We start from the raw sequence: 57,671 nt of genomic DNA on the forward strand, positions 1-57,671 counted from the left end.
AATGGTCGCCTGACCCGCAGGCTGGCTTTTCGGAAGCAAAGAAACTGGTGCACCCGGTTATCAGCGAGGGGCCTTATGCTTACGAACATGTTAACGTCGAAACCCAGCGCCGCGAACCGCATTCCCTACTCAACTGGATTACCGCAATGATCCGCCTGCGCAAAGAATGCCCCGAGATTGGATGGGGGCAATGGCAGTTACTCCGGACAGACGCCAAGCATGTGCTTGGTATGTGTTATTCCTGGCAGGGAAACTCCCTGATAACCCTGCATAACTTTGAAGAAAAGCCGTGCGTGGTAACTCTGGAACTGGGACAGCAGGAGGGAGAGAAGTTAATAAACTTAATGGCTAACCAGGAGAGTGAGGCAGATAAAAAAGGGATCCATCAGATAACGATGGAGGCTTATGGCTATTGCTGGTACCGGGCCGGAGACCTGAGCCAGGTACTGCATCGGAAGATGCGTTAACAGGAAACCAGCTCAAGGAGAAGTATAAACCAGCAGGCGCTTTACCCATGTGCTGGTTTATACTTCTCTTTTTAGGCTGCGCTGCTTTTCAGTTTATGCTTGAAGACCTTTCGGAACTTGTCCAATTTCGGGCGAATCAGAAAGCTGCAGTAGGGCTGCTCCCCGTTGTTGCGGTAGTAATTCTGATGATAATCCTCGGCAGGGTAAAAGGGGCCAAGCGCTTCTATGGTTGTAACAATAGGTTGGTCAAATGCTCCGGATGCATCCAGCTTTTGTTTGTACTGTTCGGCCAGCTGCTTTTGCTCCTCGTTATGGTAGAAAATAGATGAGCGGTATTGCGTGCCGACATCATTACCCTGCCTGTTGAGCGTGGTGGGGTCGTGGGTCGCCCAGAACACCTCCAGCAGCTCTTCGTAACTGATCACCGCAGGATCATAGGTGATCTGGAGTACTTCAGCATGGCCGGTCGTGCCGGTGCATACCTGCTTATAAGTGGGGTTTTCTACCTGACCGCCGGTATAGCCGGAAACAACCTTTTCAACGCCGTTTAGTTCCTGAAAAACTGCTTCTGTGCACCAGAAGCAGCCATTCCCAAATGTTGCTATTTCCATAATATTTAAGCTTTGTGAACGCCGCCTTCCGTGTTCCATGCTCCGAATAACAGGTTACGCATCGTATGATAGCCTATACTGGCAGACACATTCAGCGCCTATTTTAATAAGGCTTTCAATAAAGGATCGTATACTTCGTCAGCGGCTTTATAAGTATACAAAGCAAAGGGCTGTAATGTTTAGCACATGACGAGTTGCTTGCCCTTGTACCTGCTAGATTGCTGTTTGCTAGTGTTTAAAATACACCCGAAAGGTAGCGCCTTTACTCACTTTGCTTTCAACCTCAATCCTGCCGCCGGCATTTTCCACAATCCTTTTTACAATGTATAAGCCAATTCCGGAGCCTTCCACATGGTCGTGCAGGCGCTTAAACATCGAAAATATCTTGCTTTCCCCCGCCTGATCGATTCCAAGCCCGTTATCGGCCACAGTCAGAACAAGGTTTTCCGGGGTCACTGCTGTAGAGATTTTGATCTGCGGTGTGCGGTCCGGCGCATAATACTTCAACGCATTGCTCAGCAGATTATACACGATGCTGCGCAGGTTCTTTGCCGAAAACTGCACAAGGGAGTCAGGGCTTATGTCCGTTTCTACCTGCGCCCCGATTGCGGCGATGGTCGGTGCAAAATCCAGGCATACTTCGCTTATAACGTCGGCCACATCCACAAGGGCGATATCTTCCCCGGCTTCCCTCTGAATCTTAGTTACCTGGGTCAGGTCCGTTACCACGCGTTTAAACCGTTCGATCGAGTTTTCAATGTGCATTAAAAAGAGCTGCACATCATTGGATGTAGAGGTATCGTCCGGAAGAAAATCCTGCAGGGCATGCACCAATCCTTCGATGTTGGAAATTGGCGCTTTCAGATCATGCGAGGCGGAGTATACAAAGTTGTCGAGGTCGGCATTAGTAGCCAGCAGCTCCCTGTTGATGACTTCTATTTTCTGGCGTGCCGCTACCTGCTCACTTATATCAATGGCCACGGCGATGATCCCGGTGATAAACCCCTGTGCATCGCGTAAAGGATGGTAAACAAAGTTAAGATACACCGTTTCCAGTACGCCGTTCCGTTCAAGCACCAGGGGCAGCTCATTGGCAACAAAGGGCACGCCTGTGCTCATCACGCCATCCAGCAAAGCGATGAAGCCCTGATCGGCCGCCTCGGGTATAAAATCCAGAATAGGCTTACCCAGCACATCCTGTTGGTTAACGCGCCAGATCTCGCAAACGCTTTGGTTGGCAATTTCTACTACGTATTCCCGGCCCCGGAGCATCGTAATACCCACAGGCGCCTGCTGGAAGATCTCGTTCAGGTATTGCTTTTGCCGGATAATATTTTGCCTGTTCTGCACACTGGCAATAGAGGTAGCAATCTGGCCGGCAACCAGGTTATGATAGCCTTCATACGCCTCGTTGTACTCCTGCCGGGCACTGATACCAGAAATAAAGAAACCGATCACATGGCCTTGATCGGGTCTTTTAACCGGAAGTATAACCGCTTGCCGGGGTATAACAGGCACACCATCATCGCAATCAAAATGACCCGCCAGATCCGAAAGATCGATCACCAGTCGTTTCTTTTCCTCCTGCACCTGCGCCAGCGGCCATGGGGCATCCTGTTCACGCAAGTTTACCACATCCGGTATGTAGGCGCCTTTGATGTTTCCAGAACGACCTACCAGGTGTGCTTCGGTACCAGTCTCATTGTTTAAGTATAACAGGCTAAAGGGCAGGTCATTTAAGTTCTCATGGAGGATATCGCAGCTTTTTTGACCCACCTGCTCCAACGACTGGGCCTGGTTTAACTCTTCCGACAAGTCATTTAAACTTTTCAGCCTGCGCTGCCCCAGTACCAGCGCCGTCGTTTCGTGGCAAGCACAGAATATCCCCGCTACTGCATCGTCATCATCAAAAATGGGACTATAGGAAAAGGTCCAGTAGGTTTCTTCCAGATAGCCTTTCCTGTCCAGCAGAATCAGCAGGTTCTCGGCATAAAATTTATTGCCGTGCTGCAGAATATCGGCTACTATCCCTTCAATCTGGTCCCAAATTTCGGCCCACATTTCCGGGGCCACGCTCCCTAAAGCCTGCGGGTGTTTTTTACCTAGAGCCGGTATGTAGGCATCGTTGTTAAACATGTATAGCTCCTTCGTCCACCAGATGAACATCGGGAAGCCGGAGTTTAACATCAATCGGATATTTGCTTTTAAATTCTCGGGCCAGTAAACCGGGTTGCCCAGCGGGTGGGCATCCCAATCGTAAGCACTCATCAGGTCGCCCATCTCGCCACCGCGGCGGAATAGTTGCAATGTGTCGGTAAGCGGAGGGGTGGTATCAGGGGGAATTAATAATGGCATTGGTATGAAGGGTATGAAAGCAGAACCGGATGTACGCCTGCCATTAATTCAAAATTAAGAAATAAAAACCATATTCAGCTATCCTGCACAGGCTATATTTGCCTTAAATTTCATTGATTTGAATCCGTGCAGTTTAACTGAAAAGGCATTGTTTTTTCGGTAGTTATTTCGCCTACGATTTTCTGCTCCCTAATGTTCAGCCGGTTTTGACCATACCTTCGGGCAAGCACCTGTTATAAATAGCTATCATGCTGCTGGCGAACGGATTAATCTGCTAATCTTCCTTTCTTTATTTGCTCAAATTTTAAGTATGGAATTTTAGATGCCATAAAAAGCACTTTTTCTATACTTATACTTGTAAGTGGGTGCCGCCAGAACGCAAGTCGCCCCTGCAAAGGGATGCGGGTCACATCCGTTTGTAGGGGCGAATAGGTTTACTAGAAGAATGGCTACTTGACTACAAGCAGTTTTGCATGATCCTGGCCCGAAGCTCCCCGGGCGCTTACCAGGTAAACACCATGTTTTAGCGGCATTGTTATGGCCAGATAAGTAGAGAGGATGCCTGCACTCGTGGTTTGCAGCGTTTGTGAAAACACCTGCCTTCCGGTTATCACCTCAACAATCGCAACGCTGACCTTTTCCTTCGGCCCGAAATTCTGCAGCGATATTGCTATCCTGTTGCCGGTGTTAGGGTTCGGGTATACGCTAAGTCGGGGATCAGCTTTCTCCGGTGTCGCATTTAGCCTGGTAGCATTAGATACTGCCTGGATTGAATCGGAAGCGGCAAGAGAAAGGGCGATGGTCAGGTAGTTGTTCTGAGCCCCTTTTGCGGGGCTGGCAACATTGCCTCCCAAGGTTACCTTGCCGGCTGAAAAGATCCTGCTGTACAGGTTCAGGGCACTGATCTGGGAATCTTCCACGCCTAAAACTTCGGTTTCAATCTGCCAACCTGAGAGCCAGGAAGGAAGCGCTGTTGCGCGCGGATCATAGGCCACATATACTTTTGCCTGCTCCGACAAGTCGAAAGAAAGCAATTCTGCGCTGGTGTTCCACTTGTCGGCGTTGGGCGGCTGAATAAAAGTAGCGCTTTGCAGGATTGTTGGAACAGTGGTGATCTTATATGTACGGTCGGTATAAAGCAGCTCGCCTGCTGTTAACTCTTTTACCGCATAGGTGTTAGCTGTGCTTGCTGCAATATTGGATATCAACCCAGTTTCTGGTAGGGGCTGCACTGTTTCAGTAGCCAAAACAAAATAGTTGTTTTCCGCGCCTTTGGCCGGGCTGGCCAGATTGCCGCCTAACGTAACGGTACCTGCTGCGAAGCTTTTGCTAAACAGTTTCATGGTGCTGATCTTGGAATCTTCCACGCCTATACTTGCGCCGCTAGGGCTCCAGCCACTGAGCCAGGCAGGCAGCGCCGTGCCACGCGGGTCATACGCCACATAAAGAGTGGCAGGCCGGGTGAGCTCAAAAGTGAGCAAGGCCGACGACGTATTCCGTTTGTCATCATTGGCCGTCTGGATCAGCAGGGCACCCGCCAGTACTTCGGGCACCGAGGTGATTTTGTACGTTCGATCTGTATACATGGGGGTACCTTCCTGCAGATCTGTTAAAACATACTTTCTGCCTGAACTGGCAGCGATATTGGTGATAAGGGCTTGGGCGGCCGGCGCTTCTTTTGCCAGCACAAAGTAGTTGTTTTCTGCGCCTTTTGCCGGGCTGGCCATGTTGCCGCCCAACGTTACGCTGCCCGCTGCAAAGTTTTTGCGGTAAAGCGTCATGGTGCTGATCTTTGAATCATCAACGCCTACTGCGTCAGAAATTTTCTCCCATCCGGTTAGCCAGGCAGGCAGTGCCGTCGCGCGCGGATCGTAGGCCACATACACGATGGCAGGTTTTATTAATTCAAACGAGAGCAGGGCGGCACTTGTATTTCGCTTGTCGTCATTGGCCGTCTGCACTAGGGTTGCCCCTTCAAGTATGGTCGGTACGGAAGTAATCGTATATATGCGATCGGTATACATCTGCACGCCTGCCTGCAACGTCGTCAATGAATAGCGCTTACCGGAATTGGCCGACACATTGGTGATCAGTGTTTCGGTTTCATCCTTTGGCACTTCATTTATAACAGTGAAATTAACGGTCAGCGGGGTGCCTGCAGTTCCTGTTCCTTTAGAGGCAGTATAAGGTGTGGCTGTCAGGGTATAGCTGCCCAAAGCAGGTGCCCAGGCATAATAATCTCCTTTGCTATTGTCGCCATAAAGGGCATAGGGCTGGGCACTTTCCGTCGCGATCTTTGTTTGCGTCCCTGATAGCTGAAAGGCTACGCTGCCCACAGTAGTCGGATCGGTATTGGCGCGGATGTTGAAGTTGCCCGTTGGCAAAGTCGCCAGGTTCAGCGTTGCGCCCTCTGTAAGCGTTTGCAGATCCTGATCATTATCAGCATTTACAAGGGTCAGGCTGGCTACTTTTTGTATAGTATCTTCTGTTTTTGTAAAACGGAGCACGGTAATGGAGGCCGCCGGAGCTTCAAAATCATACTGCGCAGGCTGGCCTGTAAGCGGCTCTCCCGCCGTAAGGGTAGGGTCCGTATCATCAATGGAGGTGCCCTGATACGTATATACCTGCGCAGTGCCTGTGCTGGTGAAATTCTGCAACGCCAGCGTTACCGGATGTGGCTGGGTGTCTTTGTTGAGCAGGAAAACGGTGAGCTCCGTATCGCTTTTGGAAGCATAGGACAGGATATTTGTCGTGCTGTTGACAGCTACCAACTCCTGAAGCAGATTCTTGCCCCAGAGAGAGAGCATTTTGCCATTGGCCTGCAGGCTGCCTGTGCTGCTGAGCGCATCAAACACATTGTTGGGAATCTCCTTGTTATCTACGTAGCGCGTGTTCCAGAAAAAGGCCAAGTCCAGCTGCGGCATTTTCAGCAACTGGCCCAGCATATCAAAAGCCACCAGCGCATGGCCCACATCGTTGCGGTTTAGCCAGCCATTCTCTCCCCAGTCAATGGTGTTGTACTCGGTGGCAATCACTTTGATGCGCGCCCGATCCGTGGCATTGGCTACATACTTGGTGATGGCATTAGAGGCCGTGCTCACGGTTTTGGTAAATACAGGCGACGTGGTGCGGAAGTTTTCATAACCGGTCGACCAACTGTCGATCGGGTAGACGCTCACGCCCAGGTAATCAATGAGCGAGGCAGCCTCGGTATTGCTCAGAATGGTTTTCCACCAGCTGTCGGTAGAGCCGTTAACGATAAGCTTGATAGTAGGGTCTTCCTCTTTCATCGCTCTGGCGAAAAGCAGCAGGTCGGTCAGGTAATCCGGCGCGGTCACTGCCCCGTTGTAGGCAGCACTGTGAAAGGATTCATTCCCGATCATCCAGTATTTAATATTATAGTTGTGCGTCACGTTGGCATAGCGCACCCATTGGCGGGCAGCCATGATCAGCGAGTCGCGCGGGGGCACGCCGCCGCAGGAGCCACCAGTGTTGCGGTGCCCGTCGCCATTCACCACGATCAGCGGCTCTGTGCCGGTGGCCTGTACCATCAGCATAAATTCGTCGAAGTCCAGGGTCGTAGGGCGCAGGCTTTTATCATCATCAAACACAAAGCGGGGATCTTCGTTGGGCCAATGGCAGCTGTCGGAGAGCGCCAGGGTAGGGTTAGCCGAGGTATAGGGGTACTGGCTCCAGAGGTAATTGTCGGATTTCTCTCCGCCTGGAAAGCGCAAAAAACTTACGCCCAGTTGCTGCAGCGCTGTAGTGGTGGGAGTGGCCGGCTGCAGGTAAGAATCATCGTCCATGAGGTAGTCTACATTGATGCCTACCGGGTGCTGAGAGACATCTTTGATCACCGTGCCGGCTTCTACCGTGATGCGCTCCTGGCCAAAGGCCAGTTGCGAGAACAGGATAAGAAAACTTACTATGTAACGTTTTTGCATGAATGAGAATATAAATGATACAATTAATTTAGTGTACTCACAATATTTTAATTGAAAAACACCAAAACGAAATATTAAAATATAGGGTTACAATATTTATTGTTTAAATAATATTGACTTGGCTTATGCTTATTAAATAATATAACATTATTGATTGATATGCCCTAATTAAAACAGTTAGGTGCGTTAGATGTGTAAAATATTGTGCCTGTAGAAGAATCTAAAAAGTAAATATAATGGTATACAATCTTTTTGCGCTGCATAGTTCAAGTGCCAGTTGCTATTTTTATGTAAAAAGAAGTGCAAATTAATTGGTATAAGCAGTGCAATTTTTCAGCACCATGTGCTGGCTGGTTATTAAATCGAAATGTAACGAACCCTGCATAGCTGGAAAGACGGTGAGCAAAAAGGGCGATGCTGAAATAATATCATTTGGGGGATCATTTCCGTTAATGCTATCCGGTACATTTCTTTGCGCCGCTGGCAGTAGCTTTGGAAGAAAAAGGATCAGCTCAGAGGAATTAAAGTATGGTGTAAAGGATACTAGCACAGCCTTTTGCACCATGACGGTACATGAAGCAGCAAAAGTAAACGACAGGGCTCTGTGGGATAACCCGAAAGTTTAAGTATACTTATGGTTTCATGCGCCTGCAGGGTGCATACATATTAATTAAATGATATTGCCCTTTAGGACCTTAACAGAATTTATGCGAAAGGGCAGCGGAAATAAAAATCAGAAAACAAGAACCGGCCCGTTAGCAGCCGGTCCTAAACAGAAATAAGAAGAGAATATGACACAGTACGACAGGTGGTCACATCCCCACGACATTGATGAGCGGTACAGTAAACGCGTAGCATACTTCAGCATGGAGTTTGCCATTCACCAGGCTTTAAAAACGTATTCCGGGGGCCTTGGCTTCCTGGCCGGTTCCCATATGCGAAGCGCCTTTGACCTGCGCCAAAACATGATCGGCATCGGCATACTTTGGGAGTATGGTTACTATGACCAGGAGCGGAAAGAAGACCAAACCATGCGGGTGCAGTTCATCCAGAAACTTTATACGTACCTGGAAGACAGCGGCATTACGGTAACCGTGCAGGTAAATAACCACCCGGTGCTGGTAAAAGCGATGGTGCTGAAGCCTGAAACGTTTGGCACCGTGCCAATGTATTTCCTGACCACCGATGTGCCGGGTAATGATCACCTAGCCCGCACCATCACACACATGCTCTACGACCCGGAAGCCTCCACCCGTATCGCCCAGGGGATTGTGCTGGGGATAGGCGGCGCCAAAGTAGTAGAAGCTCTAGGCGGCGCCGAAATTTACCACATGAACGAGGGGCACGCGCTTCCGCTCACCTTTCATTTGTATGATAAATACCGTGACCTGGAAGAAGTGCGCAAGCATGTGGTCTTTACTACCCATACACCTGAGAAAGCAGGCAACGAGGAGCACGACATCCACTTTTTGGACCGTATGGGTTTCTTTAACAGTGTGCCCCTGGCCGAAGCCCGCAACATAACGGGTATGCACGGGCAGATGTTCAATCATACTTTGGCAGCGCTGCGCTTAAGTAAAGTAGCGAATGGCGTGTCGCAGTTACATGGCGAGGTGGCTCAGCAAATGTGGTATGAGAATGAGGGCGTGTGCGAGATCAAAGCCATCACGAATGCGCAGAATGTTCCTTTCTGGATGGATGCTACGCTGAAGCAGGCGCTCGACGACGATGATGACGCTGCGCTGGTGCGCCAAAAGGCAGCCATGAAACAGCAGTTGTTCGAAGTAGTAGCCAACCAGACCGGCAAGCTCTTCCAGCCTGATGTGCTCACCATTGTATGGGCGCGCCGCTTTGCCGCATATAAGCGGGCCGACCTGCTCCTGCGCGACCTGGAGCGCTTTTATGAACTCATTGAACGCGCCGAACAACCCGTACAGGTTATCTGGGCCGGCAAGCCATACCCGTTCGATGCAGGCGCCGTGAATACGTTTGACATGCTCGTAAAGCTATCGTACGGGCGTAAGAACTTTGCCGTGTTAACTGGGTATGAACTGGAACTCTCCCGCAAATTAAAGCAGGGAGCCGATATCTGGCTCAATACGCCCCGGCGCCCACGTGAGGCATCAGGTACCAGCGGTATGACGGCTTCCATGAACGGGGCTATTAACTTCTCGGTGCAGGATGGCTGGATACCCGAATATGCCCGCCATGGCGAGAACAGCTTTATCATTCCGGTGGCCGATACAAGCCTTCCGGTAGAAATGCAGGATGAGGCGGATTATACCAGTATGATGCAGATTCTCGAGTCTGAGATCATACCGGCTTATTACCTGGACAGGGAAAAATGGCTCAAGATCATGAAGCAAAGTATGCGCGATATCACTCCTACCTTTACGGCAGAGCGCATGGCCCGCGAATACTATGACATTATGTATAACTACTGATTGAGTTCCGAATTCTGAGTTCTGAGTCGCGAGTTATTTCATAATCTCCTTAAACAACAAGAGTCAGGCAATTAAATCTTGCCTGACTCTTGTTGTTTGATATCAAAGGATTTTATACTTGCTGGAGCGCTTATGCCGACGGAACATGAATAGCCTTAGGTATTAGGCCCATATTTCAGATCTGTTAACTTTTAACTCTTAACTCATAACTCCTAAGGCTGCTTATATACAATGCCGTCTTTCATGACCAGCTGTACCTGCCGCACCTGCGCAATGCTAGTGGCTGGGTTGCCGCTTACGGCCACCAGGTCGGCCAGCAGGCCAGGTTTAATGCTGCCTACTTTGTCGCTGATCCCAAATACCTTTGCGTTTACGGCTGTTGCCGCATGCAGCACTTCCAGGGGTTTCATCCCATAATCTACCATCAGCTCCATTTCGCGGGCATTATCTCCGTGAGTATACACGCCCACATCGCCGCCCATACAAATGGTTACGCCGGCTTTCAGGGCCTGGGCAAAGCTCTGCCGTTTTTCCTGCAGGCGATCAGGTTCTGGCTGCTTGCCTTTTTGCCAGCCGCCATACTGCGCAATAGCATCTCCGGCTGCCAGGGTGGGGCAGAAGGCCACGCCCTGCTTCTTCATCAGCCGGAAGATCTCGGGCGTTGCGGCATCACCATGCTCAATGGTGGCAACACCAGCCATGATTGCCCGCCGCATCCCCTCAGCCGTAGAGGCATGCGCTACTACTGGCCGGCCGCTGCTATTTGCTGTTTCAACCATTGTTTTAAGCTCCGCCTCGGTAAAGGTAGGCCGCGCCTCGCCGTTAGCTCCCCAACGGTAATCGGCGTATACTTTGATAATGTCTGCTCCCTTGCCGATCTGGGTACGCACTTCTTTTATCAGCGCATCCACGCCATCTGCCTCGGCAGCACCCAGTACGGGGCCTTCCAGGTCGGCACTAAGCACTTTCGGGCCGTAGCTGCCCGTCGCAACGATGGCTTTGGTAGCTACCAGCATACGGGGGCCCGGCACCACGCCTTTCGTAATTGCTTGTTTTAAACCCAGATCATCATAGTTAGCGCCTTCCGTGCCCAGGTCACGCACGGTGGTAAAGCCCGCCAGCAGCGTGTTGCGCGCATGTACGGTAGCCCGGGCCGTGCGTTCCGCCCTGGATTCTTTCAGCACCTGGTCATTCCAACTTGTTTCGTTGTAAGGATGCAGAAAAAGATGGCTGTGACCTTCAATGAGGCCCGGCAGCAGGGTTGTGCCTTTCAGGTCGATCAGCGTTGCACCGGCAGGCGCCTGCACCTGGGGGCCAACAGCTTCGATGCGGTTTCCGTGCACCAGCACCTGCCAGCCCTCGTGCAGTTGCTCGCCATCAAACACGCGGTCGGGTTTTAATAAATAATAAGATGGGGAGGCATTGGTCTGCGCCAGCACACCTTTAAAAGGCAGCAGAGCCAGCAGCAAAAGAAAAAGTAGTTTTCGTGCCATAAGCAAGCAGGGGTTTGATGTTGAAGTATAGGAGGTTGCCGTTTCCGCATATAGGGCAGCAACGGTAAATATACCAGCGCTTAGGTATAATGCGTTGCAAGTAAAGAAAAAAGCATTGATTGGAACGTATGTGCTACAGAAGCAACATTGGTCAGGTTGTTTAAAGGGATTGATTATACTTGCCTGAAATAATAAACTCTCTTTTACAAACAGGAATAGCTGTTACGAGCCTGGTCGGAAAAACTGCTTACATTATTTTATTTTTCGCTTTAACAGCATATGCTGTTAAAGCGTGCCCTAATGCCTAATGTATAGAATGCTGGCACCAAAGCATGTTACTTCGTACATTAAAAAAAGATGCTTACAGGTTAATGAGCATTTACATTTCCCAAATTATTAAAAACTGTTAAGTATGCTGTCAAAATTAAATGTTGCTTCCTTTAAAAATTTTTTAAAATCGGGCTCTGTTGGCGGCTTTATCTTAATAAGCTGTGTTGTAATTTCTTTGATACTGGCAAATTCTCCTCTTGGGCCGGCTTTTACGCAGGTGCTTGCTCATGAAATAGGGTATGAATCCGATTTGCTGCAATTACGCTACCCTGTTCTGTTGTGGATCAATGACGGGCTGATGGCTGTGTTTTTTCTGTTAGTAGGCCTGGAAATTAAACGAGAGCTTGTAGAAGGGGAGTTGTCTTCTTTTAAACAGGCTGCTTTGCCTGTGTTTGCTGCTATCGGCGGAATCATTGTTCCCGCTGCTATTTATGCTCTCATTAATAAAGACACAGCTACAGCAAGCGGCTGGGGCATACCTATGGCTACCGATATAGCCTTTGCCATAGCCATTATTTCGCTTTTGGGCAATCGGGTGCCACTCTCGTTGAAAGTCTTTTTAACTGCCCTGGCTATCGTAGATGATCTGGGCGCTATTCTGATCATTGCGCTCTTTTATTCAACTGAAATGCACCTGAATTACCTATTGTATGCAATTGGTATATTTGGCCTGCAGCTTGTCTTTAATCGCATTGGCATTAAAAATATCTGGTTCTACCTGCTGCCTGGCGTGGTGATGTGGTACTTCATTCATCATTCAGGCATACATGCCACCATTGCGGGCGTGCTTACCGCTCTGACTTTACCTACCACCCCCGACGAAACAGAGTCTCCTCTCGAGAAATTAGAGCATGCATTAACCAAGCCCGTAAATTTTCTCATCATGCCCATTTTTGCACTCGCCAACACCAATATACGATTTGAGGCAGCCATGCTCGATGGTCTGACCAGCAGCTTAGGCCTGGGAATAATTTTAGGCTTGTTGGTGGGCAAACCGGTCGGCATTTTCTGCTTTTCCTGGCTTTCGGTCAAGCTCGGCATCAGCTCCCTTCCTTCAGACGTCACATGGTTGCAGGTACTGGGATTAGGGTTAGTGGCTGGTATAGGCTTTACGATGTCTATTTTTATTGCCTTGCTTTCTTTTAATGATCCTGTCTTTCAAACCCAAGCCAAATTTGCCATTCTGATTGCCTCCCTTATCGCCGCAACGTTAGGGTTTCTGTTCTTAAAAAAGCTAAGTGCTATAAACAAACAACCAGAGATAAAGGGAACTGCATCGAAAATTGTTAGCTAATCATAGCTTTCATTTTTAAATATCAGTGCCAATGAGTCATAGGAGTATAGTATAGTAAGCGTAGCCATCATACATCAGCATGATTTATGTGCTGTCTGTAGAGCAAAGTGGCCGGCAATAGTCTCTCTGTATCGCTTAAGAAGTGGGTAGAAGTAAATTTGTGTTGGATGTGGAAGCGTACGAACCAGATAGGCATGTTTGTAACAATCCGAAAGAAGTAGGCCTAAAGCAGAAAACGCTTGCAAGTTTTCACTTACAAGCGTTTATCATACTTAATTGTAGCGGGGAGCAGAATCGAACTGCCGACCTCAGGGTTATGAATCCTGCGCTCTAACCATCTGAGCTACCCCGCCGAATCGGGTGCAAATATAGCGGAATGTTTTTTAAACAAGCAAGCTTCTGTCTAAAAAAAAATATTTTACTTTTGATATATTTATGGAATCGAAAATAAATACTATACTTACTCAGACTCTTACAATATCTATATGACGAAGGCTACCAGAATAAAGTTTGTGCGGGAGTATCCGATCAATGCATCCGCCAAGCTCCTTTACCCTTACCTGAGCACAGCGAGTGGCCTGGCGCAGTGGTTCAGCGATGAAGTAAAGATTGATCATGATAAAATTTTCAACTTTGTGTGGGACGGGCGCAATCACTACGCCGAGATGACGGGCTTGCGCACCAACCGCTCGGTACGCTTCAATTTTCTGAGTGAAGACAAAAAGCCGCTTGTCGATGCGCCATACATTGATTTCTCCATCGAATCGAGCGAGCTGACACAGGAACAGTTTCTTAAAGTAGTGGACTACTCAAACGAGGATGATATGGAAGAACTGGAAGAGTTATGGGATAATCTGATGCAAAACCTGCGCGAAACAGTAGGAGGGTAGCTTGCAATCTGCCCGGTCTGTTTATATTTGCACGATTTTTGGCTGCTGATTGTTCTGTTTACCAGGCTGCCAGAACCTATTTTGCCGCACAGGCCCTCATGAAGAAATTAGATAAGCTTATATTAAGGTCGTTTATCGGCCCTTTCATACTTACGTTTGCGGTGGTAGAGTTTATTCTACTCACGCAATACATGCTCAAATACCTCGACGAGCTGGTGGGGAAAGACCTGGGCGCGGAGGTTTTCGGAGAACTGCTCTTCTACTTCAGCCTTAACATGGCGCCTGTGGCAATGCCGCTGGCGGTCCTGCTTTCGTCACTGATGACCTTTGGTACCCTGGGTGAACACCATGAACTGACAGCCATCAAAACCTCGGGCATTGCCTTGCCGCGCATCCTGCGCCCGGTTTTCTTTTTGGTTGTTGGTCTTTCTGTCGGTGCCTTTTTCTTCAACAACACCATTGTACCTAAAGCTAACCTGAAAGCCTACAGCCTCCTCTGGGATATCCGGCAGAAAAAGCCTACCATGAACTTTAAGGAAGGCGCCTTTTATAACGGACTTCCCGGCTATAGCATCAAGATCAATAAAAAGCTGGCCGATGGCAAATCGCTGCAGGATGTGATGATCTACGATCACTCGCAGGGAGGGTCCAACACCAAGGTCATACTGGCTGACTCAGGCCGCATGTATACCAAGTATAACGACACCTACTTGATCCTGGAGTTGTTTGATGGCAACATGTATGTGGACCAGGGCAACGCCGGCAATATCCGCAACAACAACGGCGATCAGTTCACGCGCCAGAAGTTTGATGAGAGCAAGATCGTGCTGAGCCTGGCCTCCTTTAACCTCGATCGCACCCGTGAAGAGTTGTTCTCGGACAACAAGATGATGAAGGATATCAGCCAACTCACCCAGGTAACCGATTCGTTGCGGCGCTACAGCAACAAAGAGCAAAAGCTGTATGCCCCTAACGTAGATCCTTTTTACATGTACTTCAAAGCCGACACCGGGCAGGTAAAGAATGGGCTGCGGCTGACGGGCAAGAAGGTGGAAAAAAAACTAAGAGAGCCGAAAGCTGATGTAATAACCATTGCCATTAACAAGGCCCGGAATGTAAAGAGCTTTACGGCCAGCTACCTGGAGCGCATCAATACCACCATACGCGATGCCAACAACTATGAGATCGAGATCTGGCGCAAGTATACTCAGTCGGCTGCCATTCTGATCATGTTCCTGATCGGTGCGCCGCTCGGTGCGATCATTAAAAAAGGCGGGCTTGGTGTGCCGGTGCTCATCTCCATCATCTTTTTTATTCTGATGTACGTTATGGCTATACTTGGAGAAAAGTGGGCGCGCGAAGGGTTAGTTTCGGTAGGAGCCGGTATGTGGGGCGCCAACCTCATCCTGCTGCCAATCGGGTTATTCTTCCTCTACCAGGCCCGCAATGACTCCAGTTTGCTGGAAATAGATTTCTGGCGAAAACTCATGACGCGCCTGCGCCGCAATAAGATTTAATATGCAGGAAAAAAGATGTATGGGATTATTGTTTTAAAGTTTAATTAAATTCTATATCTTTGCGGCTTATACAGCATCTTTTGCCAAGAAAAACAGATTGATATTTTTTATACGCAATGAAATTAACTACTGAAGCGAAACAAGAAATTTTTGAAAAGCACGGTGTGGCTAAGACTAAAACAGATACTGGTTCTGCCGAGTCACAGATCGCCCTTTTCACTACGCGCATCTCTGACCTGACAGAGCACCTGAAGATCCACAAGAAAGACTTCAGCACTCGTTTAGGCCTTTTGAAGCTGGTTGGTAAAAGAAGAAGATTACTCAACTACCTGCAGAAAACAGAGATTGAACGATACAGAGCTATTATTGCCGAGCTTGGTATCAGAAAATAAGCTATTCTAGGGTCAAGGGAATTCTTACAAGGGATTCCCTTATCTTTTTTATGCCTTCCTTTCTTTTTGCAAGTACCCGACAGCAACTACAATGGGTAGTTCTGTTTTTGATGATAAACTAATTGACGATGTCCCAAAACGCGATAACAAAAACCATATTGCTTCCGGATGGCCGGGAGATCACCATTGAAACAGGCAAACTTGCCAAGCAGGCTGACGGCTCCGTAGTCGTGAAGATGGGTAACACCATGCTGCTGGCTGCTATCGTTTCAAACAAAGATGCCCGTGAAGGTGTAGATTTTCTGCCCCTTTCTGTAGACTACCAGGAGAAATTCGCTTCTTCCGGTAAGATACCTGGCGGATTCCTGCGAAGAGAAGCAAGACTTTCTGACTATGAAGTATTAGTATCCCGCCTGGTTGACCGTGTGCTGCGCCCGCTGTTCCCGGAAGATTACCATGCTGAAACACAAATGACCATCAACCTGATCTCGGCTGATACCGACATCATGCCGGATGCCCTGGCTGCGCTGGCTGCTTCTGCTGCCATTGCGGTTTCCGATATTCCTTTCAATGGCCCAATCTCTGAGGTGCGTGTAGCCCGCATAGATGGCCAGCTGATAATCAACCCAAGCGTTTCTGACCTGCAGCGTGCCGACATCGAACTGATGGTAGGTGCTTCTCTGGATAGCGTGGTAATGGTGGAAGGTGAGATGAACGAAGTTTCCGAAGCTGAAATGCTGGAAGCGATCGAGTATGCACACCAAGCTATTAAAGTGCAGTGCCAGGCGCAGCTTGAGCTGGCTGAAATGGTGGGTAAAGGACCGAAGCGCACGTACTCTCACGAAACACATGATGAGGAGCTTCGCCAGAAAATCTATGACGCAACCTATGCCAAAGCCTACGAAGTAGCTAAACGCGGTAGCGCTAATAAATCTGAGCGTAAAGAAGGCTTTGCTGCCGTGCTGAAGGAGTTTGTAGACGCCCTGCCGGAAGATCATACCTATGACGCTACACTCATCAAGACATACTACCACGACGTAGAGAAGGAGGCTGTACGCAACATGATCCTCAACGACCGCGTTCGTTTGGATGGCCGTCAACTTGATCAGATCCGTCCTATCTGGTCAGAAGTCAACTACCTTCCTGCTACACACGGTTCTGCCGTATTTACCCGTGGCGAAACGCAATCGCTGACTACCGTGACCCTGGGCACCAAGCTGGACGAGCAAATGATCGACAGCGCGATGGTATCCGGCACGAACAAATTCCTGCTGCACTATAACTTCCCGGCCTTTTCTACCGGTGAGGTGAAGCCGAACAGAGGCCCGGGCCGTCGTGAGATCGGTCATGGTAACCTCGCGCTGCGTGCCCTGAAGAAGGTGTTGCCTTCTGATGCCGAGAACCCCTACACGATCCGTATTGTTTCCGATATCCTAGAGTCGAACGGTTCTTCTTCCATGGCCACGGTTTGTGCCGGTAGCCTTGCCCTGATGGATGCCGGCGTGCCGGTGAAAAATGCCGTTTCCGGTATTGCCATGGGTCTGATCACCGATGAGAAAACAGGCAAATTTGCCGTACTTTCCGACATCCTCGGCGACGAAGACCATTTGGGTGACATGGACTTTAAAGTGACGGGTACCAAAAATGGTATCACTGCTTGCCAGATGGACATCAAGGTAAAAGGCTTGTCTTACGACGTGCTGAGCCAGGCTTTGGCCCAGGCCCGCGAAGGCCGCGCTCATATCCTTAACGAGATGAACAAAACCCTCTCGGCTCCTAACGCGGATTACAAACCACATACCCCACGTTCGTTCAACATCGTGATCGATAAAGAATTTATCGGTGCCGTAATCGGACCAGGTGGTAAGGTGATCCAGCAGATCCAGAAAGACACGGGCGCCACGATCATCATCGAAGAGAAGAACGAGAAAGGTCACGTGAACATTTTTGCCAGCAACCAGGATGCCATGAACAGCGCTGTTTCCAAGATCAGAGGCATTGTGGCCCAGCCGGAAATTGGCGAAGAGTACATCGGCAAGGTGAAGTCAATCCAGCCTTACGGTGCTTTTGTAGAGTTCATGCCTGGTAAAGACGGCTTGCTGCACATTTCAGAGATCCGCCATGAGCGCCTCGAAACAATGGACGGCGTTCTTGAGATCGGCGAAGATGTGAAAGTGAAACTGATCGACGTTGACAAGAAAACCGGTAAGTTCAAACTTTCCCGCAAAGTACTCCTGCCAAAGCCTGAGGCCAAGCAGTAATTCTAATGTATTATTTCCTGGCGCCATTTCTGCGGATGAAGTGGCGTCAGGAATTTTTTTCTTATAGCTGTGCCGTTCTTCCCCCATACTTTATTTGGAAGTTATAAGAACTTTGCACAGTTTTCTTATGTTACCACTCCGAGCCGCTATAAAAGATTTTTACTTTTTTGATTAACATTATACTCTGATGAGACAACTCAAGATAAGCAAACAGATTACCAACCGCGAAAGCCAATCGCTTGACAAATATTTACAGGAGATTGGCAAAGTCGATTTGCTTACACCCGATGAAGAGGTATCATTAGCTCAGAGGATAAGGGAAGGAGATCAGTTTGCACTTGAGAAGTTAACCAAAGCCAACCTGCGTTTCGTGGTGTCTGTGGCAAAACAGTACCAGAACCAGGGTTTGTCGTTAGGTGACCTGATAAATGAAGGAAACCTGGGTTTGATCAAAGCCGCTAAGCGTTTTGATGAAACTAGGGGCTTTAAATTTATCTCTTATGCTGTTTGGTGGATTCGTCAGTCTATTCTGCAGGCTTTGGCAGAGCAGTCGCGTATTGTGCGCCTGCCCCTTAATCGTGTGGGATCGCTGAACAAGATATCCAAATCCTTTTCTGAGCTGGAACAGAAATTCGAGCGTGAGCCTTCGCCCGAAGAAATTGCGGAAGTGCTGGAATTAACCACTGCTGAAGTGGTAGACACCCTGAAGATCTCAGGTCGCCATGTATCGGTGGATGCGCCTTTTGTGCAGGGCGAAGAAAACCGCCTGCTGGACGTGCTGGAAAACGAAGACGAAGAGTCGCCGGACACCGGCCTGATGAACGATTCACTCCGTAAGGAAGTGCAGCGTGCGCTCTCTACCTTAACCAAGCGCGAAGCAGACGTTATCACGTTATACTTCGGCCTGAACGGCGAACACTCTCTGACCCTGGAAGAGATCGGCGAAAAGTTTAACCTGACCCGCGAGCGTGTGCGTCAGATCAAAGAAAAAGCAATTCGCAGACTTCGTCATACTTCCCGTAGCAAGGCCCTGAAGCCTTACCTGGGATAATCTGTACGAAAATGAAAGTATAAAACCCTGGCTTTTGCAGCCGGGGTTTTTGTTTTTACGACATTAGCAAAAGGCAATATTCAGGCACAGATTCGGCTTAGGCCTAGAAATTTTGTATACTTGCATCCGAATTTCATGCATCCAACCTTTATGGAAATAGAAAAAGTAAAATGTCTTATCATCGGTTCCGGGCCAGCTGGCTATACGGCCGCTATATATGCTTCCAGAGCCGGTCTTAATCCTGTTCTGTACCAGGGTCTGCAACCCGGCGGGCAGCTGACCATTACCAACGACGTAGAAAATTATCCTGGTTATCCTCAGGGCATTAACGGCCCTCAGATGATGGAGGACTTTAAGCAGCAGGCAGAGCGCTTCGGCACCGATGTACGCTACGGCATTGCCACCGCTGTAGACTTTTCTTCTCAGCCCCACAAAGTTACCATCGATGATCAGAAGGTGATCGAGGCACATACGGTGATCATTTCGACCGGCGCATCGGCCAAGTGGCTGGGCCTGGAGTCGGAAGCGAGGCTGAATGGCAGCGGCGTTTCGGCCTGTGCCGTGTGCGACGGTTTCTTTTACCGTGGGCAGGATGTGGCCATAGTAGGAGCAGGCGATACGGCCGCAGAAGAAGCGACTTACCTGGCTAACCTGTGCCGCAAAGTATACATGATCGTGCGCCGCGAAGAAATGCGTGCCTCCATCATCATGCAGGAGCGTGTAAAGAAAACACCCAACATTGAAATACTCTGGAACTCGGTAACCGATGAGGTACTGGGCGAGCATGCCGTGGAAGCCGTACGCGTGAAGAATACGGTAACCAATGAGGTGCGCGAGATTCCGGTAAACGGTTTCTTTGTAGCGATCGGCCATAAGCCTAACTCCGACATTTTTGCCGACTACCTGAACCTGGACGAGAACGGTTATATCAAGACTATTCCGGGCACTTCGCAGACGAACATTGATGGCGTATTTGCCTGTGGCGACGTGCAGGATTTCACGTACCGCCAGGCCGTGACAGCAGCCGGCACCGGTTGTATGGCCGCCCTGGATGCAGAGCGTTATCTGGCAGCGCGGGAGTTGCATTAAATTATTCCATTAACCGTCACCACCTTGCCTTTTCTTTTAAAAAGCAGGGGGTGACGCCCAACAATAAAATGGCCGCTCTGAAGTTAAATAAAGCGTATTGCAGTTTTTTACGCCCGCTTTAGTAAGCCAAAATTGATGCTAATGTCACAAAAAAAATCCCCCTTTACTATTGCACTGCTTTTGCTGGGTTTGCTGCTCTTTTCGCCGGCGGCCTTTGCACAGACCAAGGTGAAGGATCTCTTCCGGGTAAAGTCGCCCAAAATTCAGTATGTGCGGCCGGATACGACCATTCTCATCAAGTATGAGGAGTTTCCGGACGAGAACTCTGATGCGGATCAGTCGATCTACTTCAATCCCAAAAAAGAACTCTCTATTGTCAGCGAGGATACTTCTGAACTCGATCTGGGCGAGCAGCATATTGTAGAAGTATCCGAAGAAGTGCTGGTGGATTCTTCCTGGGTGAAAATTGCCGGCTATTACTCGATCTGGGATACGCACAACATCAACCCCTACCGTATGGACGGGCGCGAAATCAAAGATACCGTGGATATCCGCTTGTATGATCCGCCGAAGAACCGCAACTATAAAATGCCTTTATTCGAAACGCCCATCACAAGTCATTTCGGCTACAGAGGTTATCGCTGGCACTATGGCACAGACCTGGACCTGGATACGGGCGATACGATCAGGGCAGCCTTTGACGGGGTGGTGCGCATCAGTAAATGGGACGGCGGCGGCTATGGGAATTATATTGTGGTGCGCCACTACAATGGCCTGGAAACGCTTTACGGGCACATGAGCAAACCGATTGCTAAGGTGGGTGAGTTCCTCAAAGCCGGGGACATTATTGGTTTGGGAGGCAGCACGGGTCGTAGCTCGGGACCGCACCTGCATTATGAAGTGCGCTACGAAGGCAACCCAATAGACCCGGAGAACATGTATGACTTCCCGGACTACCTGCTGAAAGGCAAAAACTTCCAGATTACGGCTGCGTTATTCAACTATTATAACAAAGCCAAGGCCAAAACCACCACAGCCCGCAGAAGTTCTTACCATACCGTGCGCCGCGGCGATACGCTTTCCGGCATTGCCAAAAAGTATGGCGTATCGGTGAGCCAACTGGCCAAGCTGAATAAAATGAGTACCCGCGCAAAATTAAGCGTAGGCAAAAAACTGCGCATCCGCTAACGATTAAATTATGAAACTAGACATACTTGCTTTTGCCTCGCATCCCGACGATATAGAACTTGGCTGCTCCGGCACGCTGATCGCGCATATTGCCGCTGGTAAAAGCGTGGGCATCATCGACCTGACACGCGGGGAACTTGGTACGCGCGGCACCGCCGAAACCCGAGCTTCCGAAGCCGAAGAAGCTGCCCGGATCATGGGCATTTCGGTGCGGGAGAATCTGAACTTTGCCGATGGCTTTTTTGAGAACAACCGGGAGCACCAGCTTCCGATCATAGAAAAACTGCGCCAGTACCAGCCTGATATCGTACTGATGAATGCCATACACGACCGGCACCCGGATCATGGGCGCGGGGCTGAAGTGGTGTCTGAGGCGTGCTTTAAGGCCGGGCTGAAGATGATCAAAACAACAGATGCGCAAGGGCAGCAGCAGGAGGCCTGGCGCCCGAAAGCTATGTACCACTATATCCAGGACCGCTTCATTACGCCCGATCTGATTGTGGATGTTTCACCTTATTGGGAAAAGAAGATGGAGACGGTTCGGGCTTTTAAATCCCAGTTTTATAACCCCGACGACACATCACCGAATACCTACATCTCTTCGCCTGAGTTTCTCAAGTTCATCGAGGCGCGCGCGCTGGAGCTGGGGCATGCCATCGGGGTAACCTATGGCGAAGGCTTTACCAAACAACGGTTCATTGGGGTGCGCAACCTGTTCGACCTGGTATAACAAAATACGACGGTATACTAAGAAGTTTTCAAAGTATAACCATACTATAATCATCCCCACTATCATTGTCCGTTATAGCGCAAGCGCCCGCTTGTGCTTTTCTTGCAAGTACGCTATACAGACATCACGTTGAAGTAAAACGATAGAAGCGAACTTTTGCGGCATTAGTGCCAGTAAGTATAAACTAGTATTCCTATAAAGTATAAAGGCGCTGCAGTTTGCAGCGCCTTTATACTTTATAGGGACCTTCTTCGATTTAATTCAGCCGGTTTCTGCGCCAGTTGGAGGTTGCGGCAGGTGCGGATGAGGCGGTCTCAACCACGGCAGGCTTGCGGTCGTTAAGCAACATAGCAGCCAGTACAGCGGCAATTTCCTGGCTGCCTTCCTCAAAGGGAGGTTGCAGCGCTTCCGGCGTAAAATAGCGCTCTATAAATTTCGTATCGAAATTACCTGAAACAAACGCTTCATGCTGCAGCACATAACTACCAAAAGATAAGGTTGTTTCGATGCCCGTTATCTGGTATTCTTCGATGGCGCGAAGCATTTTTGCGATCGCTTCCGCGCGGTCCTTGCCAAAGGTCACCAGCTTGGCAATCATGGGGTCGTAGTAGATCGGGATGTCCATACCCTGTTCAAAGCCGTCATCCACCCGTATGCCCGGGCCCTGTGGGCGCTTGTATGTTTCCAGACGGCCGATGTCGGGCAGAAAGTTGTTGGCCGGGTCTTCGGCATATACCCGCAGTTCCAGCGCATGGCCATTGATGTGGAGGTCTTCCTGCGCAAAGCCCAGGGGAAGTCCTTCGGCAATCAGGATCTGTTCTTTCACCAGGTCCAGTCCCGTGATCATCTCTGTAACCGGGTGCTCCACCTGCAGGCGCGTGTTCATCTCCAGGAAATAAAAGTTCAGGTTTTCATCTACCAGAAACTCCACGGTGCCGGCACCTACATAAGCGCAGGCTTTAGCCACGTTTACGGCACAGCGGCCCATTTCGGCACGCAGGGCAGGCGTAAGTATAGCCGATGGCGCTTCTTCGATCACTTTCTGGTGGCGCCGCTGAATAGAGCATTCCCGCTCGAACAGGTGCACAATATTTCCGTGCGTATCGCCCAGTACCTGTATTTCGATGTGGCGCGGCGAGCCGATATATTTCTCAATGAAAACGGAGCCGTCGCCAAAAGCCGAGGTAGCCTCGCTCACCGCAGTCTGCATCTGCTGTTCAAACGATTCTACGTTCTCGACTACGCGCATGCCTTTACCACCACCCCCAGCACTGGCCTTGATCAGGATAGGGAAACCGACTTCTTGAGCAATCTGCTTAGCCGCTTCCACGTCCGTTATCGCTTCTTCGGTGCCCGGCACCATCGGGATGTTATACCTGGCTACAGCAGCTTTGGCGGCCAGTTTACTGCCCATCAGCTCAATAGCAGCAGGAGAGGGGCCGATAAAAATAATGCCTGCCTCAGTGGCCATCCGGGCAAACGCAGCGTTTTCAGATAAAAAGCCATAACCCGGGTGAATAGCATCCACCCCCAGCTCTTTGCAAACGTCGATAATCACCTCGCCCCGCAGGTATGACTCACTGGACTTGGGACCTCCCACACACACAGCTTCATCGGCAAAGCGCACATGCAGGGCATTCCGGTCGGCTTCACTATAGATGGCCACGGTCCGGATGCCCATTTCCTTTGCTGTGCGCATAACGCGCAGCGCAATCTCGCCCCGGTTAGCGACTAAAAGCTTCTTTATTTTTCTCATACAGGTGCCAGGATAGATTTCTTCTCAAAGAAAAGGGTTTGGCATGAAAGTTAAAAATCAAGCCCGGTAAAAAGCCGTCGATAGCAGCGGCTATAGATTGTTTATGAATTATATAAAACATAAATTTGCAGCGCCACGCTTTCTAATTTCGTTCCATATTTAGAAAGCGAACGAATAAACAGAAATTATCCCGATAACTTAATCATTACACAAAGTGGATTTATTTGAAAAGTTGTTGACCAACAGAGGTCCTTTAGGCAGCCACTCACACTATGCGCATGGCTATTTCACATTTCCCAAACTGGAAGGGGAGATTGCCCCGCGAATGAAGTTCAGGGGGAAAGAAGTGCTGACGTGGAGCCTTAACAACTATCTGGGACTGGCCAACCACCCGGAGGTTCGCAAAGCGGATGCCGATGCGGCTGCCGCTTATGGCATGGGTACCCCGATGGGCGCACGTATCATGTCGGGTAATTCCACCCTGCACGAGCTACTCGAGTCTGAACTAGCCGATTTCGTACAGAAGCCGGATGCGCTGCTGCTTAACTTTGGATACCAGGGGGTAGTTTCGATCATTGATGCGCTCGTAGACCGCCACGATGTAATTGTATATGACGCCGAATCGCATGCCTGTATTATAGATGGCGTGCGCCTGCACCAGGGCAAACGTTTTGTGTACACCCACAACGACATGGAAAGCCTGGAGAAACAGCTGGAGCGTGCCACCCGCTGGACGGAGAACACTGGCGGCGCCATCCTGGTGATCACGGAAGGTGTTTTCGGCATGTCCGGTAACCTGGGCAGCCTGGACAAGGTTGTTGCTTTAAAAGAGAAATTCAACTTCCGTTTGTTTGTTGACGATGCCCACGGCTTCGGCACAATGGGCGCTACAGGAGCCGGTACCGGCGAATTCCTGAATGCGCAGGACGGCGTAGATATCTATTTCTCTACTTTTGCCAAATCCATGGCTAGCATTGGCGCCTTTGTTGCCTCTAACGAGCAGGTGGTAGAATACCTGCGCTACAACATGCGTTCTCAGATCTTTGCCAAATCGTTGCCGATGCCGCTGGTGATCGGCGCCTTAAAGCGCCTGGAGCTGCTGCGCTCTCAGCCCGAGCTGAAAGACAAGCTGTGGGAAGTAGTAAATGCCCTGCAAAGCGGTCTGCGCGAAAAAGGGTTTAACATTGGCACTACCCAGTCGCCGGTAACCCCCGTTTTCCTCAACGGCCAGATTCCGGATGCTACTCAGTTAACGCTGGACCTGCGCGAAAACTATAATATCTTCTGCTCTATCGTGGTATACCCGGTTGTGCCGAAAGATGTGATCATGCTGCGCCTGATCCCGACGGCTGCTCATACTTTGCAGGACGTGGAAGAGACGATCGCGGCATTCGAAAAAATATCACTAAAGCTAGACAAAGGTTTGTATTCGTCGCCAGCCGTAACGGCCTAGGTAGCCTGAGAGCCTTATATTAAATTTCCTTAATTTTTGCTTGTTATCATTTAATGTGTATATTAGAGCTATTAAACCAAATGTTTCACTATAATTAATAGCTCAAATGAACAACAACTTTAGCAAACTCAAGGATCTTGTAATGTCTTTAGAATCTGATTTCGAAAAGTTCTACGACAAGAACAATGCTGCTGCCGGAACGCGTGTGCGCAAAGGTATGCAAGACCTGAAGAACATGGCGCAGGACATCCGTAAGGAAGTTCAGGATGCTAAAAATAGCTCTACAGAGAAAAAAGCTACTAAGTAAGTATAACTTCACTTAGCAGATCATAAAAAAGGCGGCCTTTGCAGGTCGCCTTTTTTATTTAAACAACTTGTAATCAGCTAGTTAACGGTGATCAGGTAATAGTTCTTCTTTCCTTTCTGCACCACCAGGTATTTTTGGTGCAGCAACTCCTGCGTTACGGCTTCTTCGGTGCTTTGCACCTTCTGGCGGTTAATGCTCACGCCGCCGTTCTTGATCATGCGTTTAGCCTCGCCCTTGGATTCAAAGATCTGGCTGCCCGTTACCTCCGAGAGCAGGTCGCTTACCGTAGCTGTCTGGCGGTAGTCGGCAGCGGATACGGCTATCTGGGGCACTCCCTCAAAAACAGAGAGCAAAATATCCTCTTTCAGGCCTTTCAGCGTCTCCAGATCACCTTTTCCAAATAAAATTTCGGAGGCTTCCACAGCCGCAAAGTAGTCCTCTTCAGAGTGCACGCGAATTGTAACATCTTTAGCCAGGGCTTTCTGTAACACACGCAGGTGCGGAGCCTGTTTGTGCTCTGCTATAAGTTGTTCAATTTCTTCTTGCCCAAGCAATGTATATACCTTGATCAGCTTTTCAGTCTCCTCATCCGAGAGGTTTAACCAGAACTGGTAAAATTTGTAAGGCGAGGTCAGATTCGGATCAAGCCACACGTTGCCGCCTTCCGATTTGCCAAACTTGGTACCGTCTGCTTTAGTCACCAGCTTGCCTACCAACGCAAAGGCTTTGCCTCCGTCGATGCGCCGGATCAGTTCGGTGCCGGTGGTGATGTTGCCCCACTGGTCGGAAGCACCCATCTGCAGGCGCACGTTCTTGTTTTTATACAGGTGGTAAAAGTCGTAGCCCTGAATGAGCTGGTAAGAGAACTCCGTGAACGACAAGCCTTCGGCGCGGTCGCCTTCTTCGTCGGCGCTGATGCGCTTCTTTACCGAGTCTTTTGCCATCATGTAGTTTACCGTCAGGTGCTTGCCCACTTCGCGCAGAAAGCCCAGGAAGCTGAACTCCTTGAACCAGTCATAGTTGTTGACGATCTCGGCCGAGTTGGCACCACAGTTAAAGTCCAGGAACTTCTCCAGCTGGGCTTTTATACCTTCCTGGTTAGCCCGCAGGGTTTCTTCATCCAGCAGGTTCCGCTCCGCCGATTTACCTGACGGATCACCGATCATACCGGTGGCGCCACCTACCAGGGCAAAGGGCTTATGGCCGGCACGCTGCAAATGCACCAGCAGCATAATAGTGGCCAGGTTGCCAATGTGCAGCGATTTGGCAGTGGGGTCAAAGCCAATGTAGCCGCTCGTCATGCCAGCGGCCAGTTGCTCTTCCGTGCCCGGCATAAAATCATGGAGCATGCCCCTCCAACGCAGTTCTTGTATCAGATTCATGTATTCGTATGTCGTCTATTCCGGGCAAAGATAAAAAAGAGTTGGGAGTTTGGGGCGGCATCAGCAGAATTATAGCCCTACTTTATACTTATTATGCTATATTGAAGACGGATAGGCCTGTAATAACCAGGAATTTTACAGCCTTTGCCCCTTGTGGCCATAACGGTATGGTCATGTTTTAGAGAAGTCATAATTTAATATGCTTCTTGTTACTTGTCACAGAAATTGATTAAGGTGATTTGAAACTGAAGACATTCAACTGGCGGCGTACTGACTGGAAAGCCCTAACTTTCATTATTTCATTTGGACCAGAAGTCACTGGACAAATTACCTATACTAGCTCCTAAGTAATATCTTACAGATAATTGCCATTATCCGGTTAAAACAAGATATATTTGATTATCCGCTTTTAAACAGATATATTAGCAGCATCAATTTGATAAGCTATTTCATGACAAGCATCATTACCGGTGATATTATTAACTCCCGAAAAGCAGGCCAGCCCAGGGTATGGCTCGATGTACTGAAGGCTGAGCTAAACCAGGTAGGTCAGGAGCCCAAAGTTTGGGAAATTTACCGGGGCGATAGCTTCCAGGTAGAAGTGCAGGAGGTGGCCGATGCCTTGAAAATTGCCATAAAGCTTAAGGCTGCTATTAAAACTGTTAAAGGCTTGGATGTGCGGATGGCCATTGGCATCGGGGAGAAATCGTTTGAGGCGCCCAAGATTACGGAAGCGAACGGCGATGCGTTTGTGCGCTCAGGCAGGCTCTTTGAGCAGCTGAAAAAGGACACGTTAGCCATCAGCTCGCCCTGGCCGGATGTGGATGCGCAACTGAACCTAATGCTGGACCTGGCGTTGCTGACGATGGATAACTGGACGCAGAATTCCGCCGAAATCGTAAAGCTCTCCCTCGAACTGCCCGAAGCCACCCAAACCGAACTTGCCAACAAGCTCGGCATTACACAAGGCCGCATAAGCGACAGGCAGAAACGTGCAGGCTATGATGCCATCATGCGCCTGGAGAAACATTACTGCCACCTGATCCATGCCATACTTCCGCCAACCTCATGATCTTATTCTTTAAACTATTGCTGGCGCACTTTATTGGTGATTTCTGCGTGCAGCCGGATGCTTGGGTAAAAGACAAGGAAACCCGAAAGCTCAGATCGCCGAAGTTATACCTGCACATGGCTGTGCATGCGACGGCGCTGCTGCTGTTGCTGGGCTTTAATACCCGCTATTGGTTGGGTTTTGTCGTTATACTTGTGTCGCATTTCCTGATTGATGTGGCCAAATTATACTTGCAGAACGATCATAACAAGCGGTTGCTGTTCTTCCTGGATCAGCTGGCGCACTTGGTCGTACTGGCAGCAGTGGTTTATAGCTATACCCCTTATACTTTACATTTCAGCAGTTTATATACTCCGGAAAATCTGCTATTGGCTATCTTCCTGGTGTTTGTTACCTATGTCTCCGCTGTCTTGATAAAAGTGCTCATCTCCAGGTGGAGCCCAAATACCGAAAGCACGAATGGAGAATCACTGGGGCAGGCGGGGCGGTTTATCGGAATACTGGAGCGGGTCCTGGTGTTTGTATTCATCATCACCAACCATTGGGAAGCGGTGGGCTTTCTGCTGGCAGCAAAATCCGTTTTCCGGTTTGGCGACCTGAAAGAATCAAAAGACCGCAAGCTTACCGAATATGTATTGATTGGCACGCTGCTCAGCTTCGGCATTGCCATTGCAGCCGGCCTGGCTTTCCTGTACCTGGTTCAAAGTGTGTAAGCTTTGGGAGAAGTATGATTTGCAGCACGCAGCCTTCTTTCTGCGCATCTTCCGGTAAATTATAGGGAAACTTTAGCGGTTATACTTTAAATTTGTATGAGCAGCCGCAAATGGCTGCGTTCTACTTACACCACTACAACCGCTATGTCGCACACACCCGAGGGCATTCTGGAGCAGCTGAAAAACAGGCAATTTGCGCCGGTATACTTTCTGCAGGGCGAAGAATCCTACTACATCGACCTGATCTCCGATTATATTGAGGCACACGCGCTGCAGGAGCATGAAAAAGGCTTTAACCAGGTAGTGCTGTACGGAAAGGATGTGGATGTGCCGGCGGTGCTGCTGCAGGCGAAGCGTTTCCCGATGATGTCGGACCGTTCGGTGGTGATCGTGAAGGAAGCCCAGAGTATGGCCGACCTGGAAAAGGAAGAAGGCATGAAACAGCTGGAAGCCTACCTGCAAAAGCCGCTACCCTCGACCATACTGGTATTCTGTCATAAGCACAAGACGCTGGACGGCCGCAAGGCACTAGGCAAAGCCATCAGCAAGCACGCGGTGCTGCTCACCACCAAAAAGCTGTATGACAACCAGGTGCCCGCCTGGGTAAACGCTTACCTGAAGAGCAAGGGTATAAAAGCCACACAGCAAGCGGTTTTAATGCTCAGCGAATATATCGGCGCCGACCTCTCCAGGCTTGCCAACGAGATCGACAAGCTCCTGATCAACCTGCGGCCCGGCCAGGGCATTGATGAGCAGGTGGTGCAGGAGAACGTGGGCATCAGCAAGGAGTATAACATCTTTGAGCTGCAGGCCGCCCTCATCGCACGCGACGCGCTGAAAGCCAACCGCATCATCCATTATTTTGAAGCCAACCCAAAAAATAATCCGCTCATCCCCAACCTGTCGCTGTTGTTCTCTTTTTTCACCAAGCTCCTTAGCCTGCACCTGCAGGCCGATAAATCGGAGGGAGGCTTGAAGAAAAGCCTGGGCAACCAGGCCTGGAAAGTGAAAGATTACATGGCCGCCATGCGCGTGTTCCCCTTGCAGCGGTGCGTGGATATTATACATTACATCCGGGTGGCCGACCTGCAGGTTAAAGGCATTACGGGTGGCGATATGAGCGAAGCGGACATCCTGCGCGAGCTGATCTTTAAAGTGTTGCATCCGGTGCCGCGGGCACTGGCTTCCTGAGAAAAGCAAATTTTGCAGGAGGTACAATAAAGTAGCTGCTTTGCTCATTATATAGGTGTTGCGCCATATTTACAGGTGGCGCACGGGAAAGATTATCGCAGAAAATGCCGCGCCCGCTTTTTAAATTTTACTAACTTTGAAAACGACTAGCCTTTTCCGATGCTGAAAGGAAGGCAGTAGAAAAAGGCTTACGGCCTTAAAAAGATAAATTTAGCCTGTAAGGGCCATTGAAAAACATATGAAGATAGCTTACAAAGTAGCGCTGGCGTCGGTCTTGGCTGGCGGTTCGCACGTGGTGGTGGCCCAGCACACGCAGGTTTTTACCTCCAACGAGAAGTACTACCAGGAAGGCGTAGAACTGTTTGACCGGGCCAAGTATGGTTCGGCGCAGGAGGCATTCCGCAAGTATATCGAGCTGATCGGCGACGATGCCAAAACGGCGGATGCCCAGTACTATTATGCCCTCAGCGGCTTATACCTGTTGCACCCGGACGCCGAGCAGCTTATCCTCAACTTCGTGCACAAGTACCCCACGCACCCCAAAACAGCCTTGGCCAACTATGAGTTGGGCCTGTACTACTTTGAGCAGAAAGAATATAAAAAAGCAGTAGAGCTGCTGAAAGAGGCACCGCTGCACCTGCTCAGCATCAAGCAGACCAAAGAGCTGGAGTTTAAGCTGGGCTATTCTTACTTTGCCATTAAGGATTTTGACAACGCCAAGATCTGGTTCGATAAAAACAAAACAAACGGCTTCCGGCAGGACGAGCACCGTTTTGCCTACGCCTCTAACTACTATGCCGGCTACATTTCTTACCGCAAAGGCGACTATGCCGCCGCCAAAACGGACCTGAAAATAGCTGAGAAAAACGAAGCCTATGCCGGTATTGTGCCTTATATGATCACTGAGATCCTCTACAAGGAGAACGATGTATACGAGGTGATCCGCTACGGCGAGGCGGCGCTGGCCAAAACCCCGAAAGTGCAGCAGGCTGATGAAATTGCGCTGCTGGTAGGCGATGCCTATTACCAGCGGGCAGACTATAAAACAGCGGAAAAGTATTTCAGCCAATATGCCGAAGGAAAGCGCTCGCTCGAGCCGGTGGTGCAGTATAAGATCGCGCTGACCGACTACAAGAACAACAACTACAAAAACGCCATCGCCAACTTTAAAGAAGTGGCGCTGAAGAAAGATGCCCTGGGCCAGAATGCCGCCTACTACCTGGGTTTGAGCTACCTGAAGGAAAACAACAAGCAGTTTGCCCTTACTTCATTTGACCAGGCCCGCAAAAATGACAAGGACAAAGCCATCACAGAAGCGGCCACGCTGAAGTATGCGCAGGTAAGTTATGATATGGGCAACTTCCGCGAAGTGATCAATGCGCTTGCGAACTTCACCAAAGACTACCCGGATTCGGAACAGGGCGAGGAAGCAGATAAACTGCTGAGCGAAGCCTACTTTGGTTCCAACGACTACGCAGCTGCCATCCGCCACATCGAAAGCCTGCCCAAAAAGAGCTGGCGCATCCTGCAGACCTACCAGCGGGTATCCTATTACTATGCCGTAGACCTGTTTAATAATTCCAAATTCCCGCAGGCCGTGCAGATGCTCGACAAGTCGCTGCAGTATCCGTACGACAAAGGAGTAACCGCAGCCAGCCATTTCGTGAAAGGCGAGGCCTTTTCTATCGGCCAGCGTTATGACGATGCAATCAACAGCTATGCGGCCGTGTTCCGTACCACGCCAAGCACCAAAGAGGACTACGCCATCAAATCGCGTTACGGCATTGGCTACGCTTACTTCAATACCAAGCAGTACGACAAGGCCATGACCCACTTCAAGGCCTACCTGGATGCCATAAAGCCAAGCAACCCCAACTACAACGATGCCACGGTGCGCCTGGCAGATACCTACTATGTTAACAAGAACTACAACGAGGCCTTGAACCTGTACGAGCGCGTGATCGCTTCCAGCTCACCGGACCGCGATTATGCCCAGTTCCAGAAAGGCGTGGTGCTGAGCCTGGTAGGTAAAAACGATAAAGCCAAAGCGGCGCTGCAGGACATGCTTAGCAAGAATCCGAAGTCGCGTTACCTGGATGATGCCCAGTACCAGCTGGCCGTGATCGATTATGAAGCGGGAAATTACCAGGCAGCCGTGTCGGCCTTTTCCACGCTCATCAACAACATGCCGGACAGCAAACTGATACCGAATGCCCTGCAAAAACGCGGAACGGCTTATGCCAATCTGCACGAGTATGACAAGTCCATTGCCGATCAGAAGCGTGTACTCGACGAGTTCCCGGCGTCTAAAGTAGCCAGCGGCGCCCTATATAGCCTGCAGGAAGTGCTGGGCACGGAGAACCGCAGCAGTGAGTTCGATACTTACGTGGACAAGTATAAATCAGCCAACCCAAAAAGCGATGCTTTAGAAAGCATTGAATTTGAAGCTGCTAAAACCTTATACTTCAATGAGAAATACGCCCAGGCAGCTCCTAAATTCGAGACCTACATCAAAACGTACCCGAACAGCACGTTTGTGCCGGATGCACGTTACTTTCTGGCCGATTCATACCTGCGCCAGAACAACACGCAGGTGGGCAAAGAGCGACTGAAGGAAGTAATCGCGGAAAATAAGTCCGAATACGTGAACCGCGCTATCCAGCGCGTGGCCGACATTGAACTGGATGCCAAAAACTATCCGGAAGCCATCAAATACTACTCGCGCCTGCGCGATGTAGCGACCAACCGCAAAGAGCAGCAAACGGCGCTTACCGGCTTGATGCAAAGCTACTACCGCACCAACGATTATGCGGCAACCAAACGCGTAGCCAACGAGCTGATCAGCCAGGGCAATGCGGCGCTGAATGCCTACAACACCGCGCTCCTGTTCCGGGCCAAGGCGTCTTATGCCCAGGGCAACATGGACGAAGCCCTTATCCAACTGCAGGAAACAGCCAAATCGGCTGCTGACGTAAATGGCGCCGAGGCACAGTACCTGGTGGCCGAGCTATACTTCAAGCAGAAGAAGTATAAAGAGTCGCTGGACGCTGCTTATGCTTACAACAACAAGTTCTCCAACTACGACTACTGGCTAGGCAAATCCTTCCTGATCATTGCCGACAATTATGCCGCGCAGAATGAGCTGTTCCAGGCCCGGGCAACGCTTAACTCGATCATCGAGAACTCGCCTGACCAAACCATTGTTGCCGAAGCGAAACAGAAACTGGCTACTTTGGACGCCGGGAAAACAGCCCAGGGAGCGAAAAAGACTATCGGTGCCCAGCCGCAGCAACTGATGCCCGCACAGGACAGCGTACCGGTAAAACAGGATAGCCTGCCGCTAAAGCAGGACAGCGTGCCGAATAAGTTGGATACCACGCAGCAACAGGTGGTGCCGGCCAACGATTCCACACAGCAGAAGCACGAAAAGCAGCAGTAGTAACGTCAGATTTAGCAGAAGAGAATCATCACCATGAAAAATAAACTAAGAATAGCCTCGCTTGCCATTGTTCTGAGTGTGGGGTATAGCTACATGAACAGCGTGCAGGCGCAGAACAATGCAGGCTGGAACGAAGGGGCCAAGCTGGAAGATGCCGAGGTGGTAGTTGAAAAGAACCGGGTGATCGAGCTGCCCCAGGCGGCCCGTAACTTTGAGAAATTCCACATCAACCCGCCCGAAGCAGGTCCACGCAGCGTGACGTACCGCTATAACGATTACCGCCTGACGCAGCAGGAAATCGACCTGCAGATGAAGGTGCTCACCATCAAGCAGGATGAGCTGACCAAGCTCTATGGCAACTACTTGAAGGCTGGCCTTGGCAACTATGGCACGTTATACTTAAAGGGATACTTTCATAATAAACGCAGCAAAGTAGCTGATTTTGGCGCTGATGTAAGCCACATCGCCTCAGCCCGCGGCCCGGTAGATAAAAGCAATTCGGCGGTAGCCAACAGTGCCATTGGTCTGCATGGCGAGCGTTACCTGCAGGGACTTACGGTAGGCGGCAAGCTGAACTATGGCCGCGACAAGTATAACTTCTATGGCTATGACCAGGATGTAGAGCGCGAAGTAGATAAGGACACGATCAGGCAGGTATTTAACCGGTTTGCAGCTGAAGCCTTTCTGCATAACAAAACCTCTGGCGCGCCTTTCCTTTTCAAAGGCGATATCCGGTTCAACTATCTGAACGAACGCTACAACATGAGCGAAAGCAATGTAGCTGTTGGCGTACGCAGCGATTATACCATAGACGAATCTTCTGTTTTCAAGATCGATGCGGACTTGTCGATGGTGGCACATAAAGATTCTGCCACAGCGACGCGCACCTTCTTTAAGGTGAACCCCACGTATGAGCGGCAGCTGAATGCCATCCGCCTGTCGATCGGGGCAAACCTGGCCTACACCGGCGATGAAGTGAACGATGCCAAGAACCTGAACATCTACCCGATGGTGCGTATTTCGGCAGAGCCAATCAAAGGTAACCTGCTGGTTTATGGTGGATTAGGGGGTGATCTGCAAAGAGTTACTTTATACCAGCTGACACAGGAGAACCCGTGGCTGGCGCCAAACGTACAGGTAGCCGACATCAACAAAGGGCTGGAAGTATACGGCGGCTTTGATGCCAACATTTACAACTATGTACACCTGGTGGGGCGCGTAGCCTATCAAAACTATCGCAACTTATACTTCTACAACAACTCCCGGGCCGACTCCAGCAAGTTTGAGCTGGTGTATGACGATGGGGTAACCAATGTGCTGAACTTTTTTGCAGACGCTTCCTTCAATTATTCCGATGAGATCCGTTTAGGTTTAAAGGTTGATTATAATAAGTATAACACCGCCAGCTTAGAGAAAGCGTTTCACCGGCCGGAGATGGCAGCCAGCGTTTATGGTACCTACAACTTCTTTGATAAGATTCTCTTTAATTCAGAACTTTATTATATTGGGTCCTCTTTCGGGAAAATCTACCGCCCTGACGGAACATCGGTGCTGCGCGAAACAGACGCGATTGTGGATCTGAATCTGAAAGGCGATTACAAATTCACGAATAATTTCACCATTTTTGTGATGGCCAATAACTTGTTTGGAAACAAATACGAAAGGTTCGTAAATTATCCTGGCAAAAGTATAAACCTGATAGGAGGGATCACCTACTCATTCTAAAAGCCTATGGTTGAAAAGCATATCAAAGCGCTGCTCTATGACCATGATTGTGTCATCATCCCGGAATTTGGCGGTCTGATCACGCATTATGTTTCGGCCCGGATCAATCCGGTGAAGCATACGTTTTCGCCTCCTTCCAAAAAGATCGCTTTTAATGAGAAACTGACCCTCAACGATGGCCTGCTCATCAGCACCATTGCCTATCAGAAAGGGATCACGAAAGAGGAGGCACAGCGCCTGGTAGCTGATTTTGTGCATCAGGCCAAGTATAAGCTCAATGCCGAGCACCGGTTTGAGCTGCCGGAGATCGGTGTGTTCCGCTACAATGCCGAGCGCCGCCTGCAGTTTGAGTATACGGAAGGCGACAACCTGCTGGAAGCAAGCTTTGGGCTTCCGGAAGTAGTAGCCCGTCCGATCCGCGTGCAGGAGCCTGCCGTGCTGCGCACCTTGTTAAAAGAGCGCGAGCAGGTACAGGTAAGCGGCAAGCAGCCGTTCCGCAAAAAAGTAAAGCGTCTGTACAATGTAGCCGCCGGCATCGCTTTGGCTGGTTTAGCCACTACAGCCGTATACTTCCTGTCGCTGCAGACCGACTATAACATGGGCAGCCTGAACCCGATCGCTTCGTTTGTCGGGAACTACTCGCTCTACAACAACGTACCGGCCGTCCGCTACGCCACAGATTACGTGCCGTATACCGCTGACGAGCGTGAAGCAGCTTATGCGGTGATGCTGCCGACGGCAGCGCCAGTTGCCCAGGAAGAAGAAATAACAGCCACAGCGGATTCGGTAGATCAAAGTATAACTTCAGACATTGCTTTAATAGATTCTGTAAATCAGTCCGTTGCACCTCAAATGCAAGTTGCCGCAGAAGCTGAGCCTGTAAAAGAAGAAGCCCTCACAATTAATCATAAAACAGGCCGTTACTTTGTGATCACAGGAGGCTATTCGCGCCTGGAAAATGCCGAAATAGGTCGCCAGGCCATTGTGAAAGATGGCAGAACAGATGCGAAGGTCCTGCTACCGGGCCCCGGTAGCAAACTCTTCCGCGTATCGGTAGCAGATTATGCAGACCAGGTAGAAGCACAAGCGGCTTTAATGGCGTTAAGAAAAAAATACGGAGAAACACTTTGGGTACTTAAATATTAACATGACACCTTTCTTATTACAAATCACCACGGAGCTGACGCCCGATTCTACCACAGCTCTTGCAGAGGGCGCAAAGGCTACCTCTGAGAACACTGTTTCCCTGATTGACCTGGCTTTGGCCGGCGGCTGGGCCATGATCCCGCTGTTGCTGCTTTCTTTGGCTGCTGTTTACATTTTTGTGGAGCGCTACCTGACCCTGAAGAAAGCCTCTCAAAACCCCGCTGGCTTTAACGACCGGATCAAGAGCATGGTGCTTTCCGGCGATGTGAACGGAGCCAAGATGCTGTGCGCGCAAACCAACACGCCTATCTCCAGAATGATTGGCAAAGGCCTTACGCGCATTGGTCACCCACTGAAAAACATTGAGACTTCTATTGAGAACCAGGGCAAGATCGAGATCAGCCGCCTGGAGCGCTATCTTTCCGGCCTGGCTACTATTGCCGGTGCAGCCCCGATGCTGGGCTTCCTGGGTACGGTAACAGGTATGATCGAAGCCTTTATCGCTATTGCGCAAGCAGAGGGCACGGTAAGCCCGAAGTTGCTGTCGAGCGGTATTTACCAGGCCATGGTTACGACCGCTGCCGGTCTTATTATTGGTTTGCCGGCTTATGTGGCCTATAACTACCTGGTTTCTAAAATTGATAATATCGTGCACGCGATGGAGTATACCTCTATCGAGTTCCTTGATCTGTTACAAGAACCCCAACTGTAAGTATGAATTTTCGCTCTAAGAACAGGATCAACGCCGAGTTCAGCATGTCGTCTATGACGGACATCATTTTCCTGTTGCTCATTTTCTTCATGCTTACCTCTAACTTCGTTACGCCATCGGGCTTGCCGGTAAGCTTACCGAGCAGCAAAAGCTCCGATATCGTGATGCAGAAGATAAGCGTGACCATTACCTCGGACTTAAAGTATTTCTTGAACGATAAACCCATTGCATCAGAGGAAATAGAACCACAGTTGACTGCCCTCTTACAAAATGCTGAAGACGGCGCCGTGGTTCTGCACGTAGACAAGAGCGTGCCCGTGGAATACCTGGTGAAGGTAGCCGGTATTGCCAAGAACCTGAATGCAAGTGTTACCCTGGCCACCGTGCCAACAGAATAAGGATTACTATGGCAACAATTGCCCAAATGCAGCAGGAAGAGAAGCACAAGCGTATTGCCGCTGCCGTGAGCGTGGTGGTGCATATCCTTCTTGTGCTTTTCCTGATTTATATGCTGGCCTGGCGGGCACCTGATCCGCCGGCAGAGGTGGATGGTATTGAACTGAACTTTGGTTTGGATGCCGTTGGAAGTGGTGACGTGCAGACGATGGCCACACCCAATGTCTCTAAAAATGTAAAGGACAGCAAACCGGCCCCGACGCAACCCAAACCGGAGCCTGAACCGGATCCGCAGCCGGTAGCCAAAGCAACGCCGCCTCAGCCAGCCGATGCCCCTAAAGTGGTGACTACAACCGCCGATGCCCCGGTATCGGTGAAGGAAGAGGCAAAACCACAGCCCAAGCCACAACCGAAAGAAGCGGTGAAGACACCTGTGAAGGCACAGCCGGTAGAGGAAGTGGCTAAGAAAGAACCTGAAAAGCCCAAGTCGCTCTACCCTGGCAAGCCCACTACCAGCACCGGCAACGGGAAAGCCGGCAGCTCGGATGAAGCAACCGGGAATAACAACGGCGACGATACAGGTAAAGTAGGCGATAAAGGCAATCCCGAAGGGAAACTGGATGCCAAAGCCTTATACGGAAAACCAGGTGGCGGCGCAGGCGGCTCACTCGACATGCCCGGCTGGCGCTACGACATCGAACCAAAACGCGATCCTTACAACAACGAATCCGGCATCATTAAATTCCGGATCAAAATTGACGGGGAAGGAAATATCGTGAATGTGGAAGTGCTGGAAAATAACGTTTCGCCACAGGTACTGAAATGGTATAAGGACCAGCTTCAGAAAACATCCTTCAGCCGCACGGGCGGTGGTGGAAATTCCACGGGAGCCAGCGGCATTGTAACGATCCGCATTACATCCCGCTAATTTATACTTTGCAGATGACCTATCAGGAGTGTCTTGATTATTTATACCAGCAATTGCCGATGTTTCACCGCATCGGCAATGCTGCTTTTAAGAAGAGCCTCGACAATATTCTGGCCCTTTGCGGGGCCCTCGGCCAACCGCAGCAGCAGTTCAAAACCGTGCATGTGGCTGGCACCAATGGCAAAGGCAGCAGCTCGCATATGCTGGCTGCCGTGCTGCAGCAGGCAGGATATAAAACCGGCCTTTATACTTCCCCGCATCTTAAATCCTTTACTGAGCGCGTAAGGGTAAACGGGGTGGAAGTGCCGCAGGCCTACCTCATCGATTTCGTGGCGGAGCACAAGCCGCTTTTTGCCCGCATCCAGCCTTCCTTTTTCGAGATGACAGTTGCCCTGGCCTTCCGGTACTTTGCCGATCAGCAGGTAGATGTAGCGGTCATTGAAGTGGGATTGGGCGGCCGCCTGGACTCCACTAACATCATTACGCCCGAAGTTTCGCTGATCACCAATATAGGCCTTGATCACCAGGCCTTGCTCGGTGATACCCTGCCTGCCATTGCAGCCGAAAAAGCCGGCATCATCAAGCCCGGTATTCCGGCCGTGATCAGCACCAAGCATGCGGAGACAGAAGCAGTATTCCGCGCCAAAGCAGCCGAAGTTGCCGCTAGTTTATACTTTGCCACCGACCAGTTCCGGGTTGAACCATTGGAAGTAGATTTAAACCGCCAGCTTTTCCAGGTATACCGCAATGGAGCGTTATACCTGGCCGGGCTGGAACTGGACCTGACGGGCATATACCAGCAGTATAACCTGCCGGGTGTGCTGCAAACGCTGGCCATCCTGCAGGAACAACGTGAATTTAGTATTCCGGAGCAGGCTATCCGGCAAGGACTGGCGGCAACCAAAACTCTGACGGGCCTGAAAGGCCGCTGGCAGGTACTTCACCAAAAGCCTTTAACCATATGCGATACTGGCCACAACGAAGACGGCATCCGGCAGGTGCTCACCCAACTGGCTATGCTGCAGCCCCGGCAGGTGCACTTCGTATTTGGAGCTGTAAACGACAAAGACGTGACCACCATTCTGCAGTTGCTCCCTAAAAACTATATTTATTATTTCTGCCAGGCCCAGATACCCCGCGCCCTACCAATAGCTGAATTAATAGCAAAGGCTGCAGCGGCTGGCTTACAGGGCCAGAGATATGCCACTGTGGCCGAAGCGATTGCGGCAGCCAGGCGAAATGCAGCCCCGGATGAGGTTATATTTATCGGAGGTAGTACCTTTGTAGTCGCAGAAATAGAAGAATTATAACATGTCACGATCGAAGCTTGCCAAATTTGCTACCATTGCTACCCGCGAAAACGTTATTCAGGACGGGGATGAACTTTACAAAAACCTGGCAGGGAGCTGGCGCCAAACACAGTTTGAAAACAACAACCCGCTTGTACTGGAAATTGGCTGTGGCCGCGGAGAGTATACCATCGGCATGGCAAAGCTTTTCCCGGATAAGAATTTTATAGGCATCGATATCAAAGGCGAACGTATCTGGAAGGGAAGTACCCGTGCCCTGGAAGAGGAACTAACGAATGTGGCTTTCCTGCGCACGTTTATCGAACAGCTTGATGAGCAGTTTGCCGAAGGGGAAGTGGATGAGATCTGGGTTACGTTTCCGGACCCGCGCCCCCGTGACCGGGATATCAAACGCCGCCTCACGTCACCCCGCTTTTTAGCCATTTACCAGCAGATCCTGAAGCCCGGAGGCCTGGTGCACCTCAAAACCGACAACCTGGATCTGTATACCTATACTTTGGAAGTTTTGCAGGAACGCAAACCAAAACACTTGCTCTATACCGACGATCTCTACCATTCTGACTTGCAGGAACATACCATGGGCATTTATACTACCTATGAACGGCGCTATCTGGCCGAAGGTATTCCGATCAAATACCTGCAGTTTAAAGTATAAGCTGCCTTGTATAAGCAGCAGCGGATTTATTTTGCCACTTCCCGCGTTATCAGGAAAATAACACGTACATCTATACTTATTAATTTCAACCTGAAGCAATCCATATGAAAAAGCTAATGATTTCTTTTCTGTTCTGCCTGCTGGCTTTGGCAGCAGCACCACAAGTGCATGCCCAGGCACTTGGCGGCACTCCGCAATTAAGTAAGCAGGCATACCCCTGGACGAGCAAGGACATCATGGATCCGGCGAAGCTGGCACAGCTGTTACAGGATAAAAACCAGAAGAACGACCCGCTGATCCTTAATATCGGCTTTGTAAATAATATTAAAGGAGCTGTAGGAGTAGGAGCTTCAAGTAACGAAGAAGGCCTGGCCGCGTTGCAGAATTACCTGAAAAAGGTGCCTAAAGACAAAATGGTCGTGTTTTACTGTGGTTGCTGCCCTTACGACAAATGCCCCAATGTGCGGCCTGCTTTTGCGTTGCTCAAGCAGCAAGGGTATAAAAATGCCCGGTTACTAGACCTGCCGGTAAACCTGAAAACAAACTGGATCAGCAAAGGCTACCCGATGGCCGAGTAAAGCTTAGAAAAGAAATTTATACTTAACAGAACGGATGCCGCAGACAAAGTATGGTCAGCGGCATCCGTTCTGTTTTAAGAAGCGGTACTTTATTTCTTAGGCAGTAGCGCATTACTACGAAGCCAGTTAAGGCAGCGTTCAAACCATTCGTCCTGGGTAGTGGGGTTGTGCAAGCCGTACCCATGGCCGCCTTGTTGGTACACGTGCAGTTCTGCCGGAACATTGTTTTTTACAAGGGCCTGATAAAAGACCAGGCTGTTGGCTACCGGCACCACATCATCGTCTGTGGCATGTACCAGGAACGTAGGCGGCGTCTGCGCGGTCACTTGCCGTTCATTCGAGAAATCCTGCAGTTGCTCGGCGGTAGGCTTTTTGCCCAGTAGGTTCTGAAATGAGCCTTTGTGCCAGATGGCCGTGTCGCTGCTGATGACGGGGTAAAGCAGCAACATAAAATCGGGGCGGAGATTGCCTTTTTCTCCCGTAGGCTTCCCATAATTTTTGTTGAAATGAGTGCCGGCCGTGGCAGCCAGGTGCCCACCTGCCGAGAAGCCCAATATACCTACTTTCCGGGGATCTACGTGCCATTTGGCCGCATTTTGCCGGATAAGCAGGAGCGCCTGCTGCGCATCCTGCAGGGGAGCCAGCGAAGGCTGCGACGAAACTTTCGCGTCCGGCAGCCGGTATTTGAGCACAAAGGCCGCAATTCCCTGCTCGTTAAAACGCCTGGCTACTTCAATTCCCTCATGGCCAGCTGCCTCCATACCGTAACCGCCGCCCGGGCAGATCAATACCGCGGTGCCGTTCGCTTTAGCAGCAGGAGGCAGGAAAACAGTTAACTGCGGTTTACGCACTTTACTGAAACGCACATCCTCATACTTATAAGTACTATTCCACTCTTTCGTGACCTGCTCATCATCAGGGCCTGGCACCTCGTTGGGAATCTTGCCAGTATACAGGGGCAGCACCTGCCCGTTTTGTTGCGCCCGCAGGGGCAGCATACTTAGCACGAACAGGGGCATAGCCAGCAATAAACCTTTGGAAGCAGCAGGTGAGAGCATAAGGCGTCGGATATAGCGTTTTTATACTTTGCTAAGCATCACATACAGGGAAACAGGCTATTAGGTTACTGCGCTTAAAGCTCCTCAATCTCCTCAAAAATATCCTGCAGCTCGTCAAAGTCTTTCAGGCCGGGTTTTATCTCATGGCCGCCCTGCAAGCCAATGCCTGCCGGCTTTATTTTCTTTAACGCTGTGTTGATGTTGTCTTTATTCAGCCCGAAGCCCAGGTATATGGTGAACCGCGAAGCCAGCTCCCGCAGGAATTTGATATTCGTCTCGTCTATCGCTTCAAAGTCGTTGGAATAGATCAAAAAGGATTGCACGGAGGGGGCATAGAGCTCCATCATTTCCAGCAGCTCGCTCTCTACCGTATCTTTGTTCACGAATACCTTCAGGATCACGGGCCGGTTGATCTCTTCAATTTCATCGATCAGATAGGGCGTGTCGAGTTGGATCAGGTCCAATCCGAACTCATCTGCCAGTTCGTTAATCAGCTCGGGTCGCGCTCTTTCGAAGGTGCCGGCCAGCTGCACGCCGGCTATCCAGCCAATGATTTCCTTCAGCGGACCGGGTTCAATTCGCTCGGAGCTGTCGAGCTTCAGGTTAAAGCTGATGATGTCGACGCCCATGCCGGCGCAAAAACGGGCATCACTTAAGTTGTTTATATCATTTACTATTACGGAAGTACGTAGGGCCATAAAAAGCTTTGCTTTAATAGTATAAGTAGAGATAAATAATTTCTGTTGATCAAAGTAAAGGCCAAAAGGGGTAGTATGCCACTATTATTTGCATTTTTTTATCACCCCGGAGCAAGTATAACGGAAGAGCTGCCTGCAATATTTGGCCTGCTGAATCTTTATAACTGCGCGGTTGTTGCTATCTTTGTAGCATAATTTAATTGGTTTGTACTTTCATTATTGAAGATAGATGAGTAAGTTAGGAAGGGTTTTAGTAGCCATGAGTGGCGGCATAGACAGTTCTGTGGCTGCCGTGATGTTACACGAGCAAGGGTATGAAGTAGTAGGTATGACCATGAAAACATGGGATTATGCCTCCAGCGGAGCCTCTAAAAAAGAAACGGGCTGTTGCAGCCTCGACTCCATAAATGATGCCCGCAACATTGCCGTGCAACTCGGATTCCCGCATTATATCATTGATATCCGCGAGGAGTTCGGGGATTTTGTGATCAATCATTTTACAGATGAGTACCTGGCAGGCCGGACGCCTAACCCGTGTGTGCTTTGCAATACCCATATCAAATGGGATGCTTTGCTGCGCCGGGCTGACCAGCTGGGCTGCGAGTTTATAGCCACGGGGCATTATGCCAATATCCGCCAGGAAAATGGCCGCTATGTGATCTCCAAAGGGCTGGACGAGCACAAAGATCAGTCGTATGCGCTATGGGGAATTTCGCAGCAAAGCCTGGCCCGTACTATTTTCCCGCTGGGCAAGCTGCGCAAAACCGAGATCCGGCAAATGGCCATGGACCGCGGGTTTACCGAACTGGTAAATAAGCCGGAGTCTTATGAGATCTGCTTTATACCTGATAACGACTACCGTAGCTTCCTGAAGCGCCGGGTAGAAGGCTTGGAAGAGCAGGTAGCCGGTGGCGAGTTTGTGCTGGAAAATGGCACCGTGGTAGGCAAGCACGAAGGTTATCCGTTTTATACAATCGGGCAACGCAAAGGCTTAGGAGTGGCCCTCGGGTTCCCGGCTTATGTAACGCGCATCGAAAAGGAGCACAACCGCGTAGTATTGGGCAATTACGAAGACCTCTCAAAAAATGCCATGACGGTAGGCAAACTGAACATGGGCAAGTATGAGCACCTGCACGATACGCCTATCCCCACGATCACGAAAGTGCGCTATAACGATGCGGGGACCGATGCCATTGTAGAGCAGGTGGGAGATAAGATGAAGGTGCATTTTCTGCACGGCGTACATGCCATTGCCCCGGGCCAGGCAGCGGTATTTTATGAAGGCAACGATGTAGTAGGAGGTGGCTGGATCGAAACAAATTATAACGAGTTTTACCCGTTGGACATACTTCCTTCATGAGAAAAGCTGTGTTGCATTTGGTCCTGCTCGCCGGTTTATTGGCGGGTTGTGAGGAAAAAATTGCAGATCCCGATCCCCGGGCTGCCGGATACGATTATTATCCGGTAGCTATCGGGGATTTCCGCATTTACAACGTCACCGATATCCAGTACAGGTATAACGTGGGCGATACTGCCCGCTTTCAGTTGCAGGAGCGGGTGGATACATCCTTTTACGACCAGACCAACACGCTTAACTATAAAATAGTCCGTTCTATCCGTCCGGATGCCGGTAGCCCGTGGGTGGATGATTCCGTATTTGTAGTAGCCAAGACAAACACCATGGTGCTGCTCACCAAAGATAATACCCCACACGTTAAGCTGGTATTTCCGGTGAAAGCCGGGGAGTCGTGGCTGGGCGATGCGTATAACAACAACAAGGCGAATAGTTATACTCCTGTTGATGGCCGCCGATCGGAGTATTACCTGAGCAAGGAGTCGTATACGTATGATAAAGTAGGAGAGCCTTTTACGATCGGGGATAAGACCTATCCCAAAACGCTGACGGTGGTGCAGGGAACGCCCACGGAAAGCTGGATCGGCTTTGACGACCGCCAGGAGGTTTATGCCGAGGATATCGGCATGGTCTACATGCGGTATAACCGCATTGTATACTGCAATCAGATGGAATCCAGCAAGTGCGAGTATGCCATTGGCTACAAATTGAACGGCCATGAGCGCCACGAGATACTAACTTCCTACGGACATAAATAAACGATGTGCCACCTGCTCCTCTACCTGTTCCTTCTGCTTTCAGTGCCGGCCGTACTCGGCCAGGGAGCGCAGCAGGCCGAAGCAATAGAGCAAAAGCGGCTGGTATACTTCACCGATAAAGCAGGCACTCCTTTTTCCTTAGACAATCCCCAGGCTTTCCTGTCGCCCCGGTCCCTGGAGCGCCGGCAGCGGCAGCACATTTCCTTAACTTCGCGCGATCTGCCCGTTAACCCGGCCTATGTGAGTGAGCTCAAAAAACAGGGGGTACCGGTATGGTATACTTCCCGCTGGTTTAATGCTGCCGTTGTGCAATGCAGCGACGAACAACTGGCGCAGTTAGAAAAGCTGCCTTTTGTTAAAGGCTCCTACACCCTCAACAGAATAGCCCAGCCCCGGCAGGAAAGCCACCCTTTACAGCAAGATCAGAAATTATCCTTTTCAATAAAGGTTCCCGCGCCTGCAGGTGCCCAGGACTATGGGCCTGCTTTCCACCAGGCCAATATGCTGGGAGCCGTGGACCTGCACCAGGCCGGCTTTCGGGGCGAAGGAATGCTCATTGCCGTGCTCGATGCCGGGTTTCCGAACCTAAATGCAATTCCGGCGCTGACCCAACTTTTACAGAACAAGCAGCTGCAGGGCACTTTTGATTTTGTGCTGAACCAACAGGACGTGTTCGGCGGGGATGCGCACGGCACGTCGGTACTAAGCACCATGGCTGCTTATGCCCCGGGCACCTTTCTGGGCACGGCATACGGGGCCAGTTACCTGCTTTTGCGCACCGAAGATGCCGCAACTGAACATCCCCTGGAAGAGATCAACTGGCTGCTGGCTGCGGAGTATGCCGACAGCGCCGGGGCCGATGTGATCAATTCATCGCTTGGCTATACTACGTTTGATGCCCCCGCGCAAAGCTATACCTATGCCGACCTGGATGGCAACACGGCCCTGGTGAGCCGGGCTGCCGACATGGCTGCTGCCGCAGGTATACTGGTGGTGGCAAGCGCTGGAAACGACGGAAACAAAGCCTGGCACTTTATTTCCGCGCCAGCAGATGCCGATTCTGTATTAACAGTGGGGGCGGTAGACTCTTTGGGTATGAAAGCGGCTTTCAGCTCATTTGGCCCAGCATCCGATGGCCGCATCAAACCCGATGTGGTGGCGCTTGGCCAGCTAGCGTACGTGCTGAATGTAGCAGGCAATGTAGGCCAAAGCAACGGCACTTCCTTTTCAGGGCCCATTATGGCAGGATTTGCAACGTGTCTGTGGCAGGCATATCCTGGCAAAACCAACATAGAAATAATTCAGCTGCTACACCAGCTCGGGAGCAAAGCAAATTCCCCCGACAATGCGATCGGGTATGGTATTCCGAGTTATGCCCGTATCGTAACGGCGCTGCCCGAAGCATCGGCAGCAGCGTCAGCCTTTATCACCAACCCGGTTACAGGGGAGGAGATCATCCTTACGCTTGGGCCGGAATGGGGGGCGCAGCCCCTGGCGCTAAGTATAGTAGATGCCACAGGCAAAATGGTGTACCAGGAGACCTTGCCTGCCGGCCAGAGCCGCCAGGTACTGGGGCTGCGGGGGCACAGCTTAAAACAAGGCCTTTACATCTGCCGCCTGCGGGCTGGCAACCAAAGTGCTACCCTGCGGCTGATAAAACTATAATACCATTTCAGCGCAACATTCAGGGCTAGTGTTACAGAAAACTCATTAAAAAATTTACCTTTACAGCTATGAAACCACTGATCGCACCCTCTATACTTGCCGCTGATTTTGCTAACCTGCAATCGGAGGTGGAGATGCTGAACCGCAGCGAAGCTGATTGGCTCCATGTAGATGTGATGGATGGCCGCTTTGTGCCCAATATTTCGTTTGGATTCCCGGTGATGGAAGCCATCCAACGCTTTGCTAAAAAGCCGATGGATGTGCACCTGATGATCGTGGAGCCGGAGCAATACATCACGCGTTTCCGGGAGGCCGGCGCTGATGTGATCACGGTGCACCTGGAAGCCTGCCGCCACCTGCACCGCACTATCCAGCAGATTAAAGCATGCGGCGCCAAGGCGGGCGTTGCCCTGAATCCGCATTCGCCTGTATCCGGTCTGGAGGATATCATTGCTGACCTGGATCTGGTGCTGGTAATGTCGGTAAACCCCGGTTTTGGCGGGCAAAAGTTCATCCCGAATACGTACCGTAAGCTGGAAACTTTAAAAGAGCTGGTTCTTGCCCGAAATTCGTCCGCTTTGATCGAAGTAGATGGCGGGGTAAACGAAGAGAATGCGCCGCTTTTGCTGCAGAAAGGAGCCGATGTGCTGGTAGCCGGCAGCTTTGTCTTCTCGGCTGCTGATCCGGAGCAAACAATTGCCGACCTGAAAAGCGTCTCCCTGAAATAACGCTACGCTACGCCTGATGCTCAAATATCTGTCGGTATGGTTGCTTCTACTCTTGCCAATGGGTGTTTCGGCACAGCAGGCCCTACTGGTAGGCAAAGTACTCAACCAGGAAAAGCAACCGCTGGAACTAGCTACCGTGGGTATCAAGGGCACTACCATTGGTACGCACACCGCAGCCGATGGCACTTTCCGGCTGGCGATACCAGCCAATGAACAACTGGTATTGCAGGTGCGCTACATTGGCTTCGAGGCACAGGAAAAAACACTGACGGCCGCTGCCGGACAACAACTTAACTTGACCTTTACGCTGGTGCCTGACCTGCAGAAGCTACGTACGCTGGATGTGCGGGGCAAGCGCGAAACCGACACCCGCGAGCAGGTAAGTATGACCAACCTGAATCCGCGGCTCACCAAAAATCTTCCTTCCGCTTTCGGTGACTTTAACAAGATCCTTGTCACCTTGCCCGGCGTTTCGAGCAATAACGAGCTTTCTTCCACCTACTCGGTGCGGGGTGGCAATTACGACGAGAACCTGGTCTATGTGAACGGCATCGAGATATACCGGCCTTTTTTGATCACGGCCGCCCAGCAGGAGGGCCTTAGCTTTGTGAACCCGGACCTGGTGGGCAGCATTGCATTTTCATCCGGCGGCTGGCAACCCAAGTATGGCGACAAACTCTCGTCAGTGCTGGACATCAAGTATAAAGAACCCCAAAAGTTTGCAGCTTCCGTAACGGGTAGCCTCACAGGAGGCGCTTTGCACGTAGAGTCCGCCTCGCGGAACAAGCGCGTTTCGTACCTGTTTGGCACCCGCTACAAAAACAGCCAGTATATCTTGCAGGGGCTGCAGGAAAACGGCGAGTATCAACCTAACTTCTCCGATGCACAGGTTTATATCCATATCAACCTGACCAAAGACACCTTACAGCCTGGCCGCACTACGCTGGGAATACTAGGAAGCTATGCCCGGAATAATTACCTGGTCATACCCAAAAGCCGGGTCACCACTTTCGGCACCCGCTCCATGCCGCTGCGCCTGTATGTTGGTTTTGATGGCCGCGAACAGATGGAGTACCGTACCTCCCAGGTTGGCTTGAATCTGGCGCATCGTTTTAATCAGAACTATACAACCTCGCTTATACTTTCCGGCGTGCAGTCGCGGGAGCGGGAGTTTCGGGATGTGGAGGCATTTTACCTTCTGAGCGATGTAAGCCAGAACGCCAACAATTTTGGCGAGGACGAACGCACCCGGGGTGCCGGCAGCCAGTTCGACCATGCCCGCAATGCCTTAAAGGCAAGTATACTGACGGCTGAAAGCCGGAACGAGTGGCAGCTGAGCGGCCGGAGTAAAATACTGGCAGGCGCCAAGATCGGCCTCGAACACATGGACGACCGGCTGGAAGAGTATGGTTTCACCGATTCCGCTGACTTTGTTAAACCCGTTTATTTGCTGGATTCCCGCCAGGACCTGCAGAGCGTGCGCTATAATGGCTATGTGCAGCATACTTTTGAGCTTGATTCGCTGCGTACCATCACCTACGGGATGCGCGCCAGTTACTGGGACTTTAACCGCGAACTGACCCTCACGCCGCGCCTGCAGTATGCGTTTATCTCGCCCCGTAATCAGGATCTGTCTTTTAAAGCTGCGGTAGGGTTATACTACCAGCCGCCCTTTTACCGAGAGCTGCGCAATTTTGAAGGAGAACTCAACGCTAATCTGAAAGCGCAACGATCGCTGCATGCTATTGTCGGCACCGATTACCTGTTCCAGAAGTGGGGGCGGGATTTTAAACTCACAGCCGAAGCCTATTACAAGCACATGACCAATGTGGTACCCTATGACGTAGATAATGTGCGGCTGCGTTATTATGCGCGTAACAACGCGAAAGCCTATGCGGCCGGGTTTGATGTGCGGGTGAACGGCGAATTTATCCAGGGAGCCGAGTCGTGGCTTAGCCTGGGGCTGCTGACCACCCGCGAGAATGTGGACGGCGATTCGACGACCGTTTACGCGCAGGGAAGACCGGTTGGGCGGCAGGAGCAGGGTTACATCCGCAGGCCCACCGATCAGTTGGTGAATGTCGGCGTATTTTTCCAGGATCACTTGCCTGATAACCCTACTGTACGGGTATACCTGAACATGGTATATGGCAGTGGCCTTCCGTTTGGCCCACCCCGCCAGCCGGAATACCGCAATGCGTTTAATGGCAAGTCCTACAAACGGGTAGATGTGGGATTCTCGAAAGTGATCGTGCTGGAAAGTGACCTCGTAGAGCGAAAAAAAGTATCGCTCCAAAGTCTTTGGATAGGACTGGAAGTACTCAACCTGATCGATGCGCAGAACAGGGTGGCGTATACGTATGTAACCGATGTGAATGGCTTGACCTATGCTGTACCTAATTACCTGACCGGCCGCCGATTGAACCTCCGCTTCGTAGCACGATTTTAATTCAGAAGTATAACACCGGAAGTACAGGTTTAACGCTGATAAGAGCGTCTATACCTAATGAAGTAACAGTTTAAGCTATACTAAAAGCTGGCTGGTTAATTTCCCCATTGATTCATAAAAAAGGGAGCCACAAATTGTTCGGCTCCCTTTTCTTTTAGACAGTAAGTATAAACAACTATAATTTGCGCTTCTTCCAGTTGTTATAAGCCGTTTCGATCTCTTTCGCATAAGTTTTGTAACTATCCGGCTCGGTATTCCCGAGCTGCATTGCTTTAGCCGTGAGCGAAGCTGCGATCTGAAACTCATTGTTCTGAGCATAAAGTCGGGCTTTTATCCAGTTATTGAAGAAGGTGTCTTTAATAGCAATCGATTTGTTAATCCACTCCAGTGCTTTCTGATGCTGTTCTTTGTAAGGAAGCATATACTCGGCACACTGCGCCCATACATACCAGTCGTCTGCGACAGCTTTTGCCAGCGCGGCATTGATATTGGCCAGGGCTTTCCTTTCTACCTCAGTTTCTATCGGGATCGATACCTTCATGTTTTCCCAGGCCAGGTTCAGCATTCCTTTATTTGTGCCAAGGTCGGAGAAGGAGAACTGCATGGTTTCGGTAAAGCTGTTCTGCTTTGGTGTAACCGCATAATAGGCCACATCATCCAGTTCATTATACCCTTCCAGGCCCCACAGGGTCGTATCCTTGTTTAAAACAACGTTCCAGGATGTTTCATTTTCTGGGATAATAAAAAAAGAATAGGTGCCAGCCGGAACACGCTCATGGTTGAAGAATACATCGTCTTCAAAACTGATCAGGGTCGATTCGTTTGCGCCTGCCCGCCAGATCTTCCCATAAGGTACCAAAGCGCCAAAGATCTTTCTTCCTTTTACGCCCGGCGCATGGTAGCGCACCGTGATTGCTGTAAGGCCAATGGTTTGTTTTAGCACTGCTTCAGGGCTAGGCTGAGGTAGCTTCACCTGAGCAAATACGGTAGGGCTACTAAAGCAACATCCTACAAAGAGGCATAAACCTGCCAGAAAACGCTTCATAGTTAATATTTAATTTATACTTCTAAACTTTGGTGTCACAGAAAAAATTGTGCCATAGCAAAAGGCTTTTTTCGGGCAGCAAAGATACGCAAGAACATAAGGCTAAATAGTATAAGCACCTTATATAATCTTTAAAATTTAGCCAAGTCAATTGAAGCAAAAATATACTTACACGATAAAATGTAACATTCCTAATATAGCATTATACCATAAAATATTTTCAGATAATCAGGAACTTATACAACCAAAATTACGATTTCTTGTATAATATGATTAATTAATTGAAGATTAATACACCAATTCCACCTAAAGCTATGATTTACAGGCACTTTCCCTGCGGCTAGGGAGAGAAAATCCTGCTGTTTAGTTGCTCCTATCAAGCAGGAGAGTAACCTCTTTATGCGCTTTTTTTCAGCGCAGCATAAACTTTTTTAACCTTTTATCTACCTTTTAACAATTAATGTATGCAATCAAAACTTCTACTCAAGCTACAAGCTAAAGAGTACCATTACTTTCAGCGTTTCCTGCTGGTCACGGGTTTATTTCTGCTCAGCTCCTTCGGGCTGCAGGCCCAGACTGTTTCATCTGATAAGGACGACTATGCCCCCGGCGAGATCGCTTTTATTACCGGCTCCGGCTGGACGCTAGATCAAACAGTCCATGTAGAGTTTAAGGAAGAACCCGATTACCCTGATTATCATGTGTATGATGTGGCAGTAGATGCCGCTGGTAACTGGCAGATTGAATATCCTATCGAATCACGCCATATCGGTGTAAAGTTTACCGTAACAGCAACAGGTAAGCAATCTACTTATACTACTCAAACAGTGTTTACTGATGCCAATGTTGAATTTAAATCAACGGGACTGCCAAATGGTACCAATATTACTGTACGATATAGAATAGGCACTTCTAACTCAGGGCCTCAGAGTAGTTTAACGTTCTCTGCTCCTGGCCCTTCCAACAGTTTAGCTGTTACTGAGCTTCAGACCATTTATTATTCTTTTGATAATGTTACTTTAAATGGAGTAATTTATACAGCTTCAGGAGGTTCGCAAACTGGCACTAAGAATAACGGCAAGATTTCATTATCAGCTGATTTCATATCTTCCTGTACTGGACCGGCAATTACAACCCAGCCTGTAAACCAAACAGTAACCTATGGGGCGAATGCAGCCTTTACAGTTGCTGCATCCGGAACGGCTACTCTTGCCTATCAGTGGCAAGTAGATAGTGGTGCTGGGTTTGGAAACATTTCCGGTGCTACATCAGCTACTTTAAATCTGACACAGCCTGCTGTATCCTTGAATGGCAATCAATACCGATGTGTGGTTACCAATAGCTGCGGAACTGCTACCACCAATGCAGTAAGTATAACTGTAAATAAAGCAACAGCTACCGTTACATTAAGTAACCTGCAGCATATATATGATGGCAGTGCTAAATTTGCCTCTGCATCCACAGATGTAACGGGTACAAGTAGCTTCACTTATACATATGATGGTTCTTCTGCAGCTCCCGTTAATTATAAAGAAGGCGGATATATTGTAGTAGCTACATTAGTGAACGATAATTATTCTGGTAGCACTTCAGGAACGCTTATCATTAACAAAGCAGCTACTACTACACTAGTTACCCTTGCAACTGGACCTTTCACTTACACGGGCTCGCCTATTACGCCTGCTTCAGTTAGTGTAACAGGTCCTGGCCTAAGCCTGACGCCAGCTGCTACTTATGCCAGCAATACCAATGCCGGTACAGCTACAGCCAGCTACAGCTATGCAGGTAGCGACAACTACCTAGCTTCTTCAGACAGCAAAACCTTTTCTATCGGTAAGGCCGCTGCTACAATTGTAGTAACTGGTAAGACTGTTACTTACGACGGCAAAGCACATGGCGCCAGTGGTACAGCTAAAGGTGTAAACAACGAAGATCTGACTGGCTTAAACCTAGGTTCCAGCTTCACCAATGTACCTGGTGGCACAGCTTCATGGACGTTTACCAATGCTAACTATGTTGATCAAAGCGGCCAGGTAGATATCATAATCAACAAAGCTCCTGTTACGCTTACTCTCGGAAACCTGGAACATACTTATGATGGTACTTTGAAGTCAGCAACGGCTACGGCTACACCAGCAGTAAGTGGTATAAGCATCAGCAACAATGGTAAAACATATGCAGGAACTTATGAAGTGGAAGCTACGCTGGACAATGCCAATTACAGTGCGGCGGTTGTAACAGGTAATTTGGTGATTGCTCAGAAAGCACTTTCAGTTACTGCAAATGATAAGGAAAGAAAGTATAATCAGGCTAACCCGGTTTTTGATGGTGTTGTAGAAGGGGCTGTTGCTGCCGATAATATTAGCGCTGATTACAGCACTATTGCCACGCAAACCAGCAACGTAGGAGAATATGCTATTAATGTTACATTAGTTGACCCGAACAACAAGTTAGGTAACTACAGTGTGACGAAAACGCCTGGTATATTGAAAATTACTCCGGCTTCTGCTACGATCTCTTTAACTGACTTAGCTAAGACCTACAACGGTTCTGCCCAGGGTGCAACAGTTACTACTTCACCTGCTGGCTTGGCAGTAAATGTGACCTATGCTGGCTCTGCCACAATTCCAACAAATGCCGGCACTTATGCCGTGGTAGCATCCCTGAATAACAGCAACTACACTGCTTCCAATGGTACAGGTTCTCTGGTAATCGCTAAAGCTCCTACAACCACAGTTGTTACGCTTGCATCTGGTCCATTCACTTACACCGGTTCGGCAATAACGCCAGCCACTGTAAGAGTAACTGGTCCTGGCTTGAGCCTGACTCCAAAAGCTGAGTATGCAGACAACGTGAATGCAGGTACAGCCACTGCCGGTTTCGACTATGTTGGTGATGACAACTACCTTGCTTCTTCAGACAGCAAGACCTTCCAGATTGGTAAGGCGAATGCTACTATCGCTGTAAACGGCTACACCGGCACTTACGACGGCGTAGCCCATGGAGCGACAGGTTCTGCAACAGGAGTAAAAGGAGAAACACTGGCCGGACTTGCGCTTGGCAATACCTTTACCAATGCGCCTGGCGGTACAGCTTCCTGGATTTTTACGGATGCTACTGGCAATTACAATAACACCAGTGGTTCAACCGCTGTAGTAATAAACAAGAAAGAGCTTACTGTTACCGCAGAAAATCAGAGCAAATACTGTGGTCAAGCCAATCCATCTTTCACTGTTAGCTATTCTGGTTTCGTGCTGAATGAGAACGCTTCTGTGTTAACTACAGCTCCGGTTGCATCGGCTAATACTAGTCAGATGAGTGGTACCGGTACATATACTATCACTGCAGCAGGCGGGGTCGCAAACAACTACAGCTTCAAGTATGTTGATGGCACCCTTACGATCAACAGCGTAGCTATTGATGCAGCTGCAAGCGGTACACCGGTAGCTATAAATACTACGGCTACTCTTAGCGCAATAGTTTCTCCGGCGGTGCAAGGTGTAACTGTTCAGTTTACTTTAGACAACGGAACTTCAAAAACTGCTGTAACAGGTATAGATGGAATTGCTACAGTAACTGTTACAGGCTTAACAGTTGGGGTGTACCAGGTTAAAGCCTCAGTTGGTAGCGATTGTGCATCTTCTACAGCATACTTGCCTGTGTATGATCCAAATAGTGGTTTTGTAACAGGTGGTGGTTGGATTAATTCTCCGGCTGGCGCCTATGTAGCTGAACCATCCGCAACCGGTAAAGCTAACTTTGGATTCGTAGCGAAATACAAGAAAGGTTCTACTGCAGTTGAAGGAGAAACTGAATTCCAGTTCCAGGCAGGAAATCTTAATTTCAAGAGTACATCTTACGAAACAGCGACACTCGTAATCAGTGGTGCCAAGGCAAGCTATAGGGGAGTAGGCACGATCAATGGAACAGGTACCTATAAGTTTACCTTATCAGCCATTGATGGTCAACTAAACGGCGGCGGCGGAACTGATAAAATTCGCATGAAGATCGTCGATTCTAATGGTAACACGGTATATGATAACCAATCAGGTGCTGCTGATAACGCCGATGCTGTTACAGCTCTCGGCGGCGGCTCGATCGTAATCCATGAAGCGAATGTAAAAACCAGCACTGCCAGCAAACTGGTTGCCGAGGCACCGGTTAAAGCGGTACCAACCACTGAGTTCTACAACTATCCGAATGCATTCTCTGACAGAACCACCATTGCTTTCTCTGTCGAAAAAGAACAGAGCTATGCACTGGAGGTATTTGATGTGCGGGGTGTGCTGGTGAAGAAAGTGGCCGTAGGCGTAGCAGAAAAAGGCAAACTGTATGAGTATGAGGTGGATGCCCATAGCATGGCGGAAGGAATTTATTTTGCACGGCTCTCCACTACGGCGGGTGTACAGACCATTAAGATGCTGCTGAAGAAGTAGTAAGGAAGTATAACCCGGTTGTTTACCTACAAAGAGGTCCTCGCTGTAAGCGGGGGCCTCTTTATGCTTTAAAAGAGAATTTCTGGTTAAGGCATTCAGAAAGTTTCCTACTTTATTTTCAGAAGCGGAATTTTATTCTACATTTGCAGCACAAGATGAATAAAACCGCAGCTAATAGCATCCTTTCTTCTCTGGCAACGCCCGTTGCCATTGCTGCGCTTGTGCATTTCCACCACATCCATCATTCCTCGTAAGAGGAATTAGAGAATCATATCGCCCCCGAGGGTTTTAGCCCGTATTACTCTTTGCTGTGAGCAAAGCAGTAACTGTTTCTATCTTACCATTAAATCTCAAAACATGCTCCGTTTAGCAATACAGAAATCCGGCCGGCTTAGTGAAGATTCACTTAACCTTATCCGGGAGTGCGGCATTTCCTTTATTAGCAGTACCCTAAAACTTAAAACAGAATCTACTAATTTTCCGCTCGAGATCCTTTTCCTGCGCGATGACGATATTCCGGGCTATGTAGCCGATGGCGTAGCCGATATTGGCATTGTAGGCGAAAACGTACTGGTAGAGGAGGGCAAACAACAACTGGCCGTTGAGAAACTGGGCTTTTCCAAATGCCGCCTGTCACTGGCCGTACCCAAAGGCGCTTCCTACGATTCGGTGCAGGACCTGGACGGGAAGAACATTGCCACCTCGTATCCAAACCTGCTGCAGGCGTATTTGCAAGAAAATGGCGTAACCGCACAGATCCATACGATAAGTGGCTCAGTAGAGATCGCCCCAAGTATAGGCCTTGCCGATGCAATATGCGACATTGTGAGTTCGGGTAGTACACTGATTAGCAATGGCCTGCGCGAAGTGGAACGTGTTTTTAAATCCGAGGCTGTGCTGATCGCCAATGAAAACTTAAATGCTGAGAAGAAGCAGATTCTGGAAAAGTTATTGTTCCGGATCCATTCCGTGCAGCGGGCGCAAAAAGCCAAGTATATCCTGCTTAATGCCCCAAATGAAAGTATATCCGAGATCAGCGCGTTGTTGCCCGGGGTTAAATCGCCTACCATTCTGCCCCTGGCTGAAGAAGGCTGGAGCTCCCTGCATTCGGTAGTGAATGAAGATGATTTCTGGGAGATCATCGAGAAAATAAAAGACGCCGGCGCGCAGGGAATATTAGTGGTGCCTATCGAAAAAATGATCATTTAGTTATGCAGAAGATCTTAAACCCGGCCCCACTAACGTGGCCTGAACTGGTAAAGCGACCCACCAAGGATCTTGCAGAACTGGAAGCCGGTATTATGGAAACGTTCAGGCTAGTGCAGGAGCAGGGAGATGCGGCCCTGCAAGCGTTGGCCGCTAAATTTGATGGCGTAGAGCTAACCGAACTGCTTGCCACCGAAGAGGAAATAGCTGCTGCAGAAGCTAAATTACCCGTGGAACTTAAAGAAGCCATCCTGCAGGCTTATAGCAACATACAGGTTTTTCATACCCAACAGGCTGAACCTGTAAAACAGATGGAGACGATGGCGGGCGTCACCTGCTGGCGCAAAAGCGTCGCCATCGAAAAGGTAGGTTTATACATACCGGGAGGGACGGCACCGCTTTTTTCTACCTTGCTGATGCTGGGGGTTCCGGCCCGTATTGCGGGTTGCCGCGAACTGGTGCTTTGTACGCCCCCTTCCAAGGACGGGACCATCCATCCAGCCATCCTTTATACTGCATCTCTGCTGGGTGTTACGCGGGTGGTAAAAGCCGGCGGGGCGCAGGCGATTGCAGCCATGGCCTTTGGTACCGAAAGCGTGCCTGCTGTGTATAAAATTTTCGGACCGGGTAACCAGTACGTTACGGTTGCCAAGCAGCTGGTGAGCAAAGCAGGTGTGGCCATCGATTTGCCTGCTGGCCCTTCGGAAGTGCTGGTGATGGCTGACGAAACGGCTAATCCGGCATTTGTAGCGGCCGATCTGCTGTCGCAGGCGGAGCATGGCGCCGACTCGCAGGTGGTACTGCTGACAACTTCGGAAGCCTTTCTGGATAAAGTAGCTCAGGAACTCCAGTCCCAGCTTGCCCAATTACCGCGCGAGGTTTTTGCATCCAAAGCTTTAAGCAATAGCCTGGGTATTGTGTTGAATACGGTAGAGGAGATGCTCGCATTCTCTAATCTGTATGCCCCCGAACATCTTATCCTAGCGGTAGCTAATTTCGAGCAGCTGCTGGAGGAGATCATCAATGCAGGTTCCGTTTTTCTGGGCAACTATAGCCCGGAGTCAGCAGGCGATTACGCTTCAGGCACCAACCATACTTTGCCGACTAACGGGTATGCCCGGGCTTATAGCGGTGTTTCGCTCGATAGCTTTGTCAAGAAAATCACCTTTCAGCACATCTCACCGGAAGGTTTGCAGAACATTGGCAGCACCATCGAAACCATGGCCGAAGCAGAAGGATTACAGGCGCATAAAAATGCTGTAAGTATCAGACTTAAAGAACTTAACCGTGTTTAACTTAAATAATATAATCAGGCCTAATGTGCTGAAGATGAAAGCGTATTCTTCGGCCCGGGACGAGTATAAAGGCGACGCCAGTATTTTTCTGGATGCCAATGAGAACAGCCTCGGCAGCCTTGCCGGCGAAAATTATCACCGCTATCCGGACCCGCACCAG

At 49.8% G+C, this 57,671-nt stretch carries 43 protein-coding genes and 1 tRNA gene (2 of these 44 running past the window's edge); 34 read left to right on the plus strand and 10 right to left on the minus strand.

Features of this window, described 5'->3' with window-relative positions; genetic code table 11:
- Positions 1-467, plus strand: the end of a protein-coding gene (locus LWL52_RS08060) for an alpha-amylase family protein (protein WP_242918659.1). The gene continues 1,189 nt to the left of window position 1, outside the view; the window shows 467 of its 1,656 coding nt (coding positions 1,190-1,656); its start codon lies beyond the left edge, outside the window; its stop codon occupies positions 465-467.
- Between the two features lie 71 nt (positions 468-538).
- Here the strand turns inward: LWL52_RS08060 and msrA are convergent, their stop codons facing one another.
- The 3 genes from msrA to LWL52_RS08075 form a co-directional block, all read right to left on the minus strand.
- Positions 539-1,078: a peptide-methionine (S)-S-oxide reductase MsrA gene (gene msrA, locus LWL52_RS08065; RefSeq protein ID WP_242918661.1), complete on the minus strand. Its 540-nt coding sequence runs from the start codon at positions 1,076-1,078 to the stop codon at positions 539-541.
- A gap of 228 nt (positions 1,079-1,306) precedes the next feature.
- A complete protein-coding gene (locus LWL52_RS08070; protein ID WP_242918663.1) occupies positions 1,307-3,433 on the minus strand; it encodes a sensor histidine kinase in 2,127 nt (708 codons plus the stop codon).
- A gap of 449 nt (positions 3,434-3,882) precedes the next feature.
- Positions 3,883-7,377, minus strand: a complete 3,495-nt coding sequence (locus LWL52_RS08075; RefSeq protein WP_242918665.1) for an alpha-L-arabinofuranosidase family protein — start codon at positions 7,375-7,377, stop codon at positions 3,883-3,885.
- 791 nt (positions 7,378-8,168) lie between these two features.
- Between LWL52_RS08075 and glgP the strand changes: the two genes are divergently transcribed.
- The gene (gene glgP / locus LWL52_RS08080) at positions 8,169-9,821 is read left to right on the plus strand and encodes an alpha-glucan family phosphorylase (RefSeq protein WP_242918667.1); all 1,653 of its coding nucleotides are present in this window, start codon (positions 8,169-8,171) and stop codon (positions 9,819-9,821) included.
- 212 nt (positions 9,822-10,033) lie between these two features.
- Here glgP and LWL52_RS08085 read toward each other — a convergent pair whose 3' ends face one another.
- Positions 10,034-11,314, minus strand: coding sequence for a metal-dependent hydrolase family protein (locus tag LWL52_RS08085; protein ID WP_242918669.1), 1,281 nt, complete (start codon positions 11,312-11,314; stop codon positions 10,034-10,036).
- Positions 11,315-11,726: 412 nt separating this feature from the next.
- On the opposite strand from LWL52_RS08085, the gene nhaA reads away from it, so the two are divergent.
- A complete protein-coding gene (nhaA, locus tag LWL52_RS08090) occupies positions 11,727-12,938 on the plus strand; it encodes a Na+/H+ antiporter NhaA (protein WP_242918671.1) in 1,212 nt (403 codons plus the stop codon).
- A 279-nt stretch (positions 12,939-13,217) separates the two neighbouring features.
- Here the strand turns inward: nhaA and LWL52_RS08095 are convergent.
- Positions 13,218-13,291 (minus strand) — tRNA-Met (locus LWL52_RS08095).
- Positions 13,292-13,423: 132 nt separating this feature from the next.
- Here LWL52_RS08095 and LWL52_RS08100 point away from each other — a divergent pair.
- The 8 genes from LWL52_RS08100 (at position 13,424) to bshB1 (ending at position 22,056) form a co-directional block, all read left to right on the plus strand.
- Positions 13,424-13,828: an START-like domain-containing protein gene (locus LWL52_RS08100; protein ID WP_242918673.1), complete on the plus strand. Its 405-nt coding sequence runs from the start codon at positions 13,424-13,426 to the stop codon at positions 13,826-13,828.
- A gap of 98 nt (positions 13,829-13,926) precedes the next feature.
- A complete protein-coding gene (locus LWL52_RS08105; RefSeq protein WP_242918675.1) occupies positions 13,927-15,345 on the plus strand; it encodes an LptF/LptG family permease in 1,419 nt (472 codons plus the stop codon).
- Between the two features lie 116 nt (positions 15,346-15,461).
- Entirely contained in the window at positions 15,462-15,737 is a 276-nt protein-coding gene (gene rpsO / locus LWL52_RS08110) for a 30S ribosomal protein S15 (protein ID WP_242918677.1), read from the plus strand.
- Between the two features lie 128 nt (positions 15,738-15,865).
- Positions 15,866-17,998, plus strand: coding sequence for a polyribonucleotide nucleotidyltransferase (gene pnp, locus LWL52_RS08115; protein ID WP_242918679.1), 2,133 nt, complete (start codon positions 15,866-15,868; stop codon positions 17,996-17,998).
- Positions 17,999-18,185: 187 nt separating this feature from the next.
- Entirely contained in the window at positions 18,186-19,049 is an 864-nt protein-coding gene (locus LWL52_RS08120; protein WP_137758339.1) for a sigma-70 family RNA polymerase sigma factor, read from the plus strand.
- Positions 19,050-19,199: 150 nt separating this feature from the next.
- Positions 19,200-20,138 (plus strand): thioredoxin-disulfide reductase, encoded by a 939-nt coding sequence (trxB, locus tag LWL52_RS08125; RefSeq protein WP_242918681.1) that lies wholly within the window; start codon positions 19,200-19,202, stop codon positions 20,136-20,138.
- A 141-nt stretch (positions 20,139-20,279) separates the two neighbouring features.
- The gene (locus tag LWL52_RS08130; protein WP_242918683.1) at positions 20,280-21,326 is read left to right on the plus strand and encodes a M23 family metallopeptidase; all 1,047 of its coding nucleotides are present in this window, start codon (positions 20,280-20,282) and stop codon (positions 21,324-21,326) included.
- Between the two features lie 10 nt (positions 21,327-21,336).
- The gene (bshB1, locus tag LWL52_RS08135; RefSeq protein ID WP_242918685.1) at positions 21,337-22,056 is read left to right on the plus strand and encodes a bacillithiol biosynthesis deacetylase BshB1; all 720 of its coding nucleotides are present in this window, start codon (positions 21,337-21,339) and stop codon (positions 22,054-22,056) included.
- 256 nt (positions 22,057-22,312) lie between these two features.
- On the opposite strand, the gene accC is transcribed toward bshB1, so the two are convergent.
- Entirely contained in the window at positions 22,313-23,812 is a 1,500-nt protein-coding gene (accC, locus tag LWL52_RS08140) for an acetyl-CoA carboxylase biotin carboxylase subunit (RefSeq protein WP_242918687.1), read from the minus strand.
- 214 nt (positions 23,813-24,026) lie between these two features.
- Between accC and LWL52_RS08145 the strand changes: the two genes are divergently transcribed.
- Both LWL52_RS08145 and LWL52_RS08150 read left to right on the plus strand, forming a co-directional pair.
- On the plus strand, positions 24,027-25,265 hold the full coding sequence (locus LWL52_RS08145; protein ID WP_242918689.1) for an aminotransferase class I/II-fold pyridoxal phosphate-dependent enzyme: 1,239 nt from the start codon (positions 24,027-24,029) through the stop codon (positions 25,263-25,265).
- 106 nt (positions 25,266-25,371) lie between these two features.
- Positions 25,372-25,572 carry a BF3379 family histone-like protein gene (locus tag LWL52_RS08150; protein WP_242918715.1) on the plus strand — a complete coding sequence of 67 codons (201 nt, stop codon included), beginning with the start codon at positions 25,372-25,374 and terminating at the stop codon, positions 25,570-25,572.
- A gap of 77 nt (positions 25,573-25,649) precedes the next feature.
- Here LWL52_RS08150 and tyrS read toward each other — a convergent pair whose 3' ends face one another.
- Entirely contained in the window at positions 25,650-26,954 is a 1,305-nt protein-coding gene (gene tyrS / locus LWL52_RS08155) for a tyrosine--tRNA ligase (RefSeq protein ID WP_242918717.1), read from the minus strand.
- A 451-nt stretch (positions 26,955-27,405) separates the two neighbouring features.
- Between tyrS and LWL52_RS08160 the strand changes: the two genes are divergently transcribed.
- The 12 genes from LWL52_RS08160 to LWL52_RS08215 all read left to right on the plus strand — a co-directional run bounded on the left by LWL52_RS08160 (position 27,406) and on the right by LWL52_RS08215 (position 40,819).
- Positions 27,406-28,026, plus strand: coding sequence for a SatD family protein (locus LWL52_RS08160; protein WP_242918719.1), 621 nt, complete (start codon positions 27,406-27,408; stop codon positions 28,024-28,026).
- Positions 28,023-28,739: a DUF3307 domain-containing protein gene (locus LWL52_RS08165; protein WP_242918721.1), complete on the plus strand. Its 717-nt coding sequence runs from the start codon at positions 28,023-28,025 to the stop codon at positions 28,737-28,739. Before LWL52_RS08160 ends, LWL52_RS08165 begins: the two co-directional genes overlap by 4 nt.
- Positions 28,740-28,883: 144 nt before the next feature.
- Entirely contained in the window at positions 28,884-29,930 is a 1,047-nt protein-coding gene (gene holA, locus LWL52_RS08170) for a DNA polymerase III subunit delta (protein ID WP_242920682.1), read from the plus strand.
- Positions 29,931-30,168: 238 nt separating this feature from the next.
- Positions 30,169-33,369, plus strand: a complete 3,201-nt coding sequence (locus LWL52_RS08175) for a tetratricopeptide repeat protein (RefSeq protein ID WP_242918723.1) — start codon at positions 30,169-30,171, stop codon at positions 33,367-33,369.
- A 33-nt stretch (positions 33,370-33,402) separates the two neighbouring features.
- Positions 33,403-35,094: a TonB-dependent receptor gene (locus tag LWL52_RS08180; RefSeq protein WP_242918725.1), complete on the plus strand. Its 1,692-nt coding sequence runs from the start codon at positions 33,403-33,405 to the stop codon at positions 35,092-35,094.
- A gap of 6 nt (positions 35,095-35,100) precedes the next feature.
- Positions 35,101-36,240: an HU domain-containing protein gene (locus LWL52_RS08185; RefSeq protein WP_242918727.1), complete on the plus strand. Its 1,140-nt coding sequence runs from the start codon at positions 35,101-35,103 to the stop codon at positions 36,238-36,240.
- A gap of 1 nt (position 36,241) precedes the next feature.
- The gene (locus LWL52_RS08190; protein ID WP_242918729.1) at positions 36,242-36,952 is read left to right on the plus strand and encodes a MotA/TolQ/ExbB proton channel family protein; all 711 of its coding nucleotides are present in this window, start codon (positions 36,242-36,244) and stop codon (positions 36,950-36,952) included.
- Between the two features lie 2 nt (positions 36,953-36,954).
- A complete protein-coding gene (locus tag LWL52_RS08195) occupies positions 36,955-37,350 on the plus strand; it encodes an ExbD/TolR family protein (RefSeq protein WP_242918731.1) in 396 nt (131 codons plus the stop codon).
- Between the two features lie 8 nt (positions 37,351-37,358).
- Positions 37,359-38,276: a hypothetical protein gene (locus tag LWL52_RS08200; RefSeq protein WP_242918733.1), complete on the plus strand. Its 918-nt coding sequence runs from the start codon at positions 37,359-37,361 to the stop codon at positions 38,274-38,276.
- A 14-nt stretch (positions 38,277-38,290) separates the two neighbouring features.
- The gene (locus tag LWL52_RS08205; RefSeq protein ID WP_242918736.1) at positions 38,291-39,586 is read left to right on the plus strand and encodes a bifunctional folylpolyglutamate synthase/dihydrofolate synthase; all 1,296 of its coding nucleotides are present in this window, start codon (positions 38,291-38,293) and stop codon (positions 39,584-39,586) included.
- Position 39,587: 1 nt separating this feature from the next.
- Positions 39,588-40,241, plus strand: coding sequence for a tRNA (guanosine(46)-N7)-methyltransferase TrmB (trmB, locus tag LWL52_RS08210; protein WP_242918738.1), 654 nt, complete (start codon positions 39,588-39,590; stop codon positions 40,239-40,241).
- A gap of 104 nt (positions 40,242-40,345) precedes the next feature.
- The gene (locus LWL52_RS08215; RefSeq protein WP_242918740.1) at positions 40,346-40,819 is read left to right on the plus strand and encodes a rhodanese-like domain-containing protein; all 474 of its coding nucleotides are present in this window, start codon (positions 40,346-40,348) and stop codon (positions 40,817-40,819) included.
- Between the two features lie 89 nt (positions 40,820-40,908).
- On the opposite strand, the gene LWL52_RS08220 is transcribed toward LWL52_RS08215, so the two are convergent.
- Both LWL52_RS08220 and trpF read right to left on the minus strand, forming a co-directional pair.
- Entirely contained in the window at positions 40,909-41,877 is a 969-nt protein-coding gene (locus LWL52_RS08220) for an alpha/beta hydrolase (RefSeq protein ID WP_242918742.1), read from the minus strand.
- Positions 41,878-41,951: 74 nt separating this feature from the next.
- A complete protein-coding gene (trpF, locus tag LWL52_RS08225; RefSeq protein WP_242918744.1) occupies positions 41,952-42,575 on the minus strand; it encodes a phosphoribosylanthranilate isomerase in 624 nt (207 codons plus the stop codon).
- Positions 42,576-42,804: 229 nt separating this feature from the next.
- Here trpF and mnmA point away from each other — a divergent pair, with 229 nt between their 5' ends.
- The 5 genes from mnmA (at position 42,805) to LWL52_RS08250 (ending at position 49,529) form a co-directional block, all read left to right on the plus strand.
- On the plus strand, positions 42,805-43,935 hold the full coding sequence (mnmA, locus tag LWL52_RS08230; protein WP_242918746.1) for a tRNA 2-thiouridine(34) synthase MnmA: 1,131 nt from the start codon (positions 42,805-42,807) through the stop codon (positions 43,933-43,935).
- The gene (locus tag LWL52_RS08235; RefSeq protein ID WP_242918747.1) at positions 43,932-44,687 is read left to right on the plus strand and encodes a hypothetical protein; all 756 of its coding nucleotides are present in this window, start codon (positions 43,932-43,934) and stop codon (positions 44,685-44,687) included. The genes mnmA and LWL52_RS08235 overlap by 4 nt, the downstream gene beginning before the upstream one ends.
- Before the next feature lie 3 nt (positions 44,688-44,690).
- Complete coding sequence (locus tag LWL52_RS08240) at positions 44,691-46,352, plus strand: S8 family serine peptidase (protein WP_242918748.1); 1,662 nt, start codon at positions 44,691-44,693, stop codon at positions 46,350-46,352.
- A gap of 68 nt (positions 46,353-46,420) precedes the next feature.
- Positions 46,421-47,080 carry a ribulose-phosphate 3-epimerase gene (gene rpe / locus LWL52_RS08245; protein ID WP_242918749.1) on the plus strand — a complete coding sequence of 220 codons (660 nt, stop codon included), beginning with the start codon at positions 46,421-46,423 and terminating at the stop codon, positions 47,078-47,080.
- A 16-nt stretch (positions 47,081-47,096) separates the two neighbouring features.
- Positions 47,097-49,529, plus strand: a complete 2,433-nt coding sequence (locus LWL52_RS08250) for a TonB-dependent receptor (RefSeq protein ID WP_242918750.1) — start codon at positions 47,097-47,099, stop codon at positions 49,527-49,529.
- A 175-nt stretch (positions 49,530-49,704) separates the two neighbouring features.
- On the opposite strand, the gene LWL52_RS08255 is transcribed toward LWL52_RS08250, so the two are convergent.
- A complete protein-coding gene (locus LWL52_RS08255) occupies positions 49,705-50,472 on the minus strand; it encodes a DUF2911 domain-containing protein (protein ID WP_242918751.1) in 768 nt (255 codons plus the stop codon).
- 566 nt (positions 50,473-51,038) lie between these two features.
- Between LWL52_RS08255 and LWL52_RS08260 the strand changes: the two genes are divergently transcribed.
- From LWL52_RS08260 to hisC, 4 genes are all read left to right on the plus strand, one after another.
- Positions 51,039-55,010: an MBG domain-containing protein gene (locus LWL52_RS08260; RefSeq protein WP_242918752.1), complete on the plus strand. Its 3,972-nt coding sequence runs from the start codon at positions 51,039-51,041 to the stop codon at positions 55,008-55,010.
- Positions 55,011-55,367: 357 nt separating this feature from the next.
- Positions 55,368-56,219, plus strand: a complete 852-nt coding sequence (gene hisG / locus LWL52_RS08265) for an ATP phosphoribosyltransferase (protein WP_242918754.1) — start codon at positions 55,368-55,370, stop codon at positions 56,217-56,219.
- Between the two features lie 2 nt (positions 56,220-56,221).
- Positions 56,222-57,511: a histidinol dehydrogenase gene (hisD, locus tag LWL52_RS08270; RefSeq protein WP_242918756.1), complete on the plus strand. Its 1,290-nt coding sequence runs from the start codon at positions 56,222-56,224 to the stop codon at positions 57,509-57,511.
- Positions 57,504-57,671, plus strand: the beginning of a protein-coding gene (gene hisC / locus LWL52_RS08275; protein WP_367615679.1) for a histidinol-phosphate transaminase. The gene runs 888 nt beyond the window's last position; 168 of the gene's 1,056 nt are visible here — the first part of the coding sequence; its start codon is at positions 57,504-57,506; its stop codon lies beyond the right edge, outside the window. Before hisD ends, hisC begins: the two co-directional genes overlap by 8 nt.

Source organism: Pontibacter liquoris, from assembly GCF_022758235.1.
GTDB lineage: Bacteria > Bacteroidota > Bacteroidia > Cytophagales > Hymenobacteraceae > Pontibacter > Pontibacter liquoris.

What these genes read in the sequence shown, in the direction of transcription:
- LWL52_RS08150 (WP_242918715.1), top strand. Translation starts at nt 25,372, where the DNA reads ATGAACAACAACTTTAGCAAACTCAAGGATCTTGTAATGTCTTTAGAA.
- LWL52_RS08190 (WP_242918729.1), top strand. Translation starts at nt 36,242, where the DNA reads ATGACACCTTTCTTATTACAAATCACCACGGAGCTGACGCCCGATTCT.
- msrA (WP_242918661.1), bottom strand. Translation starts at nt 1,078, where the DNA reads ATGGAAATAGCAACATTTGGGAATGGCTGCTTCTGGTGCACAGAAGCA.
- nhaA (WP_242918671.1), top strand. Translation starts at nt 11,727, where the DNA reads ATGCTGTCAAAATTAAATGTTGCTTCCTTTAAAAATTTTTTAAAATCG.
- mnmA (WP_242918746.1), top strand. Translation starts at nt 42,805, where the DNA reads ATGAGTAAGTTAGGAAGGGTTTTAGTAGCCATGAGTGGCGGCATAGAC.
- LWL52_RS08250 (WP_242918750.1), top strand. Translation starts at nt 47,097, where the DNA reads ATGCTCAAATATCTGTCGGTATGGTTGCTTCTACTCTTGCCAATGGGT.
- trmB (WP_242918738.1), top strand. Translation starts at nt 39,588, where the DNA reads ATGTCACGATCGAAGCTTGCCAAATTTGCTACCATTGCTACCCGCGAA.
- LWL52_RS08085 (WP_242918669.1), bottom strand. Translation starts at nt 11,314, where the DNA reads ATGGCACGAAAACTACTTTTTCTTTTGCTGCTGGCTCTGCTGCCTTTT.
- LWL52_RS08130 (WP_242918683.1), top strand. Translation starts at nt 20,280, where the DNA reads ATGTCACAAAAAAAATCCCCCTTTACTATTGCACTGCTTTTGCTGGGT.
- holA (WP_242920682.1), top strand. Translation starts at nt 28,884, where the DNA reads ATGTCGCACACACCCGAGGGCATTCTGGAGCAGCTGAAAAACAGGCAA.
- LWL52_RS08215 (WP_242918740.1), top strand. Translation starts at nt 40,346, where the DNA reads ATGAAAAAGCTAATGATTTCTTTTCTGTTCTGCCTGCTGGCTTTGGCA.
- LWL52_RS08160 (WP_242918719.1), top strand. Translation starts at nt 27,406, where the DNA reads ATGACAAGCATCATTACCGGTGATATTATTAACTCCCGAAAAGCAGGC.
- hisG (WP_242918754.1), top strand. Translation starts at nt 55,368, where the DNA reads ATGCTCCGTTTAGCAATACAGAAATCCGGCCGGCTTAGTGAAGATTCA.
- LWL52_RS08240 (WP_242918748.1), top strand. Translation starts at nt 44,691, where the DNA reads ATGTGCCACCTGCTCCTCTACCTGTTCCTTCTGCTTTCAGTGCCGGCC.
- LWL52_RS08235 (WP_242918747.1), top strand. Translation starts at nt 43,932, where the DNA reads ATGAGAAAAGCTGTGTTGCATTTGGTCCTGCTCGCCGGTTTATTGGCG.
- LWL52_RS08105 (WP_242918675.1), top strand. Translation starts at nt 13,927, where the DNA reads ATGAAGAAATTAGATAAGCTTATATTAAGGTCGTTTATCGGCCCTTTC.
- tyrS (WP_242918717.1), bottom strand. Translation starts at nt 26,954, where the DNA reads ATGAATCTGATACAAGAACTGCGTTGGAGGGGCATGCTCCATGATTTT.
- LWL52_RS08195 (WP_242918731.1), top strand. Translation starts at nt 36,955, where the DNA reads ATGAATTTTCGCTCTAAGAACAGGATCAACGCCGAGTTCAGCATGTCG.
- LWL52_RS08120 (WP_137758339.1), top strand. Translation starts at nt 18,186, where the DNA reads ATGAGACAACTCAAGATAAGCAAACAGATTACCAACCGCGAAAGCCAA.
- LWL52_RS08100 (WP_242918673.1), top strand. Translation starts at nt 13,424, where the DNA reads ATGACGAAGGCTACCAGAATAAAGTTTGTGCGGGAGTATCCGATCAAT.
- LWL52_RS08220 (WP_242918742.1), bottom strand. Translation starts at nt 41,877, where the DNA reads ATGCTCTCACCTGCTGCTTCCAAAGGTTTATTGCTGGCTATGCCCCTG.
- rpsO (WP_242918677.1), top strand. Translation starts at nt 15,462, where the DNA reads ATGAAATTAACTACTGAAGCGAAACAAGAAATTTTTGAAAAGCACGGT.
- LWL52_RS08175 (WP_242918723.1), top strand. Translation starts at nt 30,169, where the DNA reads ATGAAGATAGCTTACAAAGTAGCGCTGGCGTCGGTCTTGGCTGGCGGT.
- glgP (WP_242918667.1), top strand. Translation starts at nt 8,169, where the DNA reads ATGACACAGTACGACAGGTGGTCACATCCCCACGACATTGATGAGCGG.
- bshB1 (WP_242918685.1), top strand. Translation starts at nt 21,337, where the DNA reads ATGAAACTAGACATACTTGCTTTTGCCTCGCATCCCGACGATATAGAA.
- LWL52_RS08075 (WP_242918665.1), bottom strand. Translation starts at nt 7,377, where the DNA reads ATGCAAAAACGTTACATAGTAAGTTTTCTTATCCTGTTCTCGCAACTG.
- LWL52_RS08165 (WP_242918721.1), top strand. Translation starts at nt 28,023, where the DNA reads ATGATCTTATTCTTTAAACTATTGCTGGCGCACTTTATTGGTGATTTC.
- accC (WP_242918687.1), bottom strand. Translation starts at nt 23,812, where the DNA reads ATGAGAAAAATAAAGAAGCTTTTAGTCGCTAACCGGGGCGAGATTGCG.
- hisD (WP_242918756.1), top strand. Translation starts at nt 56,222, where the DNA reads ATGCAGAAGATCTTAAACCCGGCCCCACTAACGTGGCCTGAACTGGTA.
- LWL52_RS08070 (WP_242918663.1), bottom strand. Translation starts at nt 3,433, where the DNA reads ATGCCATTATTAATTCCCCCTGATACCACCCCTCCGCTTACCGACACA.
- pnp (WP_242918679.1), top strand. Translation starts at nt 15,866, where the DNA reads ATGTCCCAAAACGCGATAACAAAAACCATATTGCTTCCGGATGGCCGG.
- rpe (WP_242918749.1), top strand. Translation starts at nt 46,421, where the DNA reads ATGAAACCACTGATCGCACCCTCTATACTTGCCGCTGATTTTGCTAAC.
- LWL52_RS08180 (WP_242918725.1), top strand. Translation starts at nt 33,403, where the DNA reads ATGAAAAATAAACTAAGAATAGCCTCGCTTGCCATTGTTCTGAGTGTG.
- LWL52_RS08200 (WP_242918733.1), top strand. Translation starts at nt 37,359, where the DNA reads ATGGCAACAATTGCCCAAATGCAGCAGGAAGAGAAGCACAAGCGTATT.
- trpF (WP_242918744.1), bottom strand. Translation starts at nt 42,575, where the DNA reads ATGGCCCTACGTACTTCCGTAATAGTAAATGATATAAACAACTTAAGT.
- LWL52_RS08205 (WP_242918736.1), top strand. Translation starts at nt 38,291, where the DNA reads ATGACCTATCAGGAGTGTCTTGATTATTTATACCAGCAATTGCCGATG.
- LWL52_RS08260 (WP_242918752.1), top strand. Translation starts at nt 51,039, where the DNA reads ATGCAATCAAAACTTCTACTCAAGCTACAAGCTAAAGAGTACCATTAC.
- LWL52_RS08185 (WP_242918727.1), top strand. Translation starts at nt 35,101, where the DNA reads ATGGTTGAAAAGCATATCAAAGCGCTGCTCTATGACCATGATTGTGTC.
- trxB (WP_242918681.1), top strand. Translation starts at nt 19,200, where the DNA reads ATGGAAATAGAAAAAGTAAAATGTCTTATCATCGGTTCCGGGCCAGCT.